Below are 56,443 nucleotides of genomic sequence, written 5' to 3' on the forward strand. Positions count from 1 at the left end.
TTCTTGTTTTTTTGTTTTTATTTTTTTTTTTTTGCGTTGGTTCTGGTGCGCGCGGCCCGCCCGCCCCCCCCCCCCCCCCCCCCCCCCCGGCAACACTCAGCCCTTAGCGACGAGATCGTCGACCTGGGTTTTCAGGGCGTCGAGCGACTCCTTGGCCGAGCCCGACTGGCCGGCGAAGTATTTGCCCAGCGCAACCGGGATCATGTCGCTCGAGAGTTCTGCCCATGCCGGCAGGTCGGGCTCGGATCCCATGTAGTTGGCGATGGTGTCGCGCACGACCGGCAAGTGGCGGGTCGTGCCGGCGCCGACACGCGCATTGGCCAGCACGCGCGGATCGTCATAGACGCTGGTGCGCGTTGGGCCCGTACCGCCACCCAGAACGGTTATCAGCGCCTGGGTATCGGCTGAGGTCGCCCATTGCATGAAAATCCACGCAGCATCCGGGCTCTTCGAATATTTCGACACCGCGAGCGAAGAACCGCCCTGGTGACCAACGCCTGGAATTTCGCCGAATCCGGTCTGCTCGACCGTCCGCAGCGTGGCTGCAGGTTTCGGCGGAACCATCGCTTCCATCAGACCTGAGACCTTGGAGGCCTTGGGATCGTCGAAGAACGGGAAGAATTCGCCCCAGGACAGCATCGAGGCGGCGACGCCCTGGCCGACCGACTGGCCCTCACCATCCCATGTCCAGCCATCGACGCCGGGCGGCATCGTCGCCTTGAGCTTGTCCCAGTAGGCCATGGCGGCCAAGCCAGCCTCGTCGTTGCCGGTGAATTTCCCGTCGGGGCCGAAAATCGAACCGCCATGGCCCCAAAGCCACGCCGTCCAATCGCATTCGAGGCTGTAGTGGCCCGATTTCATCTGGCCGCTGGTGCCGTACATGTTCGGGCCTTTGGCGTCGGTGATTGCCGCGGACGCCTGCAGCAAATCGTCCAGCGTGGCCGGAGGCGGCAGCTTGAGCTCGTCCCAGACGTCCTTGCGGTATTGCATGATGAAGATCGGGATGTCGTAGGGCACGCCGACCATGCGGTCCTCGTACATGGCGATACCGTCGACGAGCGGCTTCAGGAAATCGTCGATGTTGTAGTTCGGCATTGCCAGGTCGGCGTTCTTGAGCTGCTCGCGCGGATCGAAGACGTCCTGGCTGAAGCTCGCCGCCCAGCTCTGGTCGATATAGTAGAGGTCGTAAGTGCCAAGGCTCGATGCAACGTCGAGCGTCAGCTTCTGCAGCACCTGCTCGAGCGGCAGCACTTCGATCTCGACCTTGATGCCGGTCGCCTCCTCGAAATACTGCTTGAGCTGCGTGGCGATGGCATTCGACGGCGGCGTCGATTCGGTGGCGAGACGAAGCGTCGTTCCGGCAAAGGGCTTGCCGACATCCGAGAGCCATTTGGTGACTTCGGCGCTGGGCTTTAGTTCCTGTTCCTGAGCCGATGCCTGACTGATGCCGTAGAACGGACGTCGTCCCAAGCCCATGCCGAGCGCGCCGGCGCCGAGGCCGAGAATGCTTGCTGCGCGAAGAAACGAGCGCCGATCCATCTGTCCGCGAACGAAGCGATCGGTGACAGAGGCAAGATGCGCCTTTCTGATGCTGTCTTTCATTGTCTACTCCTCCGGTTTAATTCGCGATTTTCACAAGGCTGCGAATTCGAGCCTCCCATCTATTGTTTCAACGACCCCATCGTGAGACCGCGCACGAGGTGCTTTTGAACCAACAGAATGAAGATGAAAGCGGGAATGATGGATGCGGCGCCAAGCGCGGCCATGTTGCCCCAGGCGGTGCCGATCGAGGTGACGAAGGTCGACGAGACGACAGGCACGGTCTTGAGCGACGTGGTGGTCAGGGTCAGCGCAAAGAGGAATTCGGTCCAGCTGAAGATGAAGCAGAGCACCGCCGTGGCGGCGATGCCGCCCTTGGCCATCGGCAGCACGATCCGCCGGAAGATCATGAAGCGGCTGGCACCATCGACGATCGCGCTCTCGTCGATCTCGGAGGGAATGTCGTCGAAGAAGCTCTTCATCAGGAGGACGGCGAGCGGCAGGTTCATCAGCGCGTGGATCAGCACCATGCCGGTATAGGTGTCGATGAGCCCGAAATTCTTGTAGATGAAGAACATCGGGACCGCGACCGCGACGGGCGGCATCATGCGCGTCGACAACACCCATCCGACGAAACTGTGCCGGCCGCGGAAGTTCATGCGCGACAGGGCATAGGCGGCAAGCGTGGCGATGACGACGGCGAGCACGGTCGACAGCGTCGCGATCACGATCGAATCCCAGACGCGCGGCGCCATGTAGAAGTTGCCGCCGCCCGGCGTCACGGTGATGCCGCCGCTGCCCAGCGAGATCCCGAACACCTTCTGGAAATTGTCGAAGGTCGGCGTGAAGGCGAACAGTTTCGGCGGCCGGTTGAAGATGTCATTGCCGTGTTTGAATGCCACCGACGTCCAGTAGTAGATCGGAAAGAAGAAGACTGCGACCACAACCCAGGCGGCGATGGTGCGAAGCATGCGGGTCGAGAAGGAGCCGTTCATTCTACCATCTCACCTTGGCGATACGGATGAAGAGGTTGGCAATAACCAGGATGATCACCAAGGTGACGAGGCTGAGCGTGGCTCCATAGCCCCATTTTACGAAGCTGAACGTCTGCTGCCATGCATAGAGGGAAAGCGAATAGGTCGACGCTCCCGGCCCGCCGGAGGTCATGACGAAGACGTAGTCGAAGACCCGGAAGAGATCGATGCCGCGGACCAGGACGGCGATCGCGATCACCTTCGACATCATCGGCAGGGTGATGCGCCGGAAAATCTGGAACGACGACGCGCCGTCGATCATCGCGGCCTCATAAGGCTCCGGCGGCAGCGCCCTGAGACCGGCAAGGAAGATGAGCACCATGAACGGCGTCCACTGCCAGATCTCCGCGACGAGAACGCCGGCAAGCGCGGTCGACGCCGTGGCGAGGATGGGGTTGTTCGGATTGAGCACCCCGATCGACTGCAGGACGTAGCTGATCACCCCGAACTGCGGATCCTCCATCAGCAGATACATCATGCCGACAATGGCCGGCGGGATGACAAGCGTCATCGTCAGCACGCCGCGCAGGAATCCGAAACCGAAGCCGTCGCTGTCGAGGAGCAGCGCAATCGCCATGCCGAGCACCAGCTCAAAGACCAGCGCGATGGCGAAATAGGTGAAGGTGATGACGAGCGACTGCCAGAACCGGGTGTCGTTCCAGAGCTGTACCCAGTTTTCCGTTCCGACGAATTCGAGCGCCCGCCTGCGCGGGACGAACTCGTGGAAGCTGAGCCAGATGTTGTAGATCAGGGGGTAGACGGTGAAGACAAGCAGGATCGCCACCAGCGGCAGCAGCCAGGGCAGCGGGTGGTCCGAAATGACGAAACGTCTGGCTTGGGCAACCCGCACGCGTTCCTCCCGAACCGCTTCGTTTTGCGCTGCACAAATGTTCATATCTTGTGCATTTGTTCAAATGCTATATCTTCACCATGTCCGTGGCAAGCACTTGTTGGCCAGCGACAGCGGCATTCAGACGGATGCGCCACCAGCATCGGAGAACGCTCATGACGTCGATCGGTCTGCTGGCTCGGGTTGCCCATCAATATTTCGTGCTGGGCGAAACGCAGCAGGCCATCGCCGAGCGGCTGCAGATCAACCGCACCAAGATCCACAGGCTGCTGGCCGAGGCGAAGGAGCGCGGCATCGTCTCGATCCGCATCAACGCCGGGACGTCCCAGGCGCTCGAAATGGAAGAACAGCTCAGGCGGAAGTACCGGCTCGACATATGCAGCGTCACGCCTGATGACACCGGGTCGGAGCTCGGGCTCTCCGAAGTGATCGGCATCTATGCCGCGCAGACCGTCGAGACGCTGCTCAGGGACGACATGACGGTCGCCATGGCATGGGGCCGAACCATGAGATGGCTCGCCTCCAACATCGAACCGGTGGCGCTCAGGAACGTGACCGTCGTGCCGCTTCTCGGCTCTCTGTCGCGCCGGTCGTCGATCGACAAATATGACGCCGCCGCCGTCTTTGCCCAGCGCACCCAGGCCGAATCCTATTATCTCCCTGGACCCATCATCTGCGACAGCCGCGAAAGCCGCGAGACGATCCTGCAGCAACCGAGCGCGCGCGAGGTTATCCAGAAGGCGCTGAACGCCGATCTTGCGCTGATGAGCGTCGGCGGCACAACCAGCTCGACGCTTCGGAGCGTCGGTTATATGACCGACGAGGAATTCGACGACGTCCTGAGACTGAAGCCGATCGGGAACTTTCTCGGCTACTTCTTCGACCGCAACGCCGAACTCGTCGACCATCCCGTCAACGAACGCATTGTCGGGGTTTATCCTCTCGACACGCTGAACATTCCCAAACGCATCCTTGTTTCCGGCGGAAAGAACAAGGTCGGCATCATGGCCAAGCTCCTGGAAAAAGGGTTCTTCACCGGCCTCATCACCGACCAGGAGACGGGCAGCTCGCTGTGAGATCCACCGGCCGGCATCGCGGTGGCAGCCGAAGGTGCTGTGCGATGTCGCCTGGAGCATAGCGCTCGCTTTCATCTGAAAGCAGACTGGCATTGAATCTTGCCTAAGCCGTCCCTGGTTCTGTTCCATCGCTTGCAGCACATCCTTTGCGTCTTTTGCGGCCGGCACATTTCGCGCCAGCCGATCAGACCACTCCCGACCTCCGGTTTGCCAGGACCATATCGGCAATCTCGACGAAGCCGCGGCCACCCCGCGACCTGGCGACGAAAGCGGGTTCGGCGTCGATCTGTCCCTGGAAGTCGATCACATTCGCGACCCCGAACGAGTTCGGAAAGAACCCGAACATCGGGGCATCGTTCGGGCTGTCTCCGACGAATGCATAGGCCTGCCTTTCAGCATCGAGATCGGCTCCCAGCCTCTCGCTCGCAAAGCGGCGCGTCATCGACAGCTTGTCGTATCGGCCAAACCAGCCGTTCACATGGATCGACGAAATCTTGGCGACAGCGCCGGCCTGCTCGAAAATCTGCTTGATGCGCCTAGCATCGGACAGCGGCAGCGCCGGAACATCCTCGCAAAAATCGATGGCCAGATCGGCTTCGCGGTATTGCTGGTCGGCGGATACGGCCGAACCCGGCACGTCTTGGACAATGCGCCTTTCCAGTTCGGTGAGTCTGCGCCTGTTTTCCCGGCGTTCCTCGGCGCTCGCCGCGAAAACCCGGATCATCTTTCGCGTTGCCTGATCATAAGCGAAGTAAAAAGCGCCATTTTCGCCGACCACGCCGGTCACCGGCCAGAACCGGGCAATCATGTCGCACCAGCCTGCCGGTCTCCCGGTAATGGGAGCGACGACGAGGCCCGCCTCGTGCAGGCGCTCGAGCGCCCGGTAGGCGTCGGCAGGAAGACGACCCTCGGTCGTCAAGGTGTCGTCGATATCGCAGAAGACGCCGCGAATGCGCGACGCAGATTCGGGTTCGAATTCGGCGAGGTCGCGCATCCGGTCAGGCCTCCCCGCGCGCAAAATCCTCCAGCATTCCTGCATCCGCAGCAATGTCGAGGAACGAGAAGCGATTGCGCATCTCCCGGCAATGAACGACGGCTTCGCGGTAAAAATCGGCCGGCGTGCCCAATTCGGCCGCTGAGATAGGCCCGCCGGTAGATTTCAGCAGGCGCTGCATCTCGTCGACAGGCACCATGAATTGCTTGAGCTCCTGCCTGAGTGTCGGCCAGAGCTCCTGCAGCCGCTCGTTGAACGCGGCGGCGGCATTCTCGTCGAAGGCCTTCTTCTTCAGTTCGTCGAGACATTGTGCGGCGACAGCCGGCCCCATTCGGCGGACCATGTCGTCAGGATCGATCCTCGTCGCCTTCACCACCGGCGGCTGGTCGCTTGCAAGCATTGCCTGCTGCAATCGCGCCATGGTGAGTGAAGCGACACCGACCTGGGTGCCGTGGAGCGTACCGGGGTGACGCTCGCCGGCGAAGCAGTCGATGTAGTGCGATATCTGATGCTCGCCCATCGAACCGTGATTGGAGACGCCGGTGAAGGAAATGCCGAGGCCGCAGAGCGTCAGCACGCGGTAGAGATAGCCATTGGCCTCGATGTCGCGTTCGGCAAGCTTTGCCGCACGCTCGTTAAGCGCCGCCTCATCCTTTTCCTGGATCAGAAACGGAACCTGATGGTAGGCAGTGCCAAGCAGACGGTGCGACATCCACCAGTCGATCTGGGCGACCGAGCGGCAAAGGCAGTCACCGAACCCCGCCGCCGACAGATAGGTCGGGGCGGCAGCGGAGACGCCAAGATCGACGAAAAAGCCTGATGGCGCGTGGGAAGGGAGCGATACCTTCAGGCCGCTTTCAAGTGTGATGGATGCGGTCGTCGATGTGTAGCCGTTCATCGAACCGGCCGTCCCGAACACGCAGTAGCGCCGTCCATTCCTTCCGGTGACGAACTTGCAGAGATCGTTAATCGTCCCGGAACCGACCGCGATCACGGCATCCGCATCCGCGAGTTTGACGGCCAGGCTTTCGACGTTGGCCATGTCGGCATGCGGGTGATCCAATATCACGACATTGACGGGGCCGAGCGTCTTCAGTTCGCGCGCAACGCGTTCGCCAAGCGCATCATAGGTCGCGGCATCCGCAACGACCGTGAACCGCTCACCCAGGTCGAGCTCAGAAACGAGATCGGCCGCCCGCGCTTCGAGGCTTTCTTCGATGACGATCCGCTCATATGGCACGACGGCCTTTTTCCCGGTCTCCGGGTTGGTCCAGCGCCCGTCCAAAATGTCGTCGATTAAAGTCGTCCAGGATCCGGCTGCCGGATTGGTCATGGCGTCCTCTTGTGGGGCAACTCTCTAATCGAGACGCAGGCGCGCTGCGCATCGAACAATAGTCACCTATCGCTGTCTTTTGTCAAGCATTTCCCCGCAACGCTTGACTTCGTTCTGCAAACCTGCGGAAAAAGGGACATGAATGCCAACGCCGACATCGAAATGGTCCGACCATCTGGGCTCTCGGCACTGCCGCCCGAATTCGACAGCGCGGTGGCGTGGGCTGCCTGGCTCTACTATGTCGACCAACTTAACCAGAGCGATGTGGCTAAGGTCATGAACGTCTCCAGGGCGAGCGTGGTAAACTATCTCCAGGAGGCACGCGAAAGCGGACTTGTCGCCGTGCAGGTCGATCACGACGCTTTTGCCCGCACCTTGACCTCGCGGCGTCTCATGGAAAAATACGGGCTTCGCGGCGCCGCGGTTATCCCCGACCTTGATCCAAACGATGCCGACCGCCGCATCGGCGAAGCGGCAGGACGGCTGCTGGCGTCGATGGTCGATCCGGGTGACACGATCGGCGTTGCCTGGGGAAAAACGGTGCTCGCTGCCGCCCGCTCGATCCCACGACTACGGCATGATCGGAACCTCACCGTCGTCCAGCTCTCGGGAAGCTCGATCGGCACCAGCGATTTTTCGCCGGAATTCTGCACCTCGCTAATGGCCAACCGGCTCGGCGCCCGCTGCATAAACCTGCTTGCCCCGGCGATCGTCTCCACCGACGAACTGCACGACCAACTCATGCAGGAGCCGATGCTCGTCAACCAGTTCCGCATGATCCGTGCCGCCCGCAAAGTTATCTTCGGGATCGGCGATATCGGGCCGGAGAGCACCTATGCCCGAGCCGGTATATCGGATGCCGCCGCACTTGCCGGCATGATCGAGCAGGGAGCGCTCGGGGTCATCATCGGGCGGTTCATCGACGCTCAGGGAGCCCCTTTCGCGACGCCGCTCGACGGACGCACCGTCGGCATCACGCTCGATGAATTGAAAGCGGTGCCGGTCCGCATCTGCGCCGCCGGTGGCGCCCGCAAAATGGGGGCGATCAGGGCCGGGCTCGGCGGCGGATACGCGACACATTTTGTCACCGACATGGCCACCGCGAACATTCTCTTGGAATAACCGGCACTTGGACTAACCAGCACCGGTGGAACTCATCGTCTCGGGAGGACAATCATGGGCAGCAGCGACGGACCTCTTGTCGTCGGCCTCGACAGTTCCACGCAATCCTGCAAGGCGATTGCCTGGAGCCGGGACGGACGAGCCATGGCGGAAGGCCGCGCGCCGCTCGATCTGATGAAGCCGAGGCCGGACTATGTCGAGCAGGAGGTCACCGACTGGTGGCGGGCCGCAATAGTGGCACTGCGGCAGCTTGTCGGCGCGGTCGACCCGAAACGCATCGCCGGTATCGCGATCTCCAACCAGCGCGAGACCGTAGCGCTCATCGACGGAGCCGGCGAGCCTATCGGACCCGCGAGCCTCTGGCTCGACGAACGTGCCGCCGGGCTGGTCGACCGTTTCGCCGCGGAAATCGGCCGTGAGCGGCTGCACGCGATCACCGGCAAGCCGATCGATGTGACGCCGGTCGTCTACCGCCTGAAATGGCTGCGCGAGAACGAGCCGGAACGGTTGGACCATGCGCAGAAAATCCTCGACGTGCACGGCTATCTGACGCTGAAATTGACGGGAACGCCGAGTGCGAGCTGGACGAGCGCCGATCCGTTCGGCCTCTTCGACATCTCGCTCAAGGCGTGGTCGCAGCCGCTCCTCGATCATCTCGGCATCAAGCTGTCGCAACTTCCCAATGCGGTGCGGTCCGGCACGCGGGTCGGGACCGTTCATGCCGCGGCCGCCGCCGCGACGGGCCTTTCCGAAGGTACGCCAGTGATTGCCGCCGGCGGCGATGGGCAATGCGCCGGGCTCGGCGTCAATGCCATGCGCGACGGCGTCGTCTATCTCAATCTCGGAACTGCAATCATCGCGGGAATCTGGTCGCGGGAACCGGTGGTCGGCGCCTTCTGGCGTACCATGACCTCGCCGACAGGCGATGGCTATTTCCTCGAGGCAGTGCAGCGGGCGGGTGTCTATTTCGTCAACTGGTTCGTCGACATGTTTGCCGGCGGACGCTCCGATCCGGCGATCTTCGACCGCCTGGAAAGGGAAGCGGCGGCCGTCCCGATCGGCTCGGACGGACTTCTCGCCGGCACCACCCTGGTCGGTTGCATGGATCCGCATTGGGATCCGAGCGCACGCGCAAGCTTCATCGGCATGCATCCCTCGCACACGCTCGGTCATTTTTATCGTGCGGGATTAGAGGCGATGACACTGCAAACCGCCCGGGCTCTCGAAGAGATGCGCAGCCATGGTCTTTCGCCGGAGCAAATGGTGGCGATCGGCGGCGGCGCCAACAGCAAGCTTTGGACAAAGATGATCGCGGACGCAACCGGGATCTCGATCCACAAGGGTCACAATGCTGAAGCCTCCTCGCTCGGCGCGGCGATCAGCGCGGCGGTCGGCGTCGGATGGTTCGAGCGGTTTTCCGAGGCTGCCGATGCGATGACCAGCATCGCCGAGACGATCGAACCGGACCGACGCGACCGCGAAACGTGGAACGCGCTCTCGGCCAGGCAGGCCAAGGTTTTTCCCGCGACCCAATTCGCCTGGCGGAGTTGAGACCGGCGCGGCAAGCAAGCTCTCGAACTGGAGCGTATAAAAAGCGTCGCCGTCCCGCTACTTCAACCCACCCACAGCCTGCTGATAGACATCAGGCTTGAAGCCGACGAGGATACGATCACCAAGATCGAGGATCGGCCGCTTGATCATCGTCGGGTTGGCCAGCATCAGCGCCTTGGCGTTCTTCTCGTCGAGACTCAGTCTGTCCTTGTCCGACCGTTCGCGAAATGTCGTGCTCGCCTTGTTGAGCAGGATTTCCCAGCCGACCTTGCCGGACCAACCGTCGAGCCGATCCGAGTCGAGTCCTTCGATCCTGTAGTCGTGAAAGCGATAGGCGACATCATGGCTCTCCAGCCAGACACGCGCCTTCTTGATCGTGTCGCAATTGGTGATGCCGTACATCGTGATCGTCAAATTTTTGGCCCTCGGACTGATCGCTCATCGAATCTGGCGCACCGTAAACCACCCTTCAGACATTGCCAGCGGCGACCCCGCAGGCATCCTCAGAATTTTTGCGCTTGCCAATGCTAAGGTTTTTACCTAAGTAATATAAATTAAGTCCAGTGACGCGAGGACGACATGACCGTGGCGACAAGCCTGCACTCCGCCAGCCAGCCGCCGATCGACGGCATCTTCCGGGCGCTTGCCGATCCAACGCGCCGCCGAGTTGTCGAGCGGCTGAACAGAAGCCCGGCCTCGGTCAGCGAGCTAGCCCAGCCATTCGACATGGCCCTGCCCTCCTTCGTCGAGCATCTCAGGGTTTTGGAAGGTTGCGGGCTGGTGCGGTCCGAAAAAGCCGGCCGTGTCAGGACCTACCGGCTTGCGCCTGAGCCACTGAAGCTTGCGGAAAACTGGCTGGTCGAGCAGCGCGCGCTGTGGGAACGCCGCCTCGACCAGTTCGACGACTACGTCATGGCACTCAAGGAGAAAGACAAATGAGCATGGCTCCGCTGTTCAAACCCGACCCGAAACTCGACCTCGTCCTCGAGCGCGTCGTCGACGCGCCGCGCGAGCTTTTGTGGATAGCCTGGACGACGCCCGAGCATGTTCGGCAATGGTTCACACCGAAGCCGTGGATCGTCACTGATTGCGAGATCGACCTCAGACCTGGCGGGCTGTTCAGGACCCGCATGCAGTCGCCTGATGGCAAGGAGGTCAATGACCGCCACTGCTGCTACCTCGACATCGTGCCGAACGAGCGGCTGGTGTGGACCGATGCGTTGCTGCCCGGCTATCGGCCGTCAGGGGACCCATTCATCACAGCGGTCATAGCATTGCAGCCGGAAGGCAAGGCGACGCGCTACACCGCGACAGCCATCCACCGGGATGAAGCGACACGAAAGAACCACGAGGAGATGGGCTTTTTCGACGGCTGGGGAACCGTGGCCGACCAGCTTGCGGCGTATGTCAGGACGATTTGAGGCTGCGGCCTCGCTTTGCGCTTACATAGCCGGCAAAAAATCGTCGTGGCCGTTTAGATGCCAGCGTCCGAGCTCTTTATAGGGGCTTAGATGTAGGCGTTCCGCCCGAATCGGCTGCCGCCTGATGGCCGGGGAAGGCCGGCGCTTGAACGTAATGCACTTTTGCATTATATTTCAGGTTACCAATTAGGAGATTCTGCCATGACGACACTGACCGTAACGGCACGGGGGCAGGTCACTTTTCGGAAAGATGTGCTCCAACACCTCGGCATTAAGCCGGGAGAAAAAATCGAACTGGATTTGCTACCGGGTGGCCGGGCAGAGCTAAAGGCATCGCAGCCGAAGGGATCGTTTCGGGACCTTCATGGCTTCCTGAAAGGGAAGACGAATGGCCAAGTTCTCACTATTGAGGAAATCAATGAGGCAATTGCCGAGGCTGGTGCGGCCGCCGGGGCCGGCAAAGAATGAAGATCACGACTGATACGAATGTTCTGCTGCGCGCCTATGTGGCTGACGATGCCAAGCAGGCGAGTGCCGCTGTCGAGTTGCTGGCAACCGCGGATATCGTGGCTGTAAGCTTACAATCCCTCTGTGAATTCACTTGGGTCTTGGCCCGCCAATATAAGACTGCCTGTGAGGACATTTCCGCCGCGATCCGTGCCCTGCTGAATACGGAGAATGTCGTGGTCAATCGGCCCGCAGTTGAAGCTGGTCTATCGGTCCTTGATGCTGGTGGTGATTTTGCTGATGGTGTGATTGCCTATGATGGTAGCTGGCTGGGCGGGGAAGTCTTCGTTTCCTTTGACAAAGAGGCTGTGAAGCTTCTTTCTTCACAAGGGCGTTCCACCCACCTCCTTAAGGCGAGCGCCTGATAGCTCGTGTCTCATATCAGATAGCAGCCGCGCTCGATGGCGAGGCGGCGCACCAGCGCCAGAACGCTGTCGATGGTGGGCGTCGGCTGGCCGGTCAGCCGGCCAAGCTCCTGGACCGCCGTTACCAGTGCGTCGATCTCCATTGGCCGGCCGCGTTCCAGATCCTGCAGCATCGACGTCTTGTGCTCGCCGACGTCGCCGGCCCCCTTGATGCGACGGTCGACCGATATCGGGAAACGGACGCCGAGGCTTTCGCCGATCGCCTGCGCCTCCAGCATCATGGCGCGGGCAAGCGTGCGGGTTGCCTCGTCGGCAGCGATTGCCGCAAGCGTGCTGCCGGTCAGCGCGGATATCGGGTTGAAGGAGAGATTGCCCCACAGCTTCACCCAGATTTCGCTTCGGATGTCGTCGCGAACCGGCACCTGCAGCCCCGCCGCAACCATCTCCTCGGCAAGCCGCGTGACACGTTCACTCTTCTCGCCCGAGGGCTCACCAAGCGAGAAGCGTTTTCCCTCGATATGGCGGACCAGGCCGGGCGCATCCACCTCGGCCGCGGGATAAACGACCGAGCCGATGACGCGATCCGGCCCAAGCCGGTCCCAGATCACTCCACCGTTATCCACCGCTTGCAACCGCGTGCCTTCGAGCGAACCGCCGATCTTGTGGAAGTACCACCACGGCACGCCATTCTGCATGGTGACGACAGCCGTCCCCTCGCCCAGCAGCGGCGCGATCTGGTCGAGCGCTGGTGCGACGGAATGGGCCTTGAGGGCCAGCACGACGTAGTCCTGGACACCTAGCTCTTGCGCCTGCGCGGCGGCCCTGACAGAGGCGACGGATTCATGACCGTCTTCGATCAGGCAAAGCCCGGCCGTCCTGATCGCTTCGAGATGAGCGCCCCGCGCCACGATCGACAGATCGACGCGGCCGGCCATGGCAAGTTTGGCCGCGAGATAGCCGCCGATCGCGCCGGCGCCAAAAATGGTGATCCGCATCATCCCAGCCCGGGTTTCGCAAGACCCAGTTTGGTCGCGAGACCGATGCGCTGCAGCTTGCCCGTCGCGCCCTTCGGGATTTCGTTCAAGATCAGGACAATGCGCGGCACCTTGAAGTCGGCAAGCCGGAGCGCGGCAAAGCTGCGGATGTCGCCTTCGGTGGCGGCCATGCCCTCGCGCAGCACGATCGCAGCCGCGACCTCCTCGCCGAGCTTGTCGTGTGGCGTGGCGAAGGTGACGACCTGGGCCACCGCCGGATGATCCATCAGCACGTCGTCGACCTCGAGCGGCGAGATCTTCTCGCCGCCACGGTTGATGATCTCCTTGAGCCGGCCGGTGACGCGCAGATAACCGTCATCGTCGAGCATGCCCTGGTCGCCGGTATGAAACCAGCCATGCGCGAAGGCGGTGGCATTGGCGTCCAGATTGTTCTCGTAGCCGGCGGTGACATTGGGCCCGCGAATGACGATCTCGCCGGTCTCACCGGGCTGCAGCAATTGCCCGTCCAGCGCCATCACCGCCACTTCCGGTCCGGCGGCGGCGCCGACGCTGCCCGGCTTGCGCAGGCCCGGCGGCAACCGGTTCGAGGCCATCTGGTGCGCGGCCTCGGTCATGCCGTAGGATTCGATCACCGGACAGCCGAAGGTCGCCTCAAGCTCCGCCATCACTTGCGGCGGGAGCGATGCCGAGGACGAGCGGATGAAGCGAAGAGGCGCGGCGGCCAATGCATCGGCATTGCGCGCCGCCCGCGGCAGGATGGCCTGATGCATGGTCGGCACGGCCGTGTACCAGCTCGGCCGCGCCTCGCTAAGCCAATGGAAGAAGCGCAGCGCGTTGAAGCCCGGCGTGCAGAAGACGCTGCCGCCGGCCGCGAGCGAGGACAACACCGCCGCGATCAGCCCATGAATGTGGAACAGCGGCATGACGTTGAGGCAGCGATCACCGGCCGTCAGGCCGAGCGTCGCGCCGATATGGGCGGCCGAGGCGGCGAGATTGGCATGGCTGAGCGGCACCAGCTTGGGTCGTGACGTGGTGCCGGACGTGTGCAGCAACAGCGCGATGTCGCCGTCCTCAGCCAATTCGGGCGCAGCCGGCGGGCCGATCGGTTCACCCTCGATCCCAAAGCTTCCGGCTGGCGCGTCACGGAGTGCTATGAGCCTAAGCACAGCTATGCCCAGGCGCTCGGCAACCGCGACCGCCGGGCCGCTTTCGTCCTCGGCGACGAGGATTGCCTTGGCGCCGATGTCCGTCAGGTAAAAATCGAGCTCGTCGGCCCGGTAGGCCGGATTGAGTGGCGCCGTCGACGCCGCCGCCGCCGCCGCGACAAAGGCCGTCGCCATCTCCGGCCCGTTCGGCAGCACGATGGCCACCCGGTCGCCACGGCCGAGGCCCAGCGCATGCAGTTGCGCCGCCGTCTCGGAGATCAGGCGGCGCAGTCCGCCATGGCTGAGCGTGATCCTGTCGGGCGCCGAAATCGCCGGCGCATCGTCGGCGCCGGCGGCAAGCCGCTCAATGATCGACGCCGCCTCAGACAACGCGAACCTCGAGGTCGCCGACGCCATCGATATGACCGCGAAGAACATCACCGCGAACAACCGCGCCGACGCCCGCCGGCGTGCCGGAAAGAATGATGTCTCCCGGCATCAGCGTGAAAAGACCTGAGAGATAGCTGATCATTTCCGGAACTTTCCAAATCATCTGGTTGAGGTCGCCGGTCTGTTTTCGCTGGCCATTGACGTCCAGCCAGATCGCTCCCTGGGTTGGATGGCCGATCGAGCTTGCCGGAACCAATGGCGTGCATGGCGCCGATGCCTCGAAGGCCTTGCCGACCTCCCATGGACGGCCCATGTCCTTCGCCTTACCTTGCAGGTCGCGCCGCGTCATGTCGAGACCTACGCCATAACCGAACACGCAGTCCAGAGCCTTTTCGACCGGGATATCCGTACCGCCGCTTTTCAGCGCCACGACCATTTCGATCTCGTGATGGACATCGTTGGAGGCCGGAGGATACGGAAATTCCCCTGTCGTATCGAGGTTATCCGGGTTCTTCTGGAAGAAGAACGGCGGCTCCTTGTTGGGGTCGTGTCCCATCTCGACTGCATGCGCGGCATAGTTCCGCCCGACGCAATAGACCCGGTGCACCGGAAACATTTTGTCGGTTGCCGCCACCTGAATGCTGGGGACTGCGGTCGGTTCGATGACATAGCTTGAGGTCGTGCCGTGCATGTTCACTGTCTTGCTCCTGCGTAGTATTCGACTTTGGCTTCGGCCCTTTCGATCAGTTCGGCGATCAGCAGGGCGAAGGCAAAAAGGATGATGGTCAAGGCCCAGAATTCGGCCATGCGGAAATTTCGCGAGAAGGTTTCGAACAGCGCACCGTAGCCGACGATGGCGACGAGCAACTGGCCGATGACGACGCCCTTGACGCCGCGGATGAGGCCGAGGCGGATGCCGGCAAGGATTTCCGGAAGCGCCCCCCAGAGGATGATCTTGGTGTAGAGTGCCGGGCGCGAGGCGCCATAGGAACGCGCCATCTCGATCAGCGACGGCGAGATGTGGCGGACCCCGGCGCGGGTGTCGAGAACGATGATCCAGATCGCAAACAGGAACACCGCCGCAACGATCGTCTTCTCGCCGAAGCCGAACAGGATCATCAGCACGGGGACGATCGCCGAGAGCGGTGCGCTTGAAAAGATGTTGACCCACATGCCGAGCAGGTCGTCGGCGATCTTGACGCGTCCCATCAGGACGCCCAACGGCACGCCGATAACGATCGACAGGGCCATGCCCATGGCGAAGGCGCGAAGGGTTGTAACCGTCGCGCTCTGCCAGGACGGGGTTTGCACGAGATCGACGGCTGCAACCAGCACGTCGCTAAACGGCGGCAGCAGAAAGACGAGGTCCAGCCGTCCGACGATTTCCCATACGACGCACCAGACAAGCAGGGACGCCATCATTGGTACACGGTAGCCAAACAAGGTCATGGCCGGTCATTCCACATATTGCTTCAGCCCCTGCCAGATCTCCTCGACGGTATCGAGGTAGTGCCTGTCGCGATGAATGCGCTCCGGGTCACCGGAGCGATCGATTTCCGGTTCGATGATCTGCGAAACCCGGCCGGGTCTCGGTGACAGCAACACGATACGATCGGAGATGTAGACCGCCTCCTCGATCGAGTGCGTGACGAAGATGAAGGTCTTGTTCTGGTTGGTGCGCAGCCGGATCAGGTCTTCCTGGAACTTCCGTCGGTTCTGCTCGTCGACCGCCGAAAACGGTTCATCGAGCAGCAGGACGTCGGCATCGACCGACAAAGCCCGCGCCAGGCCGACCCGCTGGCGCATGCCGCCCGACAACTCGTGGGGATATTTGTCCTCGAAGCCGGCGAGACCCACCTCGGCGATATAGCGGCGGGCGATCTCCTCGCGTTCGGCCTTGTTGGTGCCGCGCAATTCCAGTCCGAAGGCAACGTTGCGCATCACGGTCGCCCAAGGCATCAGCGCAAAATCCTGGAACACGAAAGCGCGTTCGGTGCCGGGTGCCGTGACGTGCTTGCCGTTGATCGCGACGGTTCCGCCATCGGCCCGTGTCAGCCCCGCTATAATCTTCAACAGCGTCGTCTTTCCGCAACCGCTGGGTCCGAGAAGGCTGGTCAGCTTGCCCCTGGGAAAGTCGAGGTCGATGCCACGCAGCGCCTCGACATTGCCGTAGGTCTTGGAAATTCCCCTCACTTCCACGATTGAATCGATCGGTGCGGGAACCGGCGACGGTCCATTTCGCAATGCGGTCGCACCCATCTTAAGCACCTCTACTCTCGGGCCTGAAAACACGGACCTCCACCCACTGCAGAAAGACGAGCGTGAGAGTGGAAAGCGCAATGATCGAGGCAATTGTTGCGTACATCTCGGCGTAGTCTGCGCGCGAGCGGTGGAAGGTGATAAGGTCGCCGATGCCGGTCGGGGTGATCAGCAGCTCGGCGAGCACCACGCCGACAAACCCGGCAGCGACGCCGAGGCGCAAGCCGGCAAAAATCACCGGGCTGGCGTCCGGAAGAATGATCTTGACGACGGTCTGCCAGCGTGTGCCCAGGAACGATCGGCACATGACCAGCAGCGACTCGTTGACGTTGCGCACGGCCTTGTAGGTGTTGAGCACGATGACCGGCAGCGCCAGGATCATGACGGCGAGCGTCTTGGCGGTCATGCCTATTCCGTAGACGAAGGTGACCATCGGAATGAAGGCGGCGACGGGCGCTGCCTGAAGCACGATGAACACAGGGATCACCAGCCATTCGCCGGTGCGCCACAGGCCACAGATCGTGCCGAGGCCGACACCCAGGAACGCCGACAGGACAACACCGAGCACCAGCGGCTGCAGTGTCGAGAGGTATGCGGTTGCCAAGCTGCCGTCGGCGAGCAGCCCGAAAAACGCGACGATGGTGTCGGAAAAAGTCGGAAAGGCGAAGCTGACGGGAATGCGCCCGGCCACCTCCCAGATTCCCGCGAACAGGGCGATCGACACAAGCCTGAGCAGGACCGGTTGGTCCCACGATGCGCCCGTCGCACTGCGATTGGCAAGAGGAGCGAGGCCGGCAGGCTCGCCGTCGGTTCTGATGCTTACGGCCATCCGGCAGGCCGCCTATTTCTTGCCGAGCTTGGCGACGGCGCGGTCGATCGCAGAGACATCCCAGAAGTCCTCGACCTTGAGGCTCGCTGGGTCGCCTTCGATCTGGCCGGCAAGGCTGAAGAAGGCAAAGTCGTCTTTGGCCGCATCCGCCCCGCCGCCATTCAGCGCAAGGCTGCCGGCGTCCGCGGTTTCCTTGTAGTATTCGGTGATTTCGCTATCCGCCTCCGCGCCGAGATCCGGCAGCAGTTTGTACTTGTTGCGGAGCTCGACCGCGACAGCCGGGTTCGCGGTTATTTCCCGCGCGGTCTTCATCAGTTCCTCGACCAGGATGTCGACGTCGGCGGCGTTGTTCTTCAGATAGTCCGCGGTCGCGAAAAGCGCTTCGTCCGAGGCGCCGAGATCATCGACCGGCAGAACGATGAACTTGCCGGGGGCTTCGGCCTCGAGCGCGCGCCGGTTGGCGGCATCGACGATCGACGCCTTGATGGTCCCCTGGAGCAGTGCATTGCGGCGAACCTCGGAACCCGGGACATAGCTGATGTTGCCGAGCTTGATGCCGTGGTTTTTCGCCATCAGGAGCATGACAGCCTCTGTGCCGGAGCCGCGCGCCTGAACGGCGACTTCCTGCCCGTCGAGATCCTTCCATTCCTTGTAGAATTCGCTGTTGACGACAGGAAAGAAGCGCAGCGTCGATATCTGCGCGAAAATCCGGATCGGCACGCCAACCTTCTGGATCAAAGTATAGGGCGCGCCGATGCCGACATCGGCCTGGCCGCCGACAATGGCCTGGGCTGCCAGATCCTCGTCATTGAGAACAATGAGCTCGACATTCACGCCGCGTTCCTTGGCGCGCTCTATCGCGGCGAGCGTCTGGATGGATTCGATCCCGGGAAGGTCGCCGAATGCGATGCGCATATCGCCCGCATTTGCGGCCGACAGGGGCAGTGCCCATGCCAGGGCCGCGGCAAAAGCGGTGGCAAGGATGGTACGTCTGGTCATGCTGGCCATTGTCATTCCTCCCGTTTTTTGTAACCATTTCCTTAATTGGTTAAGACTACGGAGGGGATTGGTCAAGGAGAAACTGCACCGTGTCGGACTGGCGGGCGTAGAAAACTCGGCAGTTGACGGTTTGAGCTAATCGCTTTAACACCGACAAAGAGAAATCATACGCGGATTGGTTAAATTGATGGACGATCCCGGTAATGGCGGCCACGCCGCCCTGGTTCAGCTTCAGGCTTATCTTGCCCAGATGGACCATGCCGGCGAGACACGGCTGCCTGCCGAGCGGGAACTGTCCGAGAGCCTCGGCGTATCGCGCGGCGATCTGCGCAAGGCGCTGGCAGTGCTCGAGAAGGACGGCCGCATCTGGCGTCACGTCGGCAGGGGCACCTTCGTCGGCAGTGGACCGGTCGAGGAGACGATCGGCATTTCGGAAATCGCCGGACGCACAAATCCGGCCGACGTGATGCGCGCGCGCCTCATCATCGAACCCGAGATTGCGCGCGAAGCGGCGCTGCACGCCACGCTTTCCGATATCGCAGGCATGCGTCAATCGCTGGTGCAGACGCGGGAAGCCGTCACATGGCGGCAATATGAGAACATCGACAATCTGCTCCACCGGCAGATTGCGCAGGCGAGCCGCAACAATGTGCTGCTCGGCCTGTTCGATGTCCTGAACGCTGTGCGCCGAACCGTGGTGTGGGGACGTCTCCGTTCAGAAGGCGCCCGCCCTCCGGCGGACCATCACAGCTTCGCCGACCATGAACGCATCGTCGAAGCGATCGCCGAGCGTGACCTCGGCGGCGCGGCGGCAGCGATGCGGCTGCATCTCCAACAGGTCGAGCGGCGCCTGATCCCTGTTCGCGAAGCCGCCGAATAGCTCGGATTGACCCGCTACAGCGCCGCGCGTCCTTCTTGGATGCGCGGCGCTGTTCGGGTTAAGCCCTAAGCGCCGTAGCCGATGATGCCCTTGATCTCGAGGAAATCGTGGATTGCCCAGTCGGCATATTCGCGGCCGTTGCCCGATTGCTTGTAGCCGCCGAACGGCGCGAAGGTGTCCCACTCCGGATAGTTGATCGAGACCTGTCCGGCGCGCAGGCGGCCGGCGACTTTTCGCGCGTGGTCGATATCCCCGGACTGCACATAGGCGGCGAGGCCGTAGACCGTGTCGTTGGCGATCTTCACCGCGTCGTCATCGTCATCATAGGAGATGACCGAAAGCACCGGCCCAAAAATCTCCTCCTTCTCGATGGTCATGCCCGGCTTGACGTGGCCGAAGACGGTCGGTCGCACGTAATAACCGCGATTAAGATGCTCCGGCCGGCCGGGACCGCCGGTGACCAGCGTAGCACCCTCGGCGATGCCGGCCTCGATCAGCCGCTGGATCTTGTCGAACTGGATGTTGCTGACCACCGGCCCGAGCTTGGTCTCTTCCGAGCGCGGATTGCCGACCTTGTGCGCCTCTGCCGCCTTCTTGGCGATCACCAGCGCCTCATCGTGGCGGGCGGCCGGCACCAGCATGCGCGTCGGCGCATCGCAGGACTGGCCGCTATTGCCGAAACAGGCGTTGACGCCCTTGCGCACGGCCTTCTCGAAGTCGGCATCGGCAAGCACGATGTTGGGCGATTTGCCGCCGAGTTCCTGCGCCACGCGCTTGACCGTCTCGGCCGCTGTTTTGGCGACGATGATGCCGGCACGGGTCGAACCGGTGAACGAGACCATGTCGACGTCGGGATGGCCGGCCATGACCTGTCCGACATCCGGACCGGTGCCGTTGACCATGTTGTAGACCCCCTTCGGCGTGCCGGCCGCTTCCATCACTTCCGAAAAGACGATGCCGCTGATCGGCGCGATCTCGGAAGGCTTCAGCACGACGGTGCAGCCGGCGGCGATCGCCGGCACCACCTTGCAGACAATCTGGTTGAGCGGCCAGTTCCACGGCGTGATCAGCGCGCAGACGCCGATCGGCTCCTTGACCACCATGGTGGTGCCGCGCTTCTCGCTGAATTCGTAATCCTCCAGCGCATGAATAGTGGCTTCCATATGCGCCCTGCCCGCCCAGGCCTGCGCCTCGCGCGCCCAGGTGATCGGCGCGCCCATTTCCTGGCTGACGGCCTGCGCGATGTCCTCGTAGCGCTCGTTGTAGACTTCGAGGATGCGCTTCAGCAGCTGCAGGCGCTCGGCCTTGCTGGTCTGCGAGAAGGCCGGAAAGGCTGCCTTCGCCGCTGCCACGGCGCGATCCACATCGGCCTTCGAGCCGACCGAGATTTTCGTATAGGCCTCTTCGGTTGACGGGTCGATCACATCCAGCGTTGCCGGCACCACGGGCGCGACCCATTTGCCGTCGATGAAGAAGTTCAGGTGATTGCTCATGGGTGATGCTCCGGTTTTCTGGAAAGGACGGGGATCAGATTAGCCGGGTAGCATAGGGCAGTTAGCGCCGCCACGCAGGCTGATATGCGCCACATCGCCGACGCTGAATTGAAAACCTTCCGCCCGGCGTGGCGCATCGATCACCACCGGTATCCCCTGCCCCAATTCGGCGTGCAGGCGCAAGGTGCGGCCGTGAAAGACGACGCTGCTCACCCGCACCGGCGCGGTGCCGGTCGCAGCTTCGGTCGCTGCCAGAAGATCCTCCGGACGCACACCGATGGTTCGCACCGCGCCTTCTCCCGGCGCTTCGCCGGTTTCCAATGTGGCTTCGAGCGGCAAGGCGCCGGCGGCGAAACGCAACCGATCGCCGTCACGGCCGACAAAGCGCGACTGCAGCAGGTTCATCGTGCCGATGAAACTGGCGACGAATTTGGTGGCGGGCCGGTCATAGAGCGTGGCCGGCGGCGCGATCTGCTCGATGCGTCCCTTGTTCATGACGACGATGCGGTCGGAGATCGACAGCGCCTCGGTCTGGTCGTGGGTGACCATGACGAAGGTCGTGCCGAGCCGCGACTGCAGCCGCTTCAATTCGACCTGCATCTGTTCGCGCAGATGCGCATCGAGCGCCGACAGCGGCTCGTCGAGCAACAGCACACGCGGTTCGCAGACAATCGCGCGGGCAAGCGCGACGCGCTGGCGCTGGCCGCCCGACAATTCGGACACGCGGGCGCCGAGCTTTTCGGCAAGGCCAACCATGTCGAGCGCTTCGCCGACGCGCTTTGCCTGTTCTACCCCGGAAAGCTTGCGCAGCGACAGGCCGAAGCCGACGTTTTCGGCGACGTCCATGTGCGGAAACAGCGCATAGTCCTGGAACACGGTGTTGACGGGACGGTCGAACGGCCGCAGCGAAGTAACGTCACGGCCTTCGAGCAGCACTCGTCCGCTCGACGGGCTTTCGAAACCAGCGATCACCCGCAGGCTGGTGGTTTTGCCGCAGCCGGATGGGCCGAGCAAGGTCAGGAACTCGCCGCGGGCAATGTCGAGATCGACGGCGTCCAGCCCGACGCCGCCGCCAGGAAAGATCTTCGACACTGCATCCAGCCGGACGAGAGGTTCAGGCGCCATCGCGAACCTCGGACGGCTTGGTCGTGTTGACCCAGAGGATTTGGCAACGCTCGGCGCCCGGATTGCGGAAAGCATGCAGCAAGGTGCTCTTGAAGGCGAAGCTGTCGCCGGTCTTCAGCCCATAGGTGGTTGAATCGATCACGAGTTCGACTTCGCCCGACAGGACGAAACCGAATTCGTGGCCGGGATGGGCGTAGGCTTCGAGGGTGCCACCACCGGCTTCCACCGTCACCAGCATGCCGGTGAGCGTGGCGGCCGGCGGCGACAGCAGCGCTTTGGCGATGCCTTCCGACTTCACCGGGATCTGGCGCCGACTGTTGGCGCGTACACAATAGAGATCGTTGACGCCGTCGTTGCCGTCAGCAATCAGCGCCGAGGGCTCAATGTCGAGAGCGGCGGCGAGCGGCCAGATCACCTTGACGCGAAGCGAGGACAGGCCGCGCTCGATCTGGCTGAGCGCCCCGATCGAAACGCCGGCCTTGGCGGAAAGCTCGGCCAGCGAAAGATTGCGTTCCAGCCTGAGCGCACGCACACGCCGGCCGACCCGCACATCGGCGTCGTCCTTCGGCTTTTCAGCCGTTTCGTCCAGTATGTCCATCTGTTTCCCGACCTCGTTTTCGGTATCCTGGAGCGGCGCTTCGCGGTTCTCCCTTCTCCCCTCATTGTGGGAGAAGGGAAGGCAGGTTCAGCCGCCTGCCTTGACCTTCTCGAACATCTTGGCGAGTTCGTCATTCTGTTTCATCGGCCCGGTGAAGACGGTGGTCTTCAGCATCACTTCCGGATCGGACGGCAGTTGCAGCTTTTCCAGTTCCTCCTTCGGCACCGCGGCGAAGGCCGAGCTGTTTGAGCTGCCGTAACCATAGGCTTGGATCAGGTATTTTCCCGAATCCGTCTCCAGCCGGCTGTTGATGAAATCATAGGCGAGGTCGACATTCTTGGCGTCCTTGAGCATGACGAAGCCGCACGCCCAGGTCAGCATGCCTTCCCTAGGCTTCATGAACTCGACCGGCACGCCCTGCTTCTTCAGCGAAGTGGCCGACGCGTTCCAGGTCATGGCGGCGACCAACTGGCCACTCGCCAGCGCCTGTTCGACGGAGGTCATGTCGGTGGCGTAGTTGGAGAGCAGCGGGCGCTGCTCTCGCAGTTTTTCCGCCACTTTGTCCATCTGTTCCGGCGTCATGTCGAACGGATTGACGCCGGCGAGAAGCGCCGCCACCACCGGCGTATCGTGGACGGCGTCGATTGTCGCCATGCGCCCGGCATATTGCTTGTCCCACAGCAGGTTCCAGCTCGGTTCCGGATTCTTCACCAGATCGGTGCGGTAAAGGATCGAGGTGTTGCCCCAATCCCACGGCACCATCCAGACCTTGCCGTCGCCGGCCTGCAGGTCGGGCAGGTTCTTGAAGACCGGAAAGATCGAATCCCAGTTCTTGATGCGCTTGGTGTCGATCGGTTGCAGCAGGCCTTCCTTGTTCCAGCGCGCCACCTTGTCGTAGCAGGGATGCGCGACATCCGGGCGGAAACCGGCCTTGACCTTGGTGCAGGCGTCATCGTCGTCGCCGAACATCGAGGCCTCGACGCCATCGGGGTGTGCGGCGAGGAAGCTCTTGTTGAAGTCAGGAAGTTCGTAGCCCGACCAGGTGAAATATTGCAACTTGTCGGCCGCAAGCGCGACGGTCGACGAAAGTGCCAGCGCGAAGGCTGCCAATCCGGCTTGGACTGTCTTGCGATTTATCGATTTCAGGTCGAATGCCATTGCAGTTCTCCTCTTTCGGTTTCTTCTGGTTTGGACAGGTTGGCGGGTACCGGCCGCTGAGCGGCGGCGAGCCCGCGATGGCGCAGGATTTCGGCAATTGCCGCGATGACGAAGGACACGGCCAGGATGGCCGTGCCCAGTGCCATGACGGTGGGCAGCGATTTCGGGAAACGCAGCTGGCTCCAAATGTAGAGCGGCAAGGTCGGCTCGGTGCCGGCGAGGAAGAACGCGACGATGAACTCGTCGAAGGAGGTCAGGAAGGCCAGCATGAACGCTGATACAATGGCGGGCAGGCTGAGCGGCAGCATGACCCGCCTGAATGTCGTCCAGTCGGACGCGCCGAGATCGAGTGCCGCCTCGTGGATGGTCTTGGGGATAGCGGCGAAGCGGCTTTTCATGATCACCACCGTCGTCGGCAGCGCCACCAATATGTGGCCGAGCACGATGGCCGTGCGTGACGGTCCGAAGCCAATGAGGTTGACCAGGATCAGCAGCGAGATGCCGACGATGACGCCGGGGATCAGGATCGGCAGCCGCGCGATGGCGCTGATCGTGAAGGCAAGCGGCGAACGGCCGAAGAGATCCATGTAGGACACGGTGATGCCGCAGAGCGTGGCACCGGTGGCGGCAATTGCACCGATGACGAGGCTGTTGGCAAGGGCGCCGGACAGCGCCGAATTGCCGGACAGCGTCTTGTACCATTCAAACGTGAAGTCTTGCAGCGGAAACGCCGCCTGGATCGAATCGTTGAAGGAGAAAAGCGGGATCAGCAATACCGGCAAATACAGAAATACCAAGTAGACAAGGACGTAGGCGCCGAGCCAACTCCCACCTTTCTTAGCGTCTTTCCGCGCCGCGCTCATGTCCGGCTGCCAAATCTGCGGTCGGCGGAACGCACGACCAGCACCACGGCAAGGATGACCAGCATGACGGCAACAGCGAGTGCTGCGCCGAACGGCCAGTCATTTGCCTTGCCGAACTGGGCCTGGATCAGTGAGCCGATCATGGTGCTGGCAGGGCCGCCGACCAGCGCGGGGGTGACATAGTCGCCGACCGTCGGCACGAAGACGACGAGAGCCGCCGCCAACACGCCCGGCATCGAGTTCGGCAGCACGACGCGGCGGAAGCTGGTGAACGGTCTGGCGCCGAGATCGGAAGCGGCTTCGAGCAGCGATTTCGGGATCGTGTCCAGCGCCACATAGATGGGCAGGATCGCGAACGGCGCATAGGCGTGAGCCAGCGTGACGATGACGGCGGCCGGCGTGTTGAGAAACGCCAGTGTCGGTTCGGACCAGATGCCGCTTTCGACGAGCGCCGAGTTCAGCACGCCATTGTAGGCAAGCACGATCTTCCAGGCGAAGACGCGCAAGAGATAGCTGGTCCAGAACGGCAGCGTCACCAGAAACAGCAGCAGCCCGCGCCGCCGTCCGGCATGGAAGGCCAGGTAGTAGGCGACGGGATAGGCGGTGACGACCGTGGCCAGCGTCACCAGGCCGGCAATGGCCAGCGAGCGCAGTGTTACCGTCCAGTACAGCGGGTCGGATGCCACGGTGATGAAATTCGCAAAAGTGAAACCGGCGCCCAGCAGCGAACCGTCATTGCCGCGAAGGGCGAGGAAAACCACGAGGCCGAGGGCAAACAGGATCAGGAAGAAGGTTACCAGCCCGCCCGGCAGCAGCATGGCCAACCGGAAACCCGTCGAGGACCTGGACTCCGGCTGCGGCTGCCTTGCAACGATGGTCGACATCGGGGTTGCCCATCGAAATTTGAAATCACTCAAGAATTTTTCAGATTCATGAAACTGTCAAGCTGATTCCTGCATCGGCATAAAATCAGCGCTCGAATGCATCCAGCATACGATACCAGGCGATCGTCGCGGCGACGCCGACCTGCCGAAAGAGGTGGAATGGGATCGGCCGGATCGGCGAGACCGGGAACGGCAATTGCCTGGCGTCGCCGCTCGCCAGATAGCCGGCAATGCGCTCGCCAAGCGCGGTCATCAGGCCGACACCACGGCCCTGGCAGCCGACCACGGCCATCAGGCCCTGCTCGGGCTCGTGGATATGCGGGAGGTGATCCGGCGTCATCGCCACCCGGCCAAACCAGCGCTTTTCGATGGCGACGCCGGATAGCGCCGGATACAGCCGGAGCAGCGCGCGCTCGAGATGCGCCCAATCACTTTCGCTGGTCGGCAGCGCCATCGGGCCGCGCCCGCCGAGCACCAGCCGCCCGTCGGCACTCTTGCGGTAATAAACGAGGATTCGGCGCGAATCCGACACCGCTTGCCCTTGCGGCAGAATGCCGGCCGCCAGATCGGGCGGCAGCAGTGCTGTCGCGATCTGGAAGGAGTGCAGCGGAACGATCGTCTCGGCGAGACCGGGGAGCAGGTCGCCGGTATAGGCGTTCGTCGCCAGAATGACCGCCTTCGCCTGCAATTCGGCGCCGTCCTCCGTCGAGATGCGCCAAAGGCCGGCGTTATTATCGAGGCGCACCACCTTCTGGTGTTCGGCGATCTTCACGCCCGTGGCCGAGGCGATCCGTGCCAGTTCCGACGTATAGGCAAGCGGATCAATCACGCCGGCGCGGCGGTCGAGCCAGCCGCCGAGATAGCCCTGCGCGCCAGTCAACGCGGCGATCTCGGTCTGGCTCAGAAGCCGGACATCGGCGCCACGGTTCCGCCACTGCCGGTCCCTGTTCGCCGCCGCCTTCAGCGCCGTCTCGGTGTGCGCTGCCTGGATCCAGCCGTTGCGGACGAACGGCACCGCCAGTTTCTCGTCGCGGATCAATTCGAAGACGGCGTCCGCCGTCGAGGCGGCAAAATTGACGAGGATCTCGCCGCGTTCGGGGCCAAAATGCTCCAGCAACCATTCCGGATCATATTTCAGGCCGGGGATGACCTGACCGCCATTCAGGCCCGATGCGCCCTGGCCGATTTCGCCGGCTTCCAGCACCTGCACGGCAAGGCCGAACCGGGCTGCATGCAAGGCTGTCGACAGACCGAGAATCCCGCCACCAACGATGACGACATCGGCACGCTGGCCGCCGGGAAAAAGCGACCGGAACGCAGGGGCCGCCGGCGGCTTCTGCCAGATCGGATCGGAAAACGGTAGGGGCAAGGGGGCACCTGAATGCAATTCGTCAAATGAAAATCCTAGTGACGATTTCATGATTTTGAAAGAGCGTTTGATCTCGGCATCAGCGGATTTAACATGATGGCGTCCGCCGATGCGAAATGCAGCGCAGGGCTCGACCGCGAGGAACGGGATAGACCTTTGGCGGGAATTTGTTGAAAGTGCCGCCGCCGCTGGCCAGGCTGTTTGTGAACCTGGTCCGGCAGCGATGACCGTCGCAGCAGAACAAGACAGCAGAGGACCGCAGCCATGACGAACACCACTCTCCTGCCCAACGAGGGCCTCTTCATCGGCCGCGCCCGGACAAGCGATACGCCCCATCCGCTGGTCGTCATGGTGCGCGACGGCACGGTGTTCGACATCACGTCGAGCATGGCACCAACCGTGCGCGACGTCTGCGAGATGCCGGACCCAGCAGGCTACGTCCACGCGGCCGGGGGCGAACCGATTGGATCGCTTGACGCAATCGCCGCCAACAGTTTTCAGGCCGCGCGCGATCCGCAAAAACCGTACCTGCTTTCTCCGGTCGACCTGCAGGCGGTCAAGGCGTCGGGCGTCACCTTCGTCGTCAGCCTGCTCGAACGGGTCATCGAGGAGCAGGCGCGTGGCTCCGCCGAAAAGGCGGACGCCATTCGCGCCGACATTGCCGGGCTGATCGGTCACGATCTGTCGAAGCTCAAGCCCGGCTCGCCGGAGGCGATGGAGATCAAGGCCAAGCTCATCCAGCGCGGCGCCTGGTCGCAATATCTGGAAGTGGGCATCGGCCCCGATGCCGAGATCTTCACCAAATGCCAGCCGATGGCGTCGGTCGGCTTCGGCGCTGATGTCGGCCTGCATCCGGTTTCCACCTGGAACAATCCGGAGCCGGAAATCACCATGATCGCCGCCAGCGGCGGCAAGATCGTCGGCGCGACGCTCGGCAACGACGTCAATCTGCGCGACGTCGAAGGGCGCTCGGCGCTGTTGCTCGGCAAGGCCAAGGACAACAATGCCTCGGCCGCGCTCGGCCCGTTCATCCGCTTGTTCGACGCGACATTTTCCATCGATGACGTGAAGCAGGCCATCGTGCGCCTGAAGGTCGAGGGCGAGGACGGTTTCTCGCTGGAGGGCGCCAGCTCGATGGCCGAGATCAGCCGCTCGCCGGAAGAGCTGGTCGCGGCCGCCATGGGTCCGCATCACCAATATCCGGACGGGCTGGCGCTCTATCTCGGCACGATGTTCGTGCCGTCGAAGGATCGCGGCGAAAAGGGCAAGGGTTTTACCCACAAGGTCGGCGACATCGTCAGCATCTCCTCGGAGAAATTCGGCGCTCTGGTCAACCGAGTGCGGCTGTCGCCCGACTGTCCCCACTGGACCTACGGCGCCAGCCATCTGATGCGCGACCTCGCCAGCGCCGACCTCATCTAACGACCCTCCCCGCCTGCGAAAGGAGATGTCTCGGCCTGGTGCGCGAACTGAGGGAGCCTTGCCTGGAAAATATCAGCCAAACTGATGCAATCTGATGGGACTGCTGATGGCGCCTTGTCGCGCGCCAACTACCACTGGCAAATGGAGGCTTGCCATATGTCGAAAAAGCGGATGCTCTGATGCCATCCAGATCGGCGCTGGCAAGAAGTACGATCAGGGTTTGCCGTGATCGTCGTCGGAGGTGGAGGAAGTTTTTCAAAATGGGAGGAAATCAAATGCTGACACGGCTACGACTATTTGTATTCGGCTTGATCGTGGCGCTGGCCATCCCAGCGGCGGCACAGGCCAAGACCTTCTACTGGATTTCGCATGGCGGTCCGGCCGATCCGGTCTGGACCTACTTCCTCGCCGGCGCCAAGCAATGGGCGACGGACACCGGCAACACCGTCAACACCTCGTTCCACAATGGCGACGTGTCGTCCCAGCAGGAGGCTGTTCGCGCGGCCATCGCCGCAAAGGCCGACGGCATCACCACCACCAGCCCCGACCCGGGCAGCCTTATCGAGCTCGCTAAGGAAGCACGGGCGGCAAACATCCCGATCATCAATTTCAACACGCCCGATCCGAAGGCGGACTTCAACGCCTATGTTGGCGGCGACAACGTCACCTTCGGCAAGAACTGGGCGCAGTATCTGGTCGACAAGGGCCTGGTGAAGAAGGGCGATTTCGTCTGGATGCCGGTCGAAATCCCGGGCGCCACCTATGGCGTGCAGGAAGAAGAAGGCATCAAGAGCGTCTTCGAGCCACTCAGCATCACCTATGAAATCACCGAAGCCACGCTCGATCAGGCCGAAGCGATCAACCGCATGGTCGACTACCTCACCGCCAACAGGGCCAAGGTCAAGGCGATCATCGGTCTCGGCGACCTGGTGACCGGCTCGATCAAGCGGGTGTTCGACCAAGCCGGCATCAAGCCGGGTGAAATCCCGGTCGTCGGCTGGGGCAACTCGCTCGACACCACCCAGGAGGTGCTGACCGGCTACGTCAATGCCGCACAATGGCAGGATCCGCAGGCGACCAGCTATGTGGCGCTTTCGATCGCCAGCATGGCCGCCAGCGGCATTCCGCCCGGCTTCGACGTGATCACCGGCGCACTCTACGAAAAGGACACCGCACAGGTCTACGACGACATCCTGTCCGGAAAATAGAACCGCGATCGGGATGGTCGCGGCACGCCTGCCACGATCATCCCCATCATCCCGCCGAGCCTCGAACCGCCTTATGCGGCGCCGGGCTTGGCCAGTTCCAACCATGTCGCGGGTCCAACGTGGAAAACAGTTCCATCATCCAACGCTCGATCGCCAGGCCGGAATTCGGGCCCTTCGTGCTGCTTGTCGTCGAGCTCGCGGTGTTCTGGGGGTTCAACCACGACTTCCTGTCGCCGCAGAACATCAGCAACATACTGGCCTTCACGGTCGAGCTCGGCCTGATCGCGCTGGCGATGACGCTGTTGATGACTTCAGGCGAATTCGACCTCTCGGTCGGATCGCTGTTCGGTTTCTCGCCCGTCTTGATGTGGACGCTCTTCAACAGCGGCCTCACCTCGCTGGAAGCCGGCTTTATCGTAGCCTTGTTGGTTGCCGCCTTCATCGGGCTGGTCAATGGCTGGTTCGTGACGCAACTCAAGATCCCGTCCTTCCTGGTGACGCTCGGCATGCTGCTGGTCGTGCGCGGCACCGCTCTGTTCGTCACCAGCGGATTTCCGCAACGCACCTGGAGCGCCGAAGGCAGCTGGCTCGCCGAGGCGCTGGTTGGCGATTTCTTCATTGGGCCGTTCCGCATCTATATGTCGCTGTTCTGGTTCATCGCAGCCGCGATCGCACTCGGCTACGTGCTGACGCAAAGCCGGACCGGCAACTGGATCCAGGCGGCCGGCGGCAACCCCAATGCGGCAAGGGCGCGCGGCGTCAATGTCAGCGGCGTCAAGATCGGCCTGTTCATCCTGTCGTCGATCATGGCTTCGCTTGCCGGCGTCATCAGTTCGCTGCGCACCTCGGCGGCCAACCCGAACAGCGGCACCGGCTACGAGCTCGAAGTCATCGCCATGGTGGTGATCGGCGGCACGGCGCTGACCGGCGGACGCGGCACAATCATCGGAACCGTGCTCGGCATCCTGATCCTGCGCGTGATGCGCAACGGCATCGTGCTGATCGGCGTGCCGGGCCTTGCCTACAACATCTTCATCGGCGCGATCATCCTCGGCATGATGGCGCTCCACTCATGGCTGGAACGCCGGCATCAGGCGGGGACTTGAACCATGGCCGAACCGCTTGTCCGCATGGAAAAAATCCGCAAGTCCTACGGGCGCGTGCAGGCGCTGGTAGACGCCAATTTCCATGTCAATGAAAGGGAGATCGTCGGCCTGCTCGGCGACAATGGCGCCGGCAAGTCGACGCTGATCAAGGTGCTGTCGGGTGCGGTTCCGCTGACCAGCGGCGACATCTTCATCCGCGGCAAGAAGGTGGACTTCCGCAGCACCAGCGACGCCATCGCCCACGGCATCGAGACGATCTACCAGGACTCGGCACTGGTCACGCAATTGTCGATCGCGCGCAACCTGTTCCTCGGGCGCGAGCCGATCAAGCCGCCGCGTTTCCTCAACCGTATGGACCAGGAGGCGATGAACGTGGTCGCCCGCGATCTGCTCAAGCAGGTCGGCATCTCGAAGAACATCCCGCCGACCACACCGATCGGCTCGCTCTCCGGCGGCGAGCGGCAGGCGGTGGCGATCGCGCGCGCCATGCATTTCGACAGCGACCTCATCATCCTCGACGAGCCGACCAACAATCTCGGCGTCGCCGAGACGCAAGGTGTGCTGAGCTTCGTGCGCAGCGCCCGCGATTCCGGCCATTCCTGCATCTTCATTGCCCACAACATCCATCACGTCTTCCAGGTGGTCGACCGCATCGTCGTCATGCGCCGCGGCAAGGTGGTCGCCGACGATATCGACCCGAAGAACACCAGTGTCGCCGAGGTCGAACGGATCATCACCGGCATGTCCGACAAGGAGATCCGCGACGCCATCGTCCAGGGGAAGCAATCGAAGGGCTGAGTGGCCAGTTGGAAGCCGGGTTGGCCGTATCTCTGGTACAGGATCACATCGGCTCCTATGACTGCGACAATGAAAGCCACCGTTGCGGACATCGCCAGAAGCTGCGGGCTGTCGACCGCAACGGTCGACCGGGTGTTGAACAACCGGCCAGGCGCCAGCGCCGCGAACCGGCAGCGGGTGATGGAGGCGGCCAAGCAGCTTGGCTATTTGCCGGTCGTGGATCAGGTCGTGTTGCCCTCGCGGCCGGCGCATCTCGAGTTCTTCCTGCCGATCGGCTCCAATGCCTTCATGATGGATCTGGCAAATCATATCGAGGATTATGCGGCACGCCTGCCGCTTGTCGCCTCCTGCCGCATCCACAAGCTCGCCGGCATCTCGCCGAACGCGTTGCAGGCGGCCGTCGAAAACCTCTCGCTCAAGGCAAACGGCGTCGGCGTCATCGCGATCGATCATCCGAGAACGCGCAACATCCTGCGCGAGATCGTCGAGGCTGGCATCCGCCTGGTCACGCTGGTGTCGGACGTTCCGGGCGCACCGCGATCGGCCTATGTCGGCATCGACAACCGTGTCGCCGGGCGCACCGCAGCCCTTTTGATGGGACGTTTCCTGGGCGGGCGTCCGGGCCATCTGGCAATGATCGTCGGCTCACGCTCTTATCGCGGGCATGAGGAACGCGAAATGGGCTTTCGCTCCGTGCTCAGCGAGGAGTTCCCCAATTTGACCGTGACCAGCGCCGTCGAGATCAACGACGAGCCTGATATCAGCTATACGGCAACGATGAAGGCGCTGCACAACGAGCCGGAACTGCTCGGCATCTATTGCGTCGGCGCCGGACGTTCTGGCGTGGCGAAAGCGCTGCTGGAAGCCAAGCCGCAAAGGAAGCCGGTGTTCATTTGTCACGACCTGACGAGGGCGACACGCGGCTATCTCGTCGACGATCTGCTCGATGTCGTCATCGATCAGAATGCACGACTGATCGCCGAGCAATCGGTCATTCGCCTGCTCGGCTCGATCGCTTCCTCGGCGCCCTATCTGACGCGGAAGTTCATCGAACCGCGCCTGATCTTCAAGGAAAACGTCCCGGTGCAGTGACGCCGCGCTCCAGGCCGACATCGCGAATTTTGAGACGACGCCGCAAATCTGCACACCAGCTATGCAACTTTTTTTGTTGCCGAATCATTAAGCAACCCATATATGTTGCGTGTCGGCCATCTACTCCTCCCAGATGTGATGCCGACGCTGAGTGCGGCGCACCCTCCTCCCGTGCCGCATTCGACATCAAGCCCGCTGCCACCTCCTCCCGGCAGCGGGCTTTTTTTGTTCCGGCTCCGGGTGTTGGGCAAAGGCTGGGGTCATGACTATCACTGGACACGATTGTCGGTCCGCGCGCCGGCGATCACCACCGGCTTGTTCGGGCCGTTGACCAAACGGACCGCCAGAATGCCAGCCCCGGTCGGGTCGGGAATGCTGGCGGCATCGTCGTCACTTTCGCCATCAATGCAGTGAAGACTGTACGGCCGATCCCCGGCTGATCCTGCCGCAGACCGCCGTGTTCTTCGTCATTCGGTTATTCAATCTGCGCTCCCGTTCAGCAGTCTGAGCACGAATGATCGCGACAGCTGTCACCAGGGTTGATGCCGACTGCATGTTCGCCGCAAAGGTGCGAGCGGTAGGGCATGTTGCAGCCGTGATCAGCAGATCCGACGAATCCCGTCACACTTGTCACTCTCACCAATTCGCTTTCGGTCCTATCCTGCTGATCAACAAACAACAGGTAGTGCCGGGAATGGCGTCGACGGACCGCAAAGGAGAAGCGCGATGACGGTACATCCGAACGGACAAAAGAGCAGTCGGCGGCGCGGCTCGCAATGAACACGCCACCGATCGTTTCGCCGCTTGCGAGACTATCTGGCCCTGAATGAGGTGATCAAGCCTTCCGCCATGCGGACGAACTGCGCGCTCGGGCCTTCGGCGCCGACGCTTTGCAGGCTGACGCGGGCGCCCTCGAGCAGCAGCGACAGTGTATCGGCGAGAAGCTCAGCCTGGCCGATGCCGGCATCCCGGCACAGGCCGACCAGACGGTCGCGCTGGGCCTGCTTGAGTTCCTTGATCACCCGACGGGCCGGATGATCGGTCTCGCTCAACTCGATGGCGGCATTCGCCATGTCGCAACCGCGGCCGTCCATCATCAGGCAATCGGCTGCCATCCGAACCCAGGCGTGCAGTTGCGCAAGCTTGTCGCCCGGGTGCTCGGCCTCGAACTTTTGCCACATTGCGTTGGCGCTGCATGCGGTCGCCCGCAGGCACTCGATGACCAGATCGTCCTTGGACTCGAAATGACGGTAGAGCGTCATCTTGTTGGTACCGGCGGCCTCAGTGATCGCGTCGACGCCGACGCCCTTGATGCCATGCTTGTGGAACATATCCCGTGCCGTCTCCAGGATGCGATCCCGGGGGCGGATGCGTTCCGCAGTACCGTCTTCCATCAAAACCTCCTTGGTTTCCGGGGTTTCCGAAAAATCCCTCGGTACACCTCTTGACTAGGGTGTTACCGGTCTGTAACTTCTAGATGTTACTTACTGGTAACACCCCCATTGCCTCGTGTCAATCTCGCAGGCGCCTGTGAATAGCCTCCGCCGAACCGGCCCAGGCATGAAACTGCGCCCCAGGCGACGTTGGCCGCAAACAGGAAGACCACCCGACCTGCGGCGGCGTACGCCACAGATCGCCAAGCCAGGAGCCGCTACGATGTCGCAGCGCAAAGATTTGACGATCGACGAAGTTGTGAAGGATCCGATGATCCGGATGCTGATGCAGGCCGACCGTGTCGACCCGCGCTCTTTCGAGACGATGCTGCGTACCCTTGCGGATTCGCAAGGCCGCAGCCGCAAGGCGCCGCCTCGTTTCCTGGAGGATTCCGGGCAAAGCCGCAGCCGGCGGCTGTCCAGGCTGGCCAAGGCCTTTGGCCAGGCGAGAGCATCGGGCGAGGCGTGCGTGTCATGGTAAATTTCTTCATCCACCGTCCGATCTTCGCATCGTCGATCGCCATCATCATGGTGCTCGCCGGGGCGATCTGCTATTTCCTGCTGCCTGTCTCGCAGTTTCCCGATATCACGCCGCCTCAGGTCGTGGTCAGCGCCAACTATCCTGGCGCCAGTGCGCAGGTCGTGGCCGACACCGTCACGACGCCGCTTGAACAGCAGATCAACGGCGTTCAAGGCATGACCTATATGTCGTCGTCGAGCTCCAATGACGGCTCGTCGACGATCACCGTTACCTTCGAGGTCGGCTATCCCCTGAGCACCGCCGCTGTCGATGTCCAGAATCGCGTCTCACAGGCGGCGTCCTCGCTGCCGGCCATCGTCAACCAGGGCGGCGTGACGATCAAGAAGCAGAACCCGAACTTCGTCCTGATCGTCAATCTCACCTCGCCCGACGGCTCCGTCGATCCGGTCGCGCTCAGCAACCTCGCCTACCTGCAAGTGGTCGACCCGCTGAAGCGCCTGCCCGGCGTCGGCGACGTGCAGATCTTCGGCGAGCGGCGCTATTCGATGCGCGTATGGCTCGATCCCGACAAGCTCGCCAATCTCGGCATCACCGCCGTCGATGTCCAAAACGCCATCGCCGAGCAGAATGTCCAAGTCGCGGCCGGCAAGATCGGACAGTCACCGGCGCCGGCCGGCACCGCTTTCGAAATGCAGGTCAACGCCGTCGGCCGACTGAGCGATCCCAAGGAATTCGGCGACATCATCGTGCGCGCCGATGCCGCGAACGGTTCGCTTGTGCGGTTGCGCGACGTTGCGCGCATCGAACTCGGCGCCCTGCAATATTCGTCGTCGGCGTTCTTCGGCGAGGACCCGACCGTGGTGCTCGCGGTCTACCAGATGCCGGGCTCGAACGCGCTCGATCTGCAGCAGCGCGTCAAGGACAAGATGCAGGAACTGTCGGCCCGCTTCCCGAAGGGCGTCAGCTACGCCATGCACTACGATACGACACGTTTCGTTTCGGCGTCGATGCAGGACGTACTGGTCACGCTCGGCGAGGCGCTGGTCCTGGTCGTCGCGGTGGTGTTCATCTTCCTGCAGAGCTGGCGCACCACGATCATCCCGACGATTGCGATTCCCGTGTCGCTGGTGGCCACGCTCGTCGTCATGTACATGTTCGGCTTCTCGCTGAACATGCTCAGCCTGCTCGGCATGGTGCTGGCGATCGGCCTCGTCGTCGATGACGCGATCGTCGTCGTCGAGAATGTCGAGCGCCAGCTGGAGGCCGGCCTCAAACCGCTGGCTGCCACGCGCGCGGCGATGGCCGAGGTCACCGGCCCGATCATCGCCACGACCGCCGTGCTGATGGCCGTGTTCGTGCCGGTCGCCTTCATACCCGGCGTTTCCGGCCGGCTCTACAACCAGTTTGCGCTGACGGTGGCGATCTCGTTCGGCATCTCCGCCTTCGTCTCGCTGACGCTCACGCCGGCGCTCAGCGCCGCCTTCCTGCGCCACCGCCCGGCAACGCAGTTCGTGCTGTTCCGCTGGTTCAACACGGGTTTCGACCTGATATCGCATGCCTATGCCCATGGTGTGCGCTTCCTCATCCGCCTGCGCTGGATCATGCTCGGCATATTCGCGGCCGGGCTTGTCGCGACCTATTTCGTCTGGCAGCGACTGCCCTCGACCTTCCTTCCGGTCGAGGACCAGGGCTATTTCTTCGTGGTCATCCAGTTGCCGGATGGGGCGTCGCTGGAACGCACCGACGCGGTGGCGCGGAAGGCGCGCGACATCCTGCAGAACACGCCCGGTGTCGACATCGTCGGCTCGATCAGCGGCTTGAACTTCCTCACCAGTGCGGCCCAGTCGAACTCGGCCGTGGAATTCGCCATCCTGAAGCCATGGGACGAACGTGGCCCTGACCAGAGCGCCTCGAAGCTCGTCGCCGACGTGCGCTCGAAGCTCATGGAACTTCCGGAAGCGTTCGCGCTGAGCTTCGATCCGCCTTCGATTCCGGGCATCGGCACGACCGGCGGCTTTGAATTCCAGGTGGAGGACCTGACCGGTCGCGGCAGCGCTGCGCTCAACGACGCGACGCAAGCTGTGCTCGCCGAAGCGCGTAAACAGCCCGAGCTTAACCCGCAGCAATTGTTCTCGTCGTTCTCGACCTCGACGCCGCAGTTCAACTACGACCTCGACCGCAACAAGGCGAAGCTGCTCGGCCTCAGCCTGCCTGACGTGTTCAACACGCTGCAGATCTATCTCGGCTCGCTCTATGTGAACGATTTCAACCTGTTCGGCCGCACCTTCCGGGTGACGATCCAGGCCGACAAGGATGCGCGTGCGGGTGCTGCCGACATTTCGCGGCTCTATGTGCGCAATGCCTCCGGCGGCATGGTGCCGTTGAGCACGCTCGGCAAGCTGGTGCCTATCGTCGGCCCGGAAACCGTCCCGCATTACAACAACAATGCGTCGGCCCTGATCAACGGCGGTGCCGCACCCGGCTTCTCCTCAGGCCAGGCGGTCGCGGCGATGGAACGTGCCGCTGCCACGGCACTGCCGAAGGATTTCGGCTACGAATGGACAGGGATCACCTATCAGGAGCTCAAGGCCGGATCGATCGCCTCGATTGTCTTCGGTCTCGCCATGGTCTTCGTCTTCCTGATCCTCGCCGCCCAATATGAGAGCTGGGCCATGCCTTTCATGGTCCTGCTCGCGGTGCCGCTTGCCCTGTTCGGTGCGTTTGTCGCCCTGTTGATGCGCGGCATGCAGATCGACGTCTATTCGCAGATCGGCTTCGTCATGCTGATCGGGCTGGCGGCGAAGAACGCCATTCTGATCGTCGAGTTTGCCCGGCGCCGGCGCGAGGAAGGCCTCAGCATCGTCGACGCAGCAATGGAAGCGGCGCGCCTGCGGCTGCGGCCCATTCTGATGACCGCTTTCGCGTTCATCCTCGGTGTGCTGCCGCTGATGTTTTCCACAGGTGCTGGTGCAGCGAGCCGCCAGTCGATCGGCACCACCGTCTTTGGCGGCATGGTCGCGGCGACGATCCTGTCGCTGGTGTTCGTGCCGGTCTTCTATGCGGTTATCGAGCAGCTGCGCGAGCGTGGCAGCAAGAGCGAACCCGTTGCCGAACCGACTGAACCGACTGCCGAACCCGCTTTCGAGCGATTGGCCGAAGCGGCCGAATAGGATTGGAGAATTGATCATGCGTAAATGGAAAATTGCGTTGGGAGCAGCCGTCGCCGTTGGGGCGATCTCGGTGGCGAGCGTTCACTTGCTCGACATGGGCGATTTCGGCCTTAATGCCGGTACGGCAGGGGCGGCAACACCTGAACCCGCGGCGGCGTTTGTCATGCCGGTGCCGGTGGTGAGCGTCGTCAAGAAAACGATCCCGATCTATCTCGACTATGCCGCCCGCACCGAGCCGATCCGCAGCATCACGCTGCAGGCGCGCGTACCGGGTTATCTGCAGGAGCAGGTCGCGCCCGACGGCAGCGATGTCAAGAAGGGCGAGCTTCTCTACAAGATCGCTCCAGAGGATTTCCAGGCAGCCCTCGACCAGGCGAAGGCTCAGGTCCAGCGCGACGAAGCAACGCTCGATTATGCCCGTTCCAGCCTTGGTCGCGGCACCGAGCTCGCCAAGAGCGGATACATCGCCAAGGATGCATTCGACCAGCGCACCAGCAGCTTGCGCGAGGCCCAGGCCTCGCTCGCCGTCAACCAGGCGGCTGTGCGGACCGCCGAGCTCAATCTGAGCTATTCGGAAATCAAGGCGCCGTTCGCCGGGCGCGTCGGCCGCAACCAGGCCTCGGTCGGAACGCTGGTCAGCGTCGCCGGTACGGTGCTCAACACACTGGTGCAGCTCGACCCGATCTATGTCACCTTCAATCCGAGCGAAACGGATCTGGTGCAGATCGAGGAAGCCCGCGCGGCGGGGCCCATCGATGTCGACGTCCTGCTTCCCGGCGATACCGAACCGCGCCAGAGAGGTCAACTCACCTTCATCGACAACACGGTCGATCGTTCGACCGGCACCATCACTGCACGGGCGACGATCGGCAACGCCAAGTTCACGCTGCTGCCGGGCCAATATGTTCGTGTGAGATTGCACATCAAGCAGCAGCCCGATGCACTGATGGTGCCGCAGACGGCGTTGGGATCGAGCCAGCTCGGCAAGTACCTCTACGTCGTCGGCAAGGACAACACCGTCGACCAGCGCATCGTTTCGCTCGGGCCGACCAATGGCGATCTGGTGGCCATCTCGAGCGGCGTATCGGAAGGCGACCAGGTGATAACAGGCAATCTGCAGAAGATCGGCCCGGGAATGCCTGTCTCGCCGCTGCCACAGAAACCGGCCACCTGATACCCCCCATCAGGCCCGGTCCAGCGGCGCCCTCGGCATAGCCGGGGGCGCCGTTTTGCTGAGCAGTTCGACAAGGCCGGCGATATCGGCGCGATCGGCCTTGGCCGGCGGTATGAAGGCGCAATAGGGATGGCCGAGCCGGACCGAGACCGACGACAGCGCGATCAGCCGGCCCGCTTCCAGATCGGCGCGGGCCATGATCCTCTGGCCAAGGGCTATTCCGAGACCCAGCCGGGCCGAGGTGATCGCCAGGCTAGACAGTCCGACGCGCCGCCCATGCGACGGGTCAGGCGAGCGGCTGCCGCCTGACGCCGAAAACCAGTCCGCCCATGTCGGATGCGAGACATAGTTCGGACCCCAGTTGGTATGGATGAACATGCTCTCGTGCACATCCGCCAGGCTGGAGGCACCGTCGCCGTATCTCTGCCAAAAGTCCGGCGCGCAGACCGGCAGGACATCGTCATGGACGAGACGGACGAGCCGCAGGCCGGGATAGTGATAGTCGCCATAGCTGATGCGAAGATCGATGTTCTGGCGCGCCAGGTCGACGGGATCGTCTTCGACCCTAACGTCGATCGCCATTTGCGGGAAAGCGTCGAGAAGCACGGCCAGCCTCGGCGCCAGCCACAATTCGGCCAGCGAGAACGGCACGCTGACGGCGAGACGGGTTTTTAGGCTGCCATCCAGCATGCGCCGCCCGATCGCCGCGATGTCGCCCAGGGCGCGCGCCGTCTGCGGATAGATCGCATGACCGGCGTCGGTCAGCGCGATGCGGTTGCCGCTGCGCACGAACAACTGCTTGCCGAACCAGGTCTCGAGATTGCGGATCTGCTGGCTGACCGCCGCCGAGGAGACGCCGAGTTCGGTGGCGGCCAAGGTGAAGCTGCCGGTGCGCGCCGCGACCCCGAAGGCCTTGATCGCGTTCAGCGGGGGGAGCCGTTCCATCGAGTCTTCCATAAGTTTTTCCTGCGGAAGACTTTTCGCCATTGAGAGAAAGATTTTTTTGCCGTCTTCTGTGTCCAAACCTTGGAGCATGAGACGATGAAAAATATTCTCGATCTGGACCGGTACCCGCTCGACCGTGAAGGCAGCGCCGAGTGGAAGCGCCTCGTGAAGACCTCGATTGCGGCGCTGGAGGCCGACGGCATGTTCAATCTCGAAGGTTTTTTGCGGCCCGGCGTAGCCGAACGGGCGGTGCAGGAAATCCAGCCCGTCATGGCGACGCGCTCGCACGTGCACAAGCGGATGCACAACATCTACTTCAAGCCTGATATCCCGGAGCTCGCTCCGGACCATCCTGCGCTGCGCAAGGTCGAGACCATCAGCCATACGGTCTGCGCCGACCAAATTCCTGACAGCCTCGTGCTCGCCATTTACGAATACGAACCGCTGCTGCGCTTCCTGGCGGCGGCGATGGGCAAGACGCGACTGCATGTCATGCAGGACCCGCTGGCGCGCACCAATGTGATGGCCTATCGCGCCGGCGAGGCGCTGAACTGGCATTTCGATCGCTCGGAATTCACCACGACCCTGTTGTTGCAGGCAGCGCAACGCGGCGGCGATCTCGAATACCGCACCGATCTCCGCTCGGACGACAATCCCAACTACGACGGCGTCGCCAGGCTGCTCGAAGGACGCGACCCCGAGGCAAGGATACTGCGCATGATGCCGGGCACGCTGAACGTCTTCCGCGGCAAGAACACCGCGCATCGCGTGACCACTGTCGAAGGCGAATACGAGCGCATGATCGCGGTGTTCTCCTACTACGAGAAGTCAGGCGTGATGTTCAGTGACGAGGAGCGCATCGGCTTCTACGGCCGGGCCGCCTGAGGCCGAAGGCGCCGACATTCTGCCTGGAATCGCGAGTTCACAAATAGGGCCTTGTTAGATTGTCGACAATCTGCTTGTCTTGATTTCGGTTCCTTGTGGAGTGACCGAATGGGGAAGCTGGATTTCGCTCCGATCGCAGATACGACAAGACGCGCCGAGATCGTGGCGCTGCTCAGGCGCGCGATCCTGACCGGCCAGCTGGAACCCGGGCAGAAGCTCAACGAACTCAGGATTGCCGAGCAGATGCGGGTGAGCCGCGCGCCGCTGCGCGAGGCGATGCGCGAACTGGTGCAGGAAGGCATCCTGACCAGCATTCCCTACGCCGGAACTTTCGTCATCGACGTAACCGCCAAGGACATCGATGACGCCTATTCGCTTAACAAGGTGCTGGATGAGTTCGCCATCGAACTGACCTGGCCGTTGCGCGACCAGCGCTTCTTCGACGAGCTCGACCGGCGCCACGAGGCGGTAAAGCAGGCGACGCGCGACCGCGACACCACAAGGCAGATCGAAACGGCCCTGCAACTGCATGGGCTGATCCATGAGTGGGCCGACAATTCGGTTCTGCTCGAGACCTGGCAGCGGCTGGCCAGCCGGCTGCAGATGTATTTTGCCCTCCACCAGCGGGCGCGCAAAGAGCCGGTGCCTGCCGAAGACATCCACGAGACCTATGTGCAACTGCTGAAGGGCGCCGACATGGGCGCAACCCAGCGCCACGCCCGCGAGCATATCGACCTCGATTTCGAAGAACTGCTCGCCTATGCGCGCAGCCTCGAACAGCGTGCTTCCAAAGGCGCCAAGGTCGAATTTGCCGGCCTGACGCGAAACCGACCAGAAGGCAGCTGAGCCGACAGAAACCGCCAATTGGCGGCCTCGTCAAGACATCACAGACAACGGATAGAGAAATTGCAGATCAAAACCATTAAAGCCTACCATGTCGTGCAGCCCTTCGTGGACGGGCCGTACCGCATGTCGAAAGGGCGTGTCGCCGACGCGTTCGACGCGGTGATCGTCGCCATCACCTCCGACAGCGGCCTCACCGGCTGGGGCGAGATGGCGCCGCTCGGCAATTTCTACTCGCCGGCATTCGCGGCCGGCGTTCGCGCCGGCGTCATGGAAATTGCACCGCATCTGCTCGGCCACGATCCTCGCGCGTTGGCCAGTATCGGCAGGCTGATGGACACGGTGTTCAAGGGCCACCCCTACATCAAGTCGGCGCTGGACATGGCATGCTCGGATCTCGCGGCACGCGCCGCCGACGTGCCGCTGGTCACGCTGCTCGGCGGGCGCGAGAGCGAGACGGCGGAGCTCTACAAGGTCGTCACCCATGGCACGGTCGATGCGATGGCCGCACTGGCCAAGCGCATCGTCAATGACGGGTTCCACCGGCTGCAGGTAAAGGTCGGCGGCAACGTCCATGACGATATCGAGCGCGTCACCGCGGTCGCCGCTTCGGTGCCGAAGGGCACGGTGATCTTCTGCGACGCCAATGCCGGCTGGACGCGCTATCAGGCGCGCCAGTTCACTGATGCGACGCGCGCCATCGACTACACGTTCGAGCAGCCCTGCACCACGATCGACGAATGCATGTCGGTGCGCCGCTCGCTCGACAAGCCGATGGTGCTCGACGAATCCGTCGCCTCGCTGGACGACATGCTCGACATCCACCGCAAGGGCGCGGCCGACGGGCTGACGCTGAAAATCTCGCGGCTCGGCGGCGTGACCAAGACGCGGCAGATCCGCGACCTTGCCGTCGATCTTGGTTTCATGATCACCGTCGAGGACACCGGCGGCGCCGAGATCGACACATCAGCCATGGCGCATCTGTCACTGTCGACGCCGGAGGAGCGCCGGCTGCACGCCATTGCCTTCCACGAATGGGTGACCGTGCGCACCGCATCGAACAAGCCGCCAATTTCGGGAAGCCGAATGGGCATTCCGGACGGGCCGGGCCTCGGCATCGACGTTGTTCCCGACCTGCTTGGCGCGCCCTTCTTCGAAGTCGGCAGCTGAGATACTGGCATGCGCCGAGCATGCCACTGGCGCTATCTGTTGCGCGGCTTCGTCGCTAGCGATTGGCGCAGCGGCAGCTGAGCGGCTATGAAACAGTTTTTCGCCGCACTCGCTCGCTTGCGAGAAGCGAGGTGACGGTCGTCACCGCCTGCATCCTTAAGAGATCACCGCCTTCTTCTCTGCTCCCTAGCTGACCGCACAGCCAAGTCGCATACCAAGGGTGCACGAATTGAAATCACAGAATGTTGGGGGACGGCTGCCGAATTGCAGGTTGAAATATTTTTCATTTGGAAATAGGAATGTTCAAAATGATGACTTCGACGCTGCGGCGCGTCAGGAACTGGAGGAAGCGAAATGGCCCATCCGCAATTTGCAGCGGAACTTTTGCAGCGCGCTGAACAGCAGGGACCGATCACCATCGGGCTTGCCGGCGCCGGGCAGATGGGCACCGACATCGTCGTCCAGGTCGCGCTGATGCCGGGCATGCGGATCGGCGCCATCTCCGAGGTCAGGCCGCAGGCGGCGATCGATGCGGCGCTGCTCGCCGGCCACGACCGCTCGGATATCGTGCAGGCCGGCAATGCAGCGGCGATCGACCGCGCCATCGAGGCCGGCAAGATCGCGGTGACCGAAGACCTGCATGCGCTGGCGTCCGCCGGCCGCATCGACGTCATCATCGACGCGACAGGCAATCCCAATATCGGCACGCTGTTTGCACTCGAAGTGATGAAGAACGGCAAGCACATCGTCATGCTCAATGTCGAGGCCGACATCACCATCGGCCGCTTCCTCAAGGAAGAGGCGCGCAAGGCCGGCGTCGTCTATACGGGTGCCGCCGGCGACGAGCCGGCCTGCACGCTGGAGATCATCGGCTTTGCCAAGAGCCTCGGCTTCAACATCATCGCCGCCGGCAAGGGCAAGAACAATCCGCTGAAGATCGACGCCATGCCGGCCGACTACGAGAAGGAGGCGGCCGAGCGCAACATGAATGCGCGCATGCTGGTCGAATTCGTCGACGGCTCGAAGACGGCGATCGAGATGGTGGCGATCGCCAACGCCACCGGCCTGGTGCCCGACGTGCCCGGCATGCACGGCCCGACCGCGACTCTGGAGGAGCTCGCCGGCGTGCTCTGCCCGCGCGAGGATGGCGGCGTGCTGCACCGCAAGGGCGTGGTCGACTATTCGATCGGCAAGGGCGTGGCGCCCGGGGTGTTTTGCATCATCGAGACCAGGCATCCACGGGTGCTGGAGCGCATGATCGACCTCAAGGTCGGCAAGGGGCCGTATTTCACGATCTTCCGCCCCTACCACCTGACCAGCCTGGAAGTGCCGCTGTCGGCGGCGCGCGCCGTGGTCTACAAGCGCGCCGACATGGAGCCGCTCGACCATCCAGTCGCCGAGGCGGTGGCGGTTGCCAAGAGCGACCTTGGCCTTGGCCAGTCGCTGGGCATGATCGGCGAGAACGACTATCGCGGCTTCGCCATGACCTGGGAAGACGCACGCGCCCGTGGCGCCCTGCCGCTCGGCCTCGCCGAACGCGCCAAGGTGGTCAAACCGGTCAAGACAGGCGATTTCCTCACCTATGAAAATTGTGTACCCGACGATTCGATGGTGATAACCCAGATCCGCCGTCGTCTCGACCAGTCGGACGGACGGTTCGTTACGAACGCCGCCTAAATCCGCTGGATTTCCGCCTGATGGACGATGTCGTAATCGGGATCGACGCCTCGACCACGGCCGTGAAAGCGATTGCCTTCACGCGCGACGGCAAGGAGCTGTTCCAGGCGCGCGAAGCCTATCCGCTTTCAAATCCCAAGCCCGGCCATTTCGAGCAGGATGCCGAACATTGGTGGACCGCGCTGCTCGGCGCCTTGAAGCAGGTCACTGAGGCGGTTGGCGCTGCGCGGGTGGCGGCGATCTCCATCGCCCACCAGCGCGAGACCTTTACGCTGATTGATCATGCCGGCAAGCCGCTTATTCCCGCGATCCTGTGGCTGGACGAGCGCGCCCGTCCGCAAGTCATCAGGCTTTCAGCTGAACTCGGCCGCGAGGCGATCCGCGACTGGAGCGGCAAGCCGCCGGACCCGACGCCCGCGCTCTATGCGATCGCCTGGCTTGCCGAACACCAGCCGCAAGCGCTCGACGACGCAGCCGCACTTGTCGACGTGCACGGCTTCTTCGTCCACCGGCTGACCGGAAGTCTGGTCACCAGCACGGCAAGTGCGGATCCGCTCGGGCTGCTCGACATCAAGAATGGCACTTGGCACCCTGAGCTCGTCGAGGCCGCAGGACTGCGGCCGGACCAGTTGCCACAACTGGTCGCGCCCGGCGCGATCTGCGGCAGGCTTAGTGAAAGCGTGGCCAGGCTGACCGGCCTGAAGCCCGGCACGCCTGTTGTCGCCGGCGCCGGCGACGGCCAGGCGATGGGACTCGGCATGGGCGTCTATGGCGAAGGCAAAAGCTATCTTTCGCTCGGTTCAGGCGTCGTCAGCGGCTGTTATTCCCATGGGATGGCGACGTCGGACGCGTTTCGAACGCTGGTCTCGCCCACCGGCTCGGGGTTCATGCTGGAGACCGTGCTGCGCTCCGGCATGCAACTGGTCGACTGGATCGTTCGCACCACCGGCTCGCCGTCGGCCGCAGCGCTGGAGAAGGCGGCGGTGGACGTTGCCGCCGGCAGCGAGGGACTGCTTGTCATGCCGTATTGGGCCGGCGTCATGAGCCCCTATTGGGACGGCGCGGCGCGCGGCGCCATTGTCGGCCTGTCGCTCGACCATGAGCCGAAGCACCTTTTTCGAGCGGTTCTGGAAGGCATCGCCTTCGAGCAGGCCATCGCCAGCGAGGCAATGGAAACTCAAGCCGGCGGCAAACCGGCGGCGATGATCGCCGCCGGCGGCGGCACCAATTCGGTGCTGCTGATGCGGATCATGGCAAGCGTGCTCGAGCGGCCGCTCTCCGTCTCACCGGTCAACGAAGCCGCAGCACTCGGCGCCGCCATGCTGGCGGCTTCGGCCGTCGGATGGTTTGCCTCGCCCGAAACGGCGGCCGAGGCTATGGCCGTGCCGCCGACCAGGCACGTCGACCCCGTCGGCGATCTGGTCTCCGGTTACCGCACGCGCAAGGCGATCTACCGCGACCTCTATCAGGCGACGCGCGCTATCCACGTGCGGCTCGGCAACGCGACGGCGTGAATTCACGACCTAGACGTCTGGCGTCTTTGATTTTGCGTCTTGTCCAGCCAATGTTAGATTCCAATGCTCGATTCCGGGGGCATTGGATTGCTCATGAAGACGGCGTTTCATCATGCGGCCTTGTCATGGATTGTCGCCGTTGCGACAATTCCAATGTCCTCGCTCGCGGAGAACGGGCCCGCGGCCGAGGCGCCGCTCGAGGTTGCGCTCGACATCGATGATGATGGGCAGATGGATCGGGCCGTAATGGTGCAGGATCCCGACAGTGGGCAAGCGGACCTTTACATCTATCTGGCTGCCGGCGATGAAAAGCTCGATCCTTCGCGCAAGCCGGCTTTCATCAAGAGGGCGCTTACGGAGGGCCGAGTTCTTGAGCTCGAAAGCAAGCGCAAAGGATCGCTGAACGTCACCTCCTGTTTCGGCTGCGGAGCCAACAAATCATGGGCGGAGACCGTCATGGTCGTCCATCGCGGCGGCAAATTCCTGGTCGCCGGCTATAGCCGGTACTGGGACTGGAACGTCCAGACGTCCGATGGCGACGTGGAAACAACGCTGGGCAGTTGCGACATCAACTATCTCACCGGCAAAGGCATCGCCTCGCAAGGACTGGATGACGGCAGACCGATCGAAGGAGAATTCAAGCCAGTGGCTCTCGCCGACTGGTCATATGACAGCCGCCCCAAGCCCTGTGAATTTTGAGCTGCCTCTGTCCTAGGCGCGCAAAACTCAGCGGTTGAGCAGGCCCTTGGCGGCATCCTCGTCGGTGATCAGAACCGATACTTTGGTGTTGGCGAGCGCCGCCCGCATGATCGCGATTTTTTCCTGCCCTCCCGAAACCAGGATGATAGCCGGGATGTCCGACAGGTCCTGCAGCGGATAGGCGCAGACCCGACGATTGACCTCATGGTCGACGAGCCTGCCCTCGGCGTCAACGAAATGGCACAAAATATCGCCAACAGCGCCGGCCGTCTGCAGCTCCTCGAGTTCGCTGGGCTTGATGAAGCCGTAATTGGCGATCGGACTGTCATTGGAAAATGATCCGACGCTGAGCACGGCGATGTTTGCCCGGCGCGCGCGGAAGACGACGTCCTGAACGCTGCGCTGGCTCATGAAGGCTTCGCGCTGCTCCGGCCTGTCGGCATAGACCGGTACCGGCAGCAGGAAGCACTCGGCGCCGATCTTTTCGGCGAATTCCCAGGCGCTCTCGGTCGGGTTGAGCGGCTGGGCATGGGTGAGGCCGCCCAGCATGGAGACCACCGTGGTCCTGGCGATCGGCCGCCGCGGCAATTCATTGATGGCGAATTTCAGCGTCCGCCCCCAGCCCAGTGCGATGACATCGCCGGCATTCACATTGTCGGCCAGATAGGCGCCCGCGGCATGGCCGATCATCAGCGGGGCATTGCTTCGGTCAGCGGCCGACGGCACCACAATGGCCTGGCTGAGCCCGAAACGCTGCTTCAAGGCCTCTTCCAGCACCAAGCATTCGACGACGCTGTCGCGGATGCGGAACTGAACGACGCCCTCCTCACGCGCGGCGGAGAGGATGCGATGCACCTTGATGCGGCCGATGCCGAGGATCTCCGAAATCCTCTCCTGCGTCAGCCCCTCGACATAATAGTGCCATGCGGCACGGGCCTTCAGCTCGGCATCCGGGAAGCGCGAGGCCTTGTCATTCTCTATCATCGCCATCTTTTTGCCCTCCCGCGGTCGTCCGAATCCTTAAATGCCATTCAAATGGCGTATCCGACCATGCGCCACGAAATCGATCTGCGTGCCAGGATTCAAGGTTTAAGACATCGACAGGATATCGTCTACAACGCGAGATGAAAGCCAAAATGGTCAACATTTACTTTGTTTTGGCCGTCCCGGCCTGCTCAAGCAGCCGAAACGAAGTCGCAGGATGAGAGCGGACCTGAAACGCGGCATTTCATGCCCTTTCGTAAGGCAAACCGGCTGGCGGCGCAAACCGGCGTGGAATGATGCGGCGGGCCTTGACAATTTTCCGACGAACAGTTTAGCTGAACAAAATTGCATATCAAAGATAAATTGTTCACAGGGAGGTGCCTGGTGAGCAAGAGTGAGCCGACGACGCATCGCCGGATCGCTGATGGAGGAGACAAGATGGCTGTGAGCAACAGTGCAAGCGAGTTGAAGGCCGCCCCACGTACGCAGGCCGCGGCGGGCGCGAAGCTTTCGGCCCTGTTCGCCGGAACCTTGGGACCGCTGATCGGGCTGGTGCTGCTGTGCCTTGCGCTGTCGCTGACCACCGACACGTTCCTGACTGTCCGCAACATCCTCAACGTGCTCGACCAGGTCACCGTGCTCGGCATCATGGCGATTGGCATGACGCTGGTCATCCTGATCGGCGGCATCGATCTTTCCGTCGGCTCCGTGCTGGCGCTCGCCGCGATGGTGATGGGGTTCGTCGCCCATCCCGACCATCTCAATCTCGGCATGCCCGCTGGCATCGTCACAGCGCTCGTCGTTGCAGGACTTTGCGGGCTGGTTTCAGGCCTGCTGGTGACCGTCACCAAGCTGCCGCCCTTCATCGCCACGCTGGCCATGATGTCGGTGGCGCGCGGTCTCGCCAACATGATCACCGACGGCTCGCAGATCATCGGCTTTCCCGACTGGTTCACCAGCCTGTCGATTATCCGCCATTTCGGCTTCCTGTCGATCACCGTCGGCTTGATGATCGTGCTGGCCATCATCTTCGCGATCTTCCTGAACTACCGCGCGACCGGCCGCAGCCTCTACGCGATCGGCGGCAGCGCCGAGGTCGCGCGGCTGTCCGGCATCCCGGTCAAGTCGCTGACCAACTGGGTCTACGCAATCTGCGGCGTGCTGGCCGGGCTCGCCGGCATCGTGCTTGCGGCACGGCTCGATTCCGTCCAGCCGAGCTCCGGCTTCGGCTACGAACTGGACACGATCGCCGCGGTGGTGATCGGCGGCGCCAGCCTGTCGGGCGGCATCGGCTCGATCGGCGGCACCGCGATCGGCGTGCTGATCATCGGTGTGCTGCGCAACGGGCTGAACCTGCTCGGCGTGTCGCCCTTCATCCAGCAAGTGGTGATCGGCGTCGTGATCGCGCTGGCGGTGGCCACGGATACATGGCGGCGCAGAGCGCAATGAAGACTGGGCGCAATGAAGACTGGGCGCAATGAAGAGCGGGGCGCAATGAGATTCACCCGGATGTCCGGGCGAAAACGGATCGGTGATCCGAAACTGGGAGTTGTTCGGCCAAGGGGCGCCGTGATGCGCCGGCGGGACAGATTAAACATCAACGGAGGAAACACATGCTGACCAAACGTTCATTGCTGCTTGCTGCCGCGGCCGTCATTCCGCTGCTCGGACTGTCCGACATGGCGTCGGCCAAGGAGGCCAAGAAGCTTGGCCTTGCCGTCGCCAATCTGCAGGCCGACTTCTTCAACCAGATCAAGCAGTCCGTCGAAGCCTATGGCAAGGAAAAGGGCATCGAAATTGTCACCGTCGACGCCAAGGGCGATTCGGCGACCCAGGTCAGCCAGGTGCAGGATCTGATCACACAGAACATCGATGCGCTGATCTACATCCCGGCCGGCGCCACCGCCGCCACCGTGCCGACCAAGACGGCCAAGGCGGCCGGCATCCCGGTCATCAATGTCGACCGCAACGCCGAAGGCGCACCCGGCGACACCTTCATCGCCACCAACAGCGTGGCATCGGCCAAGGCGGTGTGCGACTACATCGCCAAGCAGGCCGGCGGCAAGGGCGAACTGGTCATCATCCATGGCCAGAAAGGCACGACGCCCGAGGTCGACCGGTCGAAGGGCTGTGGCGAAGCGCTGAGCGCCTATCCCGACATCAAGGTGGTCGGCGAGCTATGGAGCGAAGGCTGGCATCAGGACGAAGGTTTCAAGCTGACGCAGGATCTGCTGCAGTCCCATCCCGACGTATCGATCGTCATCGGCCAGGCCGACGCGCTGGCGCTCGGTGCTGCGCAGGCGGTCAAGGTCGCCAATCCCGGCCACAAGGTCTGGGTTGCCGGCTTCGACGGCGACGTGGCGGCGCTCAAGGCTCTGAAGGGCGGCGTTTTCGACGTAACCGCGACGCAGCAGACACAAGGCATGGGCCGGCTTTCCGTCGATGCGGCGATCAAGCTGGTGGCCGGCGAAACCGTTCCCGCAGAACAGCTGCAGGACGCGACGCTGACCACCAAGGACAATGTCGATCAGTTCATCGCCAAGCATCCCTAATATCAGGCATCCATAATATCAGGCATCCCTGATCCCAAGCATTTCTGACGGTTAACGAGCGGAACGATGTCCTTGGATCCCAGCCACACGCAGACCCCGCATCTGGGGCTGTTCGTCAACGGCCTCTGCAAGAGCTACGGACCGGTCCAGGTCCTGGCCGATGCAAGCTTCGAGGTGCGGCCGGGCGAGGTCGTGGCGCTGCTTGGCGAAAATGGCGCAGGCAAGTCCACCGTTTCGAACATCATCGCCGGGTCGACCAAATCCGATGCCGGCACCATCACATGGCGGGGGAAGCCCTATTCCCCCGCCTCTCCCGCCGCCGCCATCGACGCCGGCGTCGGAATGATCCACCAGGAACTGAAGCTGCTGCCGGATCTGTCGGTCGCCGAGAACGTCTATGTCGGACGCCTGCCGATGCGCGGCGGCCGCATCGATCGCGCGGCAATGAATGCACGGGCATCAGCGCAGTTGAAGCGGCTAGGCCTCGATGTCTCGCCGGAACGCAAGGTGCGCACGCTGCGCATCGCCGCCCAGCAGCAGGTCGAGATTGCCAAGGCGCTGACGCTCAATGCCGAGCTTCTGATCTTCGACGAACCGACAGCAGCGCTTGGCAGCGAGGAAACGGAACTGTTGTTCCAGCAGATCCGCAAGCTCAAGGCGGAAGGCATGTCCTTCATCTATATCAGCCACCGGCTGGACGAGATCGCTGAGATCGCCGACCGCGTGGTAGTGATGCGCGACGGGCGCATCGTCGCCCGGCACGAGCGCGCCGACATTCCGGTGCGCACCGTGGTCGAGCAGATGGTCGGCCGCAGCGTCGAGCGGATGTTCCCGCCGCTGTCGGTGCCAGGCGATGAGGCGCTGCTCGAGGTCGAGAACCTGTCCTCGCCGGAACGCAGCTTCCAGAATGTCAGCTTTTCGGTGCGGGCCGGTGAAATCCTCGGCATCGCCGGACTGATCGGCGCCGGCCGCACGGAGCTGGTGCGGGCGATTGCCGGCGCCGATCCGATTTCGTCCGGCTCGGTGCGTGTCGCCGGCAAACCGGTGCACCTCAATGACCCAGCGGCGGCGATCAAGGCCGGGGTCGTGCTGGTGCCGGAAGACCGCAAGGCGCAAGGCGTGGTGCTCGACCAGACGATCGGCGAGAATTTGGCGATCGGCAATTTCGACCATGTCGCGCCGAACGGCTGGGTATTTCCGAAGGCAGTACAGAAATTCGCCGAGGCCGGCATCGGCCGGCTTGGCGTCAAGGGCCGGCCTGACCAGGCGATCAGCAAGCTTTCCGGCGGCAATCAGCAGAAGGTGATCATCGCCAAATGGATTTCACGGCCGCCCAAGGTGTTCATCCTGGACGAGCCGACACGCGGCATCGATGTCGGCGCCCGCGCCGCGATCTACGATGTCATCGCCGACCTCGCCCGCTCCGGAATGGCGGTGGTGGTGGTGAGCTCCGACCTCGAGGAAGTGCTCGGCCTGTCACATCGCGTGCTGGTGCTGAGCCGTGGCCGCCAGCGCGGCATTCTCGACCGCAGCGAAGCGAACAACGTCGCCGTCATGGAGCTCGCCACAAGCTGACGGCGGCATAATGGATCGGAACAAAAGCGCAGCAGGTGGTATCCTCCTAGGCACCGGACCGCGCGGGGCGCCAGCTAGGACTGGCGCCCCTTCCTTCCCAGGGCAGCACCGGCGGCTCAACAGGAAACATTTCGATGAAACTATTCGATCTTCATGGGGACGTTGCCCTCGTTACCGGCGCTGGCAGCGGCATCGGCCAAGCAATCGCCATCGGCCTGGCCGAGGCCGGCGCCGACATCGCCTGTTTCGGCCATGCCTCGAAGGGCGGGCTGGACGAGACCGCGCACAGAATTTTGGCGCTCGGCCGCAAGGCGCTGGTGCTGACCGGCACGGTGACTTCAGAGGCCGATTTGGCAGTGGCGATCGAGCGCGCTGAAACCGAACTCGGCGCGCTGACCATCGCCGTCAACAATGCCGGCGTTGCCGCGGCCGAGCCGGCCGAGACGCTTTCGCTGGAGAAATGGCAGAAACTTTACGACGTCAATGTCAACGGCGTGTTCCTGTCCTGCCAGGCCGAAGCGCGCACGATGCTGACGCGACGCAAGGGCTCGATCATCAACATCGCCTCGATGTCGGGCTCGATCGTCAATCGCGGCCTGACCCAGGCGCATTACAATTCATCCAAGGCCGCCGTCATCCACATGTCGAAGAGCCTCGCCATGGAATGGGCCGATCGCGGCCTGCGCGTCAACGTCGTCAGCCCTGGCTATACGCTGACGCCGATGAACAAGCGGCCGGAGGTCGCCGACCAGGTCAGGATCTTCGAGCGCGACACGCCGATGGGGCGCATGGCGGCGCCGGAAGAGATGGTCGGCCCGACCGTGTTCCTGGCCAGTCGCGCTTCGAGTTTCGTCACCGGCATCGACCTGATCGTCGATGGCGGCTTCGTCTGCTGGTAGGAGAAAAAATGCAGAAGCGGTTCGAGGGAAAGACGGCGGTCATCACCGGCGCCAGCGGCGGCATTGGCGCGGCCATGGCCAGGCGCTTCGCGGCTGAGGGCGCGGCTGTCGTCGTCAGCGCCATCGACGCGCGCGTCGACGAGATCGCCGCCGGACTGAAGGCGGAAGGCGCCAAGGTCGCATCGCTGCGCATGGACGTGACCAAGAAGGACGAGGTCGCCGCCCTATACGATCTGGCCGAACAGCAGTTCGGCCGCGTCGACATCTCCGTACAGAATGCCGGCGTCATCACCATCGCCAGGATCGAGGCGATGACCGAGGCCGAATGGGACAAGGTAATGGCGGTCAACACTAAGGGCGTGTTCCTGTGCTGCCAGGAGGCGATCGCGCGCATCCGCAAACATGGCGACGGCGGCAGGCTGATCAACACCGCATCCGGCCAGGCGCGACAGGGCTTCATCTACACGCCGCACTATGCCGCCTCGAAATTCGGCGTCGTCGGCATCACCCAGAGCCTCGCCAAGGAGGTTGCTAAGGAGAAGATCACCGTCAACGCGATCTGTCCCGGCATCATCGACACCGACATGTGGGCCTATAACGACGCGGCATGGGGCAAGCTGATGGGCGATTACAAGCCCGGCGAGCTGATGGCCGAATGGGTGAAGAACATCCCGATGGGCCGCGCCGGCAGCGGCGAGGACGTTTCCGGCCTGGTCAGTTTTCTGGCCAGCAGCGACGCCGCCTACATCACCGGTCAGACCATCAATGTCGATGGCGGCCTGATCATGTCGTGAGCAATGGGGCAGGTTCACGCGTCAATCTGCTGATATAATCGGCAGGCGGCGAAACTGCAGCCGAATTGCGCGATCCGCGCCGCGTTAATCGTTGCGCGACATGAACGTTGGTATATATAATTTCATCCCATGAAAATGGCTTCGGCGACTGCCAACGGCTGACATCATGGGAACTTGATGGCTCGCAAGATTGAGGGCGCCGCAAGACCGGCGATCGATCCGCAGATCACTGCTTCGGCAGCACGGCAGCCATGACGCGGTCCCGTCCCGCACGACATCTTCATCGAATTGGGCATCATTGCGTCTGCGCCTACTTCGGCGCCGACAGCAATTTGGTGCCAATGGACTTGCGCAACGATCAGCTTTTCCAACACAATCAAAAAGACGCAAGAAGGGAACGAACGATAACTTCCACCAGAGCTTGACAGGAGAACAGGCATGTCACTTCGGAGTATGATATCCAGATTATCAATGGGAGCTTTTGCGCTTGCCGCGGCAAGTGTGCTGACACCTTCGGCTCAGGCTGCGGCGCCAGAATCCAACGACCCGATCAAGATCGCGCTGTTCGACTGGACCAGCGTCAATCTGAACGCAAAGATCCTCGGCGGCATTCTGGAAAAGCTCGGATACATGGTCGAGTACCCGACCGCCGACTATCTCTCCAGCCTGACCACCGGACTTACCAATGGCGACCTCACTGTCGCGCTGGAATTCTGGGACACGACGGCCGGCGAAGCCATGAAGGCCTCGGATGCGACCGGCCAGACCGAACGCCTCGGTGCGCTCGGGCCCAAGGCCAAGGAAGAATGGTGGTATCCCGAATACATGAAGGAGAAATGCCCGGGCCTGCCGAACTGGGAGGCGCTGAAGGACCCGAAATGCGCCGAAGCCTTCTCGACGGCGGAAACGGCGCCGAACGGCCGCTATCTCGGCGGCCCCGTGACATGGGAAGGTTTTGACGACGAGCGCGCCGCAGCGCTGAAGCTGCCCTTCACCGTCATCCATGCCGGCACCGATGCGGCGATGTTCGCCGAACTGGATTCGGCCTATCAGCGCAAGGCGCCGATCATGCTGTGGGTCTATTCGCCACATTGGGCGCCGGCCAAATATAAGGGCGAATGGGTCGAATTCCCAGATTACACGCCGGAGTGCTACAACGACCCGAAATGGGGTGTGAACCCTGAAGCGAAATATGACTGCGGCAAGCCGCATGGCGAGATCTGGAAATATTCCTGGGCCGGCATGAAGGACAAATGGCCGGTCGCCTACAAGGTCGCGAAGAATTACACGGTCGACACCGACGAGCTCAACAAGATGAGCGGCGAGATCGATCTCGAAGGCAAGACGCCGGAAGACGTCGCCGCCGCCTGGATCGCCGCCCACGAAGCCGACTGGAAAGCCTGGGCCGAGTGATCGTTCCAACTGGAAAACTGCGAGACCCGGCCCCTTGTGGCCGGGTCTCTATCCCATATTCCAGAAGGACAATTGCATGGCCGATACGACTGAACAGGTGCCGCAAGCGGCAGATGCCCGCCCGATAAAGCTCGCCTGCCGCAACGTCTGGAAGCTGTTCGGCGCGAACGCGGCCAATTTCATCCGCCAGCGCGACGGCAAGGCCAGCATGGCGGACGTCGCCGCGGCCGGGCTGGTCGGCGCGGTGCGCGCCGTCGACCTCGAAATCCGCCAGGGCGAGATCTTCATCATCATGGGCCTGTCCGGCTCCGGCAAATCGACGCTGGTGCGCTGCATGTCGCGGCTGGTCGAGCCGACCCATGGCAAGGTCGAGTTCGAGGGCAAGGATCTCCTCAAGATCTCAGATGCCGCGCTGATCGAGCTGCGACGCCACCGCATGGGCATGGTGTTCCAGAATTTCGCCCTGCTGCCGCATCTGAACGTGCTGGAGAACATCGCCTTTCCCTTGGGCATCCAGGGACAGGACCGGCCGACGCGCGAGAAGCGCGCGCTGGAAGTGATCGAGCTCGTCGGCCTGCGCGGCCGTGAGCATTTCTATCCGCGTGAGCTTTCCGGCGGCCAGCAGCAGCGTGTCGGCATCGCCCGCAGCCTCGCCACCAAGCCGGAGATCTGGTTTCTCGACGAGCCGTTCTCGGCGCTCGATCCGCTGATCCGCCGCGAGATGCAGGACGAGCTGATGCGGCTGCAGACCATGCTGCACAAGACCATCGTCTTCATCACCCATGATTTCGACGAGGCCATCCGGCTGGCCGACCGCATCGCCATCATGAAGGACGGCGAGGTCATCCAGATCGGCACGCCCGAAGAGCTGGTGGTCAATCCGGCGACCGACTATGTCGCTGAATTCACCCGTGACGTCGACCGCGCCAAGGTGATCTCGGCGCGAAGCCTGATGCGCGCCTGCGACGGCACCGAACATGGCGGCATGGTCGCGCCGGATGCCAAGATATCAAGTTTTTCGGCAAGCATCGTCTCGGCCGGCAAGCCGTTCGCGGTGGTCAACGGCAGCGGCAAGCCGATCGGCGAAGTCACTCCGCAAGCCGTGATCGATCTTCTGGCAGGCATCGAACGTCCCGGGGCCGGCGCATGACGGTGACGGCAAGCACCAGCGAGGCGAGATCGCGGCCGGTTCAGATCTGGCTGGTGGCTTGGGCCTGCGCCCTTGCCGCCGTGCTTGCCGTATTCCTGCTGCAGGACAGGCTGCTCTGGGCCGTCAACTATCCGGCTGGCGCAATCGTTCCCGTCGCCGACTGGGTCAGCGCTCTGATGAACCTGATAAAGTCGAACTTCTCCTGGCTGACGCGGTCGATCACCGTGGCACTCAGCGTGCCGCTCGATTTTGCGCTCAATCTGCTTGCCAAGAATTTCAAGATCGGCCATGGCGCGGACTTGATCGTCCTGCCGCGCCTGTCCTGGGTCGGCGTCTGCATCGCTGCATTCCTGGCCGGACGCGCCGCCGGTGGCTGGAAGCTCGGCGCGCTGGTCGGCGGCTGTTTTCTCTACATCGCACTGTTCGGCCAATGGACCAGCGCCATGCTGACGCTGGGGCTGATCTCGATTGCCGTGCCGTTCTGCATCGTCACCGGATTGTTCGTCGGCATCTGGGCGTGGCGCAAGCCATGGGCGGAGAGGCTTTTGATCTCCCCTGCCCTCGATCTGATGCAGACCATCCCGACCTTCGCGTATCTGATCCCGATGCTTCTGCTCTTCGGCAACAGCCCGGTTTCGGCGATGATCGCGACGGCCATTTTCGCCACGCCGCCGATGGTG

General features: G+C 62.7%; 53 protein-coding genes (1 of these 53 cut by a window edge). 30 read left to right on the top strand and 23 right to left on the bottom strand.

Annotation, left to right across the window (positions count from 1 at the left end; genetic code table 11):
- Window positions 1-96: 96 nt before the first annotated feature.
- Genes AC0L3L_RS01880 through AC0L3L_RS01890 form a run of 3 tightly spaced genes read right to left on the bottom strand, consistent with a single transcriptional unit; the run spans window position 97 to window position 3,423 of the window.
- Window positions 97-1,602 carry an ABC transporter substrate-binding protein gene (locus AC0L3L_RS01880; RefSeq protein WP_473636334.1) on the bottom strand — a complete coding sequence of 502 codons (1,506 nt, stop codon included), beginning with the start codon at window positions 1,600-1,602 and terminating at the stop codon, window positions 97-99.
- A gap of 59 nt (window positions 1,603-1,661) precedes the next feature.
- A complete protein-coding gene (locus AC0L3L_RS01885) occupies window positions 1,662-2,534 on the bottom strand; it encodes a carbohydrate ABC transporter permease (RefSeq protein WP_473636335.1) in 873 nt (290 codons plus the stop codon).
- 1 nt (window position 2,535) lies between these two features.
- Window positions 2,536-3,423 (bottom strand): carbohydrate ABC transporter permease, encoded by an 888-nt coding sequence (locus AC0L3L_RS01890; protein WP_473488247.1) that lies wholly within the window; start codon window positions 3,421-3,423, stop codon window positions 2,536-2,538.
- A 155-nt stretch (window positions 3,424-3,578) separates the two neighbouring features.
- Here AC0L3L_RS01890 and AC0L3L_RS01895 point away from each other — a divergent pair, with 155 nt between their 5' ends.
- Window positions 3,579-4,499 carry a sugar-binding transcriptional regulator gene (locus AC0L3L_RS01895; protein ID WP_473636336.1) on the top strand — a complete coding sequence of 307 codons (921 nt, stop codon included), beginning with the start codon at window positions 3,579-3,581 and terminating at the stop codon, window positions 4,497-4,499.
- Between the two features lie 184 nt (window positions 4,500-4,683).
- On the opposite strand, the gene AC0L3L_RS01900 is transcribed toward AC0L3L_RS01895, so the two are convergent.
- Entirely contained in the window at window positions 4,684-5,493 is an 810-nt protein-coding gene (locus tag AC0L3L_RS01900; protein ID WP_473636337.1) for an HAD family hydrolase, read from the bottom strand.
- Between the two features lie 4 nt (window positions 5,494-5,497).
- Window positions 5,498-6,826 (bottom strand): sn-glycerol-1-phosphate dehydrogenase, encoded by a 1,329-nt coding sequence (locus AC0L3L_RS01905; RefSeq protein WP_473636338.1) that lies wholly within the window; start codon window positions 6,824-6,826, stop codon window positions 5,498-5,500.
- A 138-nt stretch (window positions 6,827-6,964) separates the two neighbouring features.
- On the opposite strand from AC0L3L_RS01905, the gene AC0L3L_RS01910 reads away from it, so the two are divergent.
- Window positions 6,965-7,948 carry a sugar-binding transcriptional regulator gene (locus AC0L3L_RS01910; RefSeq protein ID WP_473636339.1) on the top strand — a complete coding sequence of 328 codons (984 nt, stop codon included), beginning with the start codon at window positions 6,965-6,967 and terminating at the stop codon, window positions 7,946-7,948.
- A 54-nt stretch (window positions 7,949-8,002) separates the two neighbouring features.
- Entirely contained in the window at window positions 8,003-9,499 is a 1,497-nt protein-coding gene (locus AC0L3L_RS01915) for a xylulokinase (protein WP_473636340.1), read from the top strand.
- Window positions 9,500-9,556: 57 nt separating this feature from the next.
- On the opposite strand, the gene AC0L3L_RS01920 is transcribed toward AC0L3L_RS01915, so the two are convergent.
- The gene (locus tag AC0L3L_RS01920; protein WP_473636341.1) at window positions 9,557-9,913 is read right to left on the bottom strand and encodes an ArsC family reductase; all 357 of its coding nucleotides are present in this window, start codon (window positions 9,911-9,913) and stop codon (window positions 9,557-9,559) included.
- Window positions 9,914-10,078: 165 nt separating this feature from the next.
- Here AC0L3L_RS01920 and AC0L3L_RS01925 point away from each other — a divergent pair, with 165 nt between their 5' ends.
- From AC0L3L_RS01925 to AC0L3L_RS01940, 4 genes are all read left to right on the top strand, one after another.
- On the top strand, window positions 10,079-10,438 hold the full coding sequence (locus tag AC0L3L_RS01925; protein WP_473636342.1) for an ArsR/SmtB family transcription factor: 360 nt from the start codon (window positions 10,079-10,081) through the stop codon (window positions 10,436-10,438).
- Between the two features lie 2 nt (window positions 10,439-10,440).
- Window positions 10,441-10,920, top strand: a complete 480-nt coding sequence (locus tag AC0L3L_RS01930; RefSeq protein WP_473529544.1) for an SRPBCC family protein — start codon at window positions 10,441-10,443, stop codon at window positions 10,918-10,920.
- Window positions 10,921-11,121: 201 nt separating this feature from the next.
- On the top strand, window positions 11,122-11,388 hold the full coding sequence (locus AC0L3L_RS01935) for an AbrB/MazE/SpoVT family DNA-binding domain-containing protein (RefSeq protein WP_473529502.1): 267 nt from the start codon (window positions 11,122-11,124) through the stop codon (window positions 11,386-11,388).
- Window positions 11,385-11,792, top strand: coding sequence for a type II toxin-antitoxin system VapC family toxin (locus AC0L3L_RS01940; RefSeq protein WP_473636343.1), 408 nt, complete (start codon window positions 11,385-11,387; stop codon window positions 11,790-11,792). Before AC0L3L_RS01935 ends, AC0L3L_RS01940 begins: the two co-directional genes overlap by 4 nt.
- Window positions 11,793-11,803: 11 nt before the next feature.
- Here AC0L3L_RS01940 and AC0L3L_RS01945 read toward each other — a convergent pair whose 3' ends face one another.
- From AC0L3L_RS01945 to AC0L3L_RS01975, 7 genes are read right to left on the bottom strand one after another with little or no spacing between them, the layout of a single operon-like run.
- Window positions 11,804-12,787, bottom strand: coding sequence for a 2-dehydropantoate 2-reductase (locus AC0L3L_RS01945; protein WP_473636344.1), 984 nt, complete (start codon window positions 12,785-12,787; stop codon window positions 11,804-11,806).
- Window positions 12,787-14,349 (bottom strand): acyl--CoA ligase, encoded by a 1,563-nt coding sequence (locus tag AC0L3L_RS01950; protein WP_473636345.1) that lies wholly within the window; start codon window positions 14,347-14,349, stop codon window positions 12,787-12,789. Before AC0L3L_RS01950 ends, AC0L3L_RS01945 begins: the two co-directional genes overlap by 1 nt.
- Window positions 14,315-15,013: a fumarylacetoacetate hydrolase family protein gene (locus AC0L3L_RS01955; RefSeq protein ID WP_473488307.1), complete on the bottom strand. Its 699-nt coding sequence runs from the start codon at window positions 15,011-15,013 to the stop codon at window positions 14,315-14,317. Before AC0L3L_RS01955 ends, AC0L3L_RS01950 begins: the two co-directional genes overlap by 35 nt.
- A gap of 2 nt (window positions 15,014-15,015) precedes the next feature.
- Complete coding sequence (locus AC0L3L_RS01960) at window positions 15,016-15,771, bottom strand: ABC transporter permease (protein WP_473488259.1); 756 nt, start codon at window positions 15,769-15,771, stop codon at window positions 15,016-15,018.
- Between the two features lie 6 nt (window positions 15,772-15,777).
- Window positions 15,778-16,581, bottom strand: a complete 804-nt coding sequence (locus AC0L3L_RS01965; protein ID WP_473529506.1) for an ABC transporter ATP-binding protein — start codon at window positions 16,579-16,581, stop codon at window positions 15,778-15,780.
- Between the two features lies 1 nt (window position 16,582).
- Window positions 16,583-17,410, bottom strand: coding sequence for an ABC transporter permease (locus AC0L3L_RS01970; protein ID WP_473529507.1), 828 nt, complete (start codon window positions 17,408-17,410; stop codon window positions 16,583-16,585).
- A gap of 12 nt (window positions 17,411-17,422) precedes the next feature.
- A complete protein-coding gene (locus tag AC0L3L_RS01975) occupies window positions 17,423-18,418 on the bottom strand; it encodes an ABC transporter substrate-binding protein (protein ID WP_473636346.1) in 996 nt (331 codons plus the stop codon).
- 178 nt (window positions 18,419-18,596) lie between these two features.
- Between AC0L3L_RS01975 and AC0L3L_RS01980 the strand changes: the two genes are divergently transcribed.
- Window positions 18,597-19,289 (top strand): FadR/GntR family transcriptional regulator, encoded by a 693-nt coding sequence (locus AC0L3L_RS01980; RefSeq protein WP_352952949.1) that lies wholly within the window; start codon window positions 18,597-18,599, stop codon window positions 19,287-19,289.
- Window positions 19,290-19,354: 65 nt separating this feature from the next.
- On the opposite strand, the gene AC0L3L_RS01985 is transcribed toward AC0L3L_RS01980, so the two are convergent.
- The 7 genes from AC0L3L_RS01985 to AC0L3L_RS02015 form a co-directional block, all read right to left on the bottom strand.
- Window positions 19,355-20,782: an aldehyde dehydrogenase family protein gene (locus AC0L3L_RS01985; protein ID WP_473636347.1), complete on the bottom strand. Its 1,428-nt coding sequence runs from the start codon at window positions 20,780-20,782 to the stop codon at window positions 19,355-19,357.
- 39 nt (window positions 20,783-20,821) lie between these two features.
- A complete protein-coding gene (locus tag AC0L3L_RS01990) occupies window positions 20,822-21,907 on the bottom strand; it encodes an ABC transporter ATP-binding protein (protein ID WP_473636348.1) in 1,086 nt (361 codons plus the stop codon).
- On the bottom strand, window positions 21,897-22,505 hold the full coding sequence (locus tag AC0L3L_RS01995; protein WP_473529511.1) for a cupin domain-containing protein: 609 nt from the start codon (window positions 22,503-22,505) through the stop codon (window positions 21,897-21,899). The genes AC0L3L_RS01990 and AC0L3L_RS01995 overlap by 11 nt, the downstream gene beginning before the upstream one ends.
- Before the next feature lie 87 nt (window positions 22,506-22,592).
- The gene (locus AC0L3L_RS02000) at window positions 22,593-23,663 is read right to left on the bottom strand and encodes an ABC transporter substrate-binding protein (RefSeq protein WP_473636349.1); all 1,071 of its coding nucleotides are present in this window, start codon (window positions 23,661-23,663) and stop codon (window positions 22,593-22,595) included.
- Window positions 23,648-24,526, bottom strand: a complete 879-nt coding sequence (locus tag AC0L3L_RS02005) for an ABC transporter permease (protein WP_473636350.1) — start codon at window positions 24,524-24,526, stop codon at window positions 23,648-23,650. The genes AC0L3L_RS02000 and AC0L3L_RS02005 overlap by 16 nt, the downstream gene beginning before the upstream one ends.
- Window positions 24,523-25,410, bottom strand: a complete 888-nt coding sequence (locus AC0L3L_RS02010) for an ABC transporter permease (RefSeq protein ID WP_473636351.1) — start codon at window positions 25,408-25,410, stop codon at window positions 24,523-24,525. The genes AC0L3L_RS02005 and AC0L3L_RS02010 overlap by 4 nt, the downstream gene beginning before the upstream one ends.
- A gap of 85 nt (window positions 25,411-25,495) precedes the next feature.
- Window positions 25,496-26,779 (bottom strand): NAD(P)/FAD-dependent oxidoreductase, encoded by a 1,284-nt coding sequence (locus AC0L3L_RS02015; RefSeq protein ID WP_473636352.1) that lies wholly within the window; start codon window positions 26,777-26,779, stop codon window positions 25,496-25,498.
- Between the two features lie 264 nt (window positions 26,780-27,043).
- On the opposite strand from AC0L3L_RS02015, the gene AC0L3L_RS02020 reads away from it, so the two are divergent.
- The 5 genes from AC0L3L_RS02020 to AC0L3L_RS02040 all read left to right on the top strand — a co-directional run bounded on the left by AC0L3L_RS02020 (window position 27,044) and on the right by AC0L3L_RS02040 (window position 32,405).
- On the top strand, window positions 27,044-28,201 hold the full coding sequence (locus tag AC0L3L_RS02020; RefSeq protein WP_473636353.1) for a fumarylacetoacetate hydrolase family protein: 1,158 nt from the start codon (window positions 27,044-27,046) through the stop codon (window positions 28,199-28,201).
- Window positions 28,202-28,476: 275 nt separating this feature from the next.
- Window positions 28,477-29,409, top strand: coding sequence for a substrate-binding domain-containing protein (locus AC0L3L_RS02025; protein ID WP_473636354.1), 933 nt, complete (start codon window positions 28,477-28,479; stop codon window positions 29,407-29,409).
- Between the two features lie 119 nt (window positions 29,410-29,528).
- Window positions 29,529-30,515 (top strand): ABC transporter permease, encoded by a 987-nt coding sequence (locus AC0L3L_RS02030; RefSeq protein ID WP_123146974.1) that lies wholly within the window; start codon window positions 29,529-29,531, stop codon window positions 30,513-30,515.
- 3 nt (window positions 30,516-30,518) lie between these two features.
- Window positions 30,519-31,313 carry an ATP-binding cassette domain-containing protein gene (locus tag AC0L3L_RS02035; protein WP_473636355.1) on the top strand — a complete coding sequence of 265 codons (795 nt, stop codon included), beginning with the start codon at window positions 30,519-30,521 and terminating at the stop codon, window positions 31,311-31,313.
- 69 nt (window positions 31,314-31,382) lie between these two features.
- The gene (locus AC0L3L_RS02040) at window positions 31,383-32,405 is read left to right on the top strand and encodes a LacI family DNA-binding transcriptional regulator (protein ID WP_473636356.1); all 1,023 of its coding nucleotides are present in this window, start codon (window positions 31,383-31,385) and stop codon (window positions 32,403-32,405) included.
- Window positions 32,406-33,217: 812 nt separating this feature from the next.
- On the opposite strand, the gene AC0L3L_RS02045 is transcribed toward AC0L3L_RS02040, so the two are convergent.
- A complete protein-coding gene (locus AC0L3L_RS02045) occupies window positions 33,218-33,799 on the bottom strand; it encodes a TetR/AcrR family transcriptional regulator (protein ID WP_023799451.1) in 582 nt (193 codons plus the stop codon).
- Window positions 33,800-34,061: 262 nt separating this feature from the next.
- Between AC0L3L_RS02045 and AC0L3L_RS02050 the strand changes: the two genes are divergently transcribed.
- Genes AC0L3L_RS02050 through AC0L3L_RS02060 form a run of 3 tightly spaced genes read left to right on the top strand, consistent with a single transcriptional unit; the run spans window position 34,062 to window position 38,663 of the window.
- Window positions 34,062-34,319, top strand: coding sequence for a hypothetical protein (locus AC0L3L_RS02050; RefSeq protein ID WP_473636357.1), 258 nt, complete (start codon window positions 34,062-34,064; stop codon window positions 34,317-34,319).
- The gene (locus tag AC0L3L_RS02055; RefSeq protein ID WP_473488274.1) at window positions 34,313-37,489 is read left to right on the top strand and encodes an efflux RND transporter permease subunit; all 3,177 of its coding nucleotides are present in this window, start codon (window positions 34,313-34,315) and stop codon (window positions 37,487-37,489) included. The genes AC0L3L_RS02050 and AC0L3L_RS02055 overlap by 7 nt, the downstream gene beginning before the upstream one ends.
- A gap of 16 nt (window positions 37,490-37,505) precedes the next feature.
- Entirely contained in the window at window positions 37,506-38,663 is a 1,158-nt protein-coding gene (locus AC0L3L_RS02060; RefSeq protein WP_473636358.1) for an efflux RND transporter periplasmic adaptor subunit, read from the top strand.
- Between the two features lie 9 nt (window positions 38,664-38,672).
- Here AC0L3L_RS02060 and AC0L3L_RS02065 read toward each other — a convergent pair whose 3' ends face one another.
- A complete protein-coding gene (locus AC0L3L_RS02065; protein WP_473636359.1) occupies window positions 38,673-39,608 on the bottom strand; it encodes a LysR substrate-binding domain-containing protein in 936 nt (311 codons plus the stop codon).
- Window positions 39,609-39,704: 96 nt separating this feature from the next.
- Here AC0L3L_RS02065 and AC0L3L_RS02070 point away from each other — a divergent pair, with 96 nt between their 5' ends.
- The 6 genes from AC0L3L_RS02070 (at window position 39,705) to AC0L3L_RS02095 (ending at window position 46,396) form a co-directional block, all read left to right on the top strand.
- Window positions 39,705-40,493 carry a HalD/BesD family halogenase gene (locus AC0L3L_RS02070; RefSeq protein ID WP_473636360.1) on the top strand — a complete coding sequence of 263 codons (789 nt, stop codon included), beginning with the start codon at window positions 39,705-39,707 and terminating at the stop codon, window positions 40,491-40,493.
- A 108-nt stretch (window positions 40,494-40,601) separates the two neighbouring features.
- Window positions 40,602-41,339: a GntR family transcriptional regulator gene (locus AC0L3L_RS02075; protein WP_473636361.1), complete on the top strand. Its 738-nt coding sequence runs from the start codon at window positions 40,602-40,604 to the stop codon at window positions 41,337-41,339.
- 60 nt (window positions 41,340-41,399) lie between these two features.
- A complete protein-coding gene (locus AC0L3L_RS02080; protein WP_473636362.1) occupies window positions 41,400-42,506 on the top strand; it encodes a mandelate racemase/muconate lactonizing enzyme family protein in 1,107 nt (368 codons plus the stop codon).
- A gap of 354 nt (window positions 42,507-42,860) precedes the next feature.
- On the top strand, window positions 42,861-44,183 hold the full coding sequence (locus AC0L3L_RS02085; RefSeq protein ID WP_473636363.1) for an NAD(P)H-dependent oxidoreductase: 1,323 nt from the start codon (window positions 42,861-42,863) through the stop codon (window positions 44,181-44,183).
- Window positions 44,184-44,203: 20 nt separating this feature from the next.
- A complete protein-coding gene (locus AC0L3L_RS02090) occupies window positions 44,204-45,697 on the top strand; it encodes a xylulokinase (protein ID WP_473488281.1) in 1,494 nt (497 codons plus the stop codon).
- Between the two features lie 153 nt (window positions 45,698-45,850).
- Complete coding sequence (locus AC0L3L_RS02095; RefSeq protein WP_473636364.1) at window positions 45,851-46,396, top strand: hypothetical protein; 546 nt, start codon at window positions 45,851-45,853, stop codon at window positions 46,394-46,396.
- Between the two features lie 27 nt (window positions 46,397-46,423).
- Here AC0L3L_RS02095 and AC0L3L_RS02100 read toward each other — a convergent pair whose 3' ends face one another.
- Window positions 46,424-47,386 (bottom strand): sugar-binding transcriptional regulator, encoded by a 963-nt coding sequence (locus AC0L3L_RS02100; protein ID WP_123146963.1) that lies wholly within the window; start codon window positions 47,384-47,386, stop codon window positions 46,424-46,426.
- Between the two features lie 432 nt (window positions 47,387-47,818).
- Here AC0L3L_RS02100 and AC0L3L_RS02105 point away from each other — a divergent pair, with 432 nt between their 5' ends.
- From AC0L3L_RS02105 to AC0L3L_RS02140, 8 genes are all read left to right on the top strand, one after another.
- The gene (locus tag AC0L3L_RS02105; protein ID WP_473636365.1) at window positions 47,819-48,829 is read left to right on the top strand and encodes an ABC transporter permease; all 1,011 of its coding nucleotides are present in this window, start codon (window positions 47,819-47,821) and stop codon (window positions 48,827-48,829) included.
- Between the two features lie 164 nt (window positions 48,830-48,993).
- Window positions 48,994-49,932 (top strand): substrate-binding domain-containing protein, encoded by a 939-nt coding sequence (locus AC0L3L_RS02110; protein ID WP_473636366.1) that lies wholly within the window; start codon window positions 48,994-48,996, stop codon window positions 49,930-49,932.
- A gap of 66 nt (window positions 49,933-49,998) precedes the next feature.
- Complete coding sequence (locus tag AC0L3L_RS02115) at window positions 49,999-51,507, top strand: sugar ABC transporter ATP-binding protein (RefSeq protein ID WP_473636367.1); 1,509 nt, start codon at window positions 49,999-50,001, stop codon at window positions 51,505-51,507.
- 134 nt (window positions 51,508-51,641) lie between these two features.
- Entirely contained in the window at window positions 51,642-52,406 is a 765-nt protein-coding gene (locus tag AC0L3L_RS02120) for an SDR family oxidoreductase (RefSeq protein WP_473636368.1), read from the top strand.
- Between the two features lie 8 nt (window positions 52,407-52,414).
- Window positions 52,415-53,200, top strand: coding sequence for an SDR family oxidoreductase (locus AC0L3L_RS02125; protein WP_473488287.1), 786 nt, complete (start codon window positions 52,415-52,417; stop codon window positions 53,198-53,200).
- 438 nt (window positions 53,201-53,638) lie between these two features.
- A complete protein-coding gene (locus AC0L3L_RS02130) occupies window positions 53,639-54,613 on the top strand; it encodes an ABC transporter substrate-binding protein (RefSeq protein ID WP_473636369.1) in 975 nt (324 codons plus the stop codon).
- Between the two features lie 76 nt (window positions 54,614-54,689).
- Complete coding sequence (locus tag AC0L3L_RS02135) at window positions 54,690-55,763, top strand: quaternary amine ABC transporter ATP-binding protein (protein ID WP_473488289.1); 1,074 nt, start codon at window positions 54,690-54,692, stop codon at window positions 55,761-55,763.
- Window positions 55,760-56,443 carry the beginning of an ABC transporter permease gene (locus tag AC0L3L_RS02140; RefSeq protein WP_473488290.1) on the top strand. Its footprint extends 1,299 nt past the window's final position, so the window shows 684 of its 1,983 coding nt (coding positions 1-684); it begins with the start codon at window positions 55,760-55,762; its stop codon lies off the right edge, out of view. Before AC0L3L_RS02135 ends, AC0L3L_RS02140 begins: the two co-directional genes overlap by 4 nt.

The organism is Mesorhizobium sp. WSM4849 (genome assembly GCF_055811385.1).

Bases quoted from the DNA above. Each gene is read 5' to 3' on its own strand.
- AC0L3L_RS02000 (WP_473636349.1), bottom strand. From the start codon at position 23,663: ATGGCATTCGACCTGAAATCGATAAATCGCAAGACAGTCCAAGCCGGA.
- AC0L3L_RS02055 (WP_473488274.1), top strand. From the start codon at position 34,313: ATGGTAAATTTCTTCATCCACCGTCCGATCTTCGCATCGTCGATCGCC.
- AC0L3L_RS02115 (WP_473636367.1), top strand. From the start codon at position 49,999: ATGTCCTTGGATCCCAGCCACACGCAGACCCCGCATCTGGGGCTGTTC.
- AC0L3L_RS01925 (WP_473636342.1), top strand. From the start codon at position 10,079: ATGACCGTGGCGACAAGCCTGCACTCCGCCAGCCAGCCGCCGATCGAC.
- AC0L3L_RS01970 (WP_473529507.1), bottom strand. From the start codon at position 17,410: ATGGCCGTAAGCATCAGAACCGACGGCGAGCCTGCCGGCCTCGCTCCT.
- AC0L3L_RS02095 (WP_473636364.1), top strand. From the start codon at position 45,851: ATGTCCTCGCTCGCGGAGAACGGGCCCGCGGCCGAGGCGCCGCTCGAG.
- AC0L3L_RS01975 (WP_473636346.1), bottom strand. From the start codon at position 18,418: ATGGCCAGCATGACCAGACGTACCATCCTTGCCACCGCTTTTGCCGCG.
- AC0L3L_RS02040 (WP_473636356.1), top strand. From the start codon at position 31,383: ATGAAAGCCACCGTTGCGGACATCGCCAGAAGCTGCGGGCTGTCGACC.
- AC0L3L_RS02075 (WP_473636361.1), top strand. From the start codon at position 40,602: ATGGGGAAGCTGGATTTCGCTCCGATCGCAGATACGACAAGACGCGCC.
- AC0L3L_RS02010 (WP_473636351.1), bottom strand. From the start codon at position 25,410: ATGTCGACCATCGTTGCAAGGCAGCCGCAGCCGGAGTCCAGGTCCTCG.
- AC0L3L_RS01935 (WP_473529502.1), top strand. From the start codon at position 11,122: ATGACGACACTGACCGTAACGGCACGGGGGCAGGTCACTTTTCGGAAA.
- AC0L3L_RS01960 (WP_473488259.1), bottom strand. From the start codon at position 15,771: ATGACCTTGTTTGGCTACCGTGTACCAATGATGGCGTCCCTGCTTGTC.
- AC0L3L_RS02130 (WP_473636369.1), top strand. From the start codon at position 53,639: ATGTCACTTCGGAGTATGATATCCAGATTATCAATGGGAGCTTTTGCG.
- AC0L3L_RS02100 (WP_123146963.1), bottom strand. From the start codon at position 47,386: ATGGCGATGATAGAGAATGACAAGGCCTCGCGCTTCCCGGATGCCGAG.
- AC0L3L_RS01885 (WP_473636335.1), bottom strand. From the start codon at position 2,534: ATGAACGGCTCCTTCTCGACCCGCATGCTTCGCACCATCGCCGCCTGG.
- AC0L3L_RS02020 (WP_473636353.1), top strand. From the start codon at position 27,044: ATGACGAACACCACTCTCCTGCCCAACGAGGGCCTCTTCATCGGCCGC.
- AC0L3L_RS02105 (WP_473636365.1), top strand. From the start codon at position 47,819: ATGGCTGTGAGCAACAGTGCAAGCGAGTTGAAGGCCGCCCCACGTACG.
- AC0L3L_RS01905 (WP_473636338.1), bottom strand. From the start codon at position 6,826: ATGACCAATCCGGCAGCCGGATCCTGGACGACTTTAATCGACGACATT.
- AC0L3L_RS02025 (WP_473636354.1), top strand. From the start codon at position 28,477: ATGCTGACACGGCTACGACTATTTGTATTCGGCTTGATCGTGGCGCTG.
- AC0L3L_RS01945 (WP_473636344.1), bottom strand. From the start codon at position 12,787: ATGCGGATCACCATTTTTGGCGCCGGCGCGATCGGCGGCTATCTCGCG.
- AC0L3L_RS01880 (WP_473636334.1), bottom strand. From the start codon at position 1,602: ATGAAAGACAGCATCAGAAAGGCGCATCTTGCCTCTGTCACCGATCGC.
- AC0L3L_RS02135 (WP_473488289.1), top strand. From the start codon at position 54,690: ATGGCCGATACGACTGAACAGGTGCCGCAAGCGGCAGATGCCCGCCCG.
- AC0L3L_RS01900 (WP_473636337.1), bottom strand. From the start codon at position 5,493: ATGCGCGACCTCGCCGAATTCGAACCCGAATCTGCGTCGCGCATTCGC.
- AC0L3L_RS02065 (WP_473636359.1), bottom strand. From the start codon at position 39,608: ATGGAACGGCTCCCCCCGCTGAACGCGATCAAGGCCTTCGGGGTCGCG.
- AC0L3L_RS01990 (WP_473636348.1), bottom strand. From the start codon at position 21,907: ATGGCGCCTGAACCTCTCGTCCGGCTGGATGCAGTGTCGAAGATCTTT.
- AC0L3L_RS01955 (WP_473488307.1), bottom strand. From the start codon at position 15,013: ATGCACGGCACGACCTCAAGCTATGTCATCGAACCGACCGCAGTCCCC.
- AC0L3L_RS01985 (WP_473636347.1), bottom strand. From the start codon at position 20,782: ATGAGCAATCACCTGAACTTCTTCATCGACGGCAAATGGGTCGCGCCC.
- AC0L3L_RS01930 (WP_473529544.1), top strand. From the start codon at position 10,441: ATGGCTCCGCTGTTCAAACCCGACCCGAAACTCGACCTCGTCCTCGAG.
- AC0L3L_RS02110 (WP_473636366.1), top strand. From the start codon at position 48,994: ATGCTGACCAAACGTTCATTGCTGCTTGCTGCCGCGGCCGTCATTCCG.
- AC0L3L_RS01965 (WP_473529506.1), bottom strand. From the start codon at position 16,581: ATGGGTGCGACCGCATTGCGAAATGGACCGTCGCCGGTTCCCGCACCG.
- AC0L3L_RS02085 (WP_473636363.1), top strand. From the start codon at position 42,861: ATGGCCCATCCGCAATTTGCAGCGGAACTTTTGCAGCGCGCTGAACAG.
- AC0L3L_RS02005 (WP_473636350.1), bottom strand. From the start codon at position 24,526: ATGAGCGCGGCGCGGAAAGACGCTAAGAAAGGTGGGAGTTGGCTCGGC.
- AC0L3L_RS02050 (WP_473636357.1), top strand. From the start codon at position 34,062: ATGTCGCAGCGCAAAGATTTGACGATCGACGAAGTTGTGAAGGATCCG.
- AC0L3L_RS02045 (WP_023799451.1), bottom strand. From the start codon at position 33,799: ATGGAAGACGGTACTGCGGAACGCATCCGCCCCCGGGATCGCATCCTG.
- AC0L3L_RS02125 (WP_473488287.1), top strand. From the start codon at position 52,415: ATGCAGAAGCGGTTCGAGGGAAAGACGGCGGTCATCACCGGCGCCAGC.
- AC0L3L_RS01995 (WP_473529511.1), bottom strand. From the start codon at position 22,505: ATGGACATACTGGACGAAACGGCTGAAAAGCCGAAGGACGACGCCGAT.
- AC0L3L_RS01910 (WP_473636339.1), top strand. From the start codon at position 6,965: ATGAATGCCAACGCCGACATCGAAATGGTCCGACCATCTGGGCTCTCG.
- AC0L3L_RS01950 (WP_473636345.1), bottom strand. From the start codon at position 14,349: ATGGCGTCGGCGACCTCGAGGTTCGCGTTGTCTGAGGCGGCGTCGATC.
- AC0L3L_RS02060 (WP_473636358.1), top strand. From the start codon at position 37,506: ATGCGTAAATGGAAAATTGCGTTGGGAGCAGCCGTCGCCGTTGGGGCG.
- AC0L3L_RS02035 (WP_473636355.1), top strand. From the start codon at position 30,519: ATGGCCGAACCGCTTGTCCGCATGGAAAAAATCCGCAAGTCCTACGGG.
- AC0L3L_RS02070 (WP_473636360.1), top strand. From the start codon at position 39,705: ATGAAAAATATTCTCGATCTGGACCGGTACCCGCTCGACCGTGAAGGC.
- AC0L3L_RS02090 (WP_473488281.1), top strand. From the start codon at position 44,204: ATGGACGATGTCGTAATCGGGATCGACGCCTCGACCACGGCCGTGAAA.
- AC0L3L_RS01895 (WP_473636336.1), top strand. From the start codon at position 3,579: ATGACGTCGATCGGTCTGCTGGCTCGGGTTGCCCATCAATATTTCGTG.
- AC0L3L_RS02120 (WP_473636368.1), top strand. From the start codon at position 51,642: ATGAAACTATTCGATCTTCATGGGGACGTTGCCCTCGTTACCGGCGCT.
- AC0L3L_RS01980 (WP_352952949.1), top strand. From the start codon at position 18,597: ATGGACGATCCCGGTAATGGCGGCCACGCCGCCCTGGTTCAGCTTCAG.
- AC0L3L_RS01940 (WP_473636343.1), top strand. From the start codon at position 11,385: ATGAAGATCACGACTGATACGAATGTTCTGCTGCGCGCCTATGTGGCT.
- AC0L3L_RS01915 (WP_473636340.1), top strand. From the start codon at position 8,003: ATGGGCAGCAGCGACGGACCTCTTGTCGTCGGCCTCGACAGTTCCACG.